Below are 54,407 nucleotides of genomic sequence, written 5' to 3'. Positions count from 1 at the left end.
GACCAGAAGCGGGAAAGTTCGCTCGCCTCGCGCCGGTCCTTGCGCAGAAGTTCGAGCGGGTCGGCAAGGTCTGCATAAAGCAGTCGATGATGACGGATCATCGCCTGCGCACCCGCATCCGCGGCAAGCACCGCGCCGGTCTCGCCCAGCATCCAGCCGTCTTCGACCGGCTCCTCGGATAGCCCGATCGCGCGCCCCGCCCGCAGCAGGGTCAAAGCCGCATCTTGCGACAGATCGAGCGCGCTTGCGACATCGCGCGCCGCCACCGGACCTTCGCCCAGAACCGCAAACAGGCCGCTTTCGACATAGGCGCGCAGGATCTGCGAATAGGTAAAGCCGGCGACAAGGTCGAACGCCTGGCCAGCCCGCGCCCGCGCGATCCGGCGCAGCAGTGGGAGGCGCGCACACCAGTGTTGAAACCGCGGATCGGCAAACACCGCATTGCGCTGCGCCACCCAGCGCACACGCCAGGACGCGCGCTTACTGTCCGGGACCGCCCGCGACCCGCTCTGCCGCGTCATATTACGATAAATTTACAGATCATATGTCCAAATGATTGGACAGATGCTAAAGCGGCGTCAATCATATTCGCCGCGCATCGCTTGTGCGGGGCGGATCGAGGGCGGTGAACAATTCCGCCAGGCACGGGGAGGCTCGGTGACGGGACATATCGTCGTGATCGGCGCAGGAATCGGCGGGCTCGCATGCGCCGCCCGCCTTGCCGCGCGCGGTTACGACGTCAGCGTCTTCGAGAAAGAGCCGCATGTCGGCGGCAAGGCCCGCCGCGTTTCCGTCGGCGAGTGCGAAGTCGACGGCGGACCCACCGTCTTCACTATGCGCGACGTCTTCGACGGGCTGTTTCGCGAATGCGGTGCCCGGCTCGAGGATTTCGTCCATCTCAGCCGCGCCGAAGTCCTCGCGCGCCACGCCTGGGACGATGGCGCGCGGCTCGATCTGTTCGCCGATCCGGTGCGCAGCGAGGAGGCGATCGCGGACTTCGCCGGCGCCGATGCGGCAGCGGGCTATCGCCGGTTCCGGGGCGACACCCGGCGGATCCACGATATTCTCGACAAGCCGATGATGCGCGGCGCCAACGTGTCGAGCCCACTGCCGCTGCTGTGGCGGATCGGCTGGTGGCGCCTCGGCGATTTCGCGGCGATGCGCCCGCACCAGTCCATGTGGTCGGCGCTCGGCGACTACTTCCCCGATCCGCGTCTTCGCCAATTGTTCGCGCGCTATTCGACCTATTGCGGCTCCTCGCCCTTCGAGGCGCCCGCCACCTTGATGCTGATCGCGCATGTCGAACAGGCGGGGGTGTGGCTGATCGATGGCGGCATCCACGCGCTCGCCGATGCGATGCGCCGATTGGGAGAGGCGCGCGGGGTGCGCTTTCATACCGGCACGCCGGTCGCCGAAGTGCTTGCCGAAAGCGGGCGCAGGGTCAGCGGCGTGCGGCTGGCCGACGGATCGCAGGTCGCCGCCGACGCCGTCATCTGCAATGCCGATCCGGGCGCGATTGCCGGCGGGCAACTGGGCGATGAGGTGGCCCGGTCGGTACGGCCGCTGCCGCCGGCCAAGCGCTCGCTGTCGGCGATGGTCTGGTATGCCCACGCGGCCACCGACGGGCCGCCGTTGTCGCATCACAACGTCTTCTTTTCCGCCGATTACGCCCGTGAATTCGAGGAAATTGCCGCCGGGCGCACCCCGTCCTCACCGTCGGTCTATATGTGCGCGCAGGACCGCCCGGCCCGGCTCAAGCCCGCTGCCGGCGAAACGACGCTGGTCGGCGAGCGTGAGCGCATCCAGATCATCGTCAACGCGCCTGCCGACGGCGACACCAACACCTATTCATCCGAGGAGAAAGAGCGATGTACGGCCCAGATGAAAGCGACGCTTCGCAGGTGCGGGCTCGAACTGGAAGCGGACGCCCCGCTCGAAGTGGCGAGCCCGGTGCATTGGGAACGCCTGTTTCCCGGCACGGGCGGCGCGCTTTATGGCAGGGCTTCGCACGGCTCGGCGGCCTCCTTCCTGAGGCAAGGGCCGCGCACGCGGATGGCGGGACTCTATTGCGCCGGCGGCGCGACGCACCCCTCGGCCGGGGTCCCGATGGCCGCCTTGTCCGGGCTGCTGGCCGCGAAGGTGCTGGACGCGGACCTTGCTTCGACCGCAAAATCGAACCGGGCGGCTATGCCTGGTGGTATGTCGATGCGATCAGCGCGGACGGGCGCCACGCCCTGACCATCATCGCCTTTCTGGGCAGCGTCTTCTCGCCCTATTACAAGGCCAGCGGACGCGGCGATCCGCTCGATCATTGCTCGCTTAACATCGCGCTTTACGGGCCGCAGCATCGCTGGGTCATGCACGAGCGGCCGCGCAGCTGCATCGCGCGCGAGGCGCACCACCTGGAAATCGGGGCGAGCGCGCTGCGCTGGGACGGCAATGTGCTCGAGATCGACATCGAGGAGCGCGACACGCGGCTGTTCAACCCGGTACACCGCCGGGTCGCGGGCAAGGTGAGGGTTCATCCCGAGGCGCTCAATGCGGCAAGTTTCGCGCTCGACCCGGCGCAGAACCATATCTGGCAATGCATGGCGCCGCGCGCGCGGGTCGAAGTCGAAATGCGCGAGCCGGGCCTCAGCTGGAGCGGCTCGGGGTATTTCGATCACAATCGCGGCCGCGAGCCGCTCGAAAGCGGGTTCGACACCTGGCACTGGTCGCGCGCGCATCTGAGCGACGGCGCGGTGGTCTGCTACGAAGGTGAACGCGCCGACGGCTCGGTCTTCGCGAGCGCCATCCGATTCGACCGGGACGCCGCACCGCAGGATATCGAGCTTCCCGCGATCGCCCCGCTGCCGCGCAGCAAATGGAGCGTGGCGCGTCGCACCCGCTCGCAGATCGGCGTCGCGCGGGTGCGCCGGACCTGGGAGGACACGCCGTTCTACGCCCGCAGCGAGCTCGCCACCAAGCTGCTGGGCGAAGAGGTCGCCGCAGTGCAGGAGAGCCTCGACATGCGCCGCTTTGCCAGCGGCGCGGTGCAATTCATGCTGCCGTTCAGGATGCCGCGGAAGGCGACATAGAACACCAACCGCTCGCCCTGAGCTTGTCGAAGGGCCGCCCTTCCTTTTGACCGGCAGTTAAGGTGAAGGACGATCCTTCGACAAGCTCAGGATGAGCGGGTTTCTTCGTTGTTCTTTGCCTCCGCCTCCGCCGCCTCGCGCGCTTCCCTGTCGGCGCGCATTTCGCGCACTTCGCGGCGCATCTTCGCCCATTGCCAGAACGCCACGCCGATGGCGATGCCGTAGAAGAACACAAGTTCGAGAATGCCGAACCACATCGCCTCCCTCCTAATCGGCCCCCGCAAGATGCGGCTCGAGAAAGCGGTGCACCAGCCTGGCGACTTGCTCCGGCGCTTCTTCGTGGGCGAGATGGCCGAGGCCCTCCAACACCTCCAGCTGCGAGCCTTTCAGCCAGCCATGCGCTTCGCGCGCCCAATCGAGCGGGATCGCTGCATCCTTGTCCGAATGGATCAGCAGCACTGGGCTCGCGACCTCGCTCATACGGGTGCGCAAGGTCGGTAAATCCCAATTCGCCATCATCGCCAGCGCGCCCTTCGTGTGTCGCGGATTGCGCAGCAACGCGGCATAACAGGCGAGCCCTTCGCGATCGATGCGCGAATGGGTGGCGCGATAGAGAAAGCGTTCGGTTTCGCCGCCGAACCCCGCTGCAGCTGAGAACAGCCGCGGCACGAGCGGGTTGACGAAAAGCACCTTGGCGACCGCAGGAAACAGTTGCGCGGCGAGGCCGGGGAAGGGGCGCAGCGCGGAATTGAGCCCGACGACCGGTCCGCGAAAGCCATGGTCGAGCGACAATTGCAGCGCGAGCGCGGCTCCGGCGGAATGGCCGATCATGGCGTCCGGGGCAAAGTCGCAAGTGTCGAGGAGGCGTGCGGTGGTAGCCGCCATGCGCACGAGCGAGGTGTTTTCGGGCGGATGGCCCCCGGTAAAGGCGTGGCGCGGCAGGTCGCAGGCGAGGATCTCGTATTGCTCGGCGAGCAGCGGAGCGAGGCCGCGCCAGCTGTGAACCGAGGCGCCGGTTCCGTGAAGCAGAAGCAGACGCGGGGCGCCCGGCTCGCCGAAGCGCTGGACATGCCAGCGCGCGCCGCCCGACGCGACGAATTCCGAAGCCTCGCGATGCGGCCACAATCGGCCTTCGCTATCCCAATCGAGAGCGGCGCTCATGCCGGCTGGCCCTGCGCGATCGCGGCGTGGAGCGCTCTCGCATCGCCGCGCGGCAAGGCGAGATAGCGGCCCTGCATGGCGTCTGCCAGCGCGCGTCCTTCGGCGCCGGGCCGGGCGGAGATATCGACCACCAGCGCGTCAAGTCCCTCGCGCGCGATCGCCTTGGCCCGCGCGTCCGCGTCCTCGCCCGCCTGCTTGCGGCCCGGCTCTCCGGCACCGTCCACATTGGCGCGCCCATCGGTCAACACGACGATCGCCGGGCTGCGACCACGCCCGCGGGCGGCGAGCGCCAGGTCGGTTGCCGCCGCGAGGCCGAGCGCCAGCGGCGTGCCCCCGCCGCCGGGCAGTTCGGCGAGCGCGCGCCGCGCCCGGGTGAGCGAGCGGGTCGGCGGCAGCAGCAATTCCGCATCCGTGCCGCGAAAGGCGATCAGTGCGACCTCGCTGCGGGTGACATAGGCTTGCGCCAGCATTAGCTCGACCGCACCCTTGGCCTCGGCCAGCCGGGCCGCCGCCGCCGATCCCGAGGCGTCGACCGCGAAGATGGTGAGCCGCGCCGCCTTTTCCTCGAAGCGGCGAATGCGCAAATCCTCTTTCCGCATCAGGATCGGTGCGTCGCCCGCGGCATTCTCCTCTCGCCTGCGCACCGCCTGCCACGGCACCGCGGCGCGCAAGGTGTCGATAAGCGCTAATCGCGCGCCGCCGCGCGGTATTCCCGGCCGTGCTCCCAGCGGCTTGCCGCGTAGGCCCGCCTTACGCTTCCGCCCTGTACCCGATGCGCCGCGCCTGGGCGCCCTGCCTTGCGCAAGCTCGGCGAGGAGGTCGGCGGGGATCGACGCAGCGGCGGCTTCGACCAGCATGTCATCCAGCTGCTCGGGCGTTGGCTTTTTGCTGTCCTCGGGCCCGTCGCTGTTGTCCGGCGGGGGAGGGGGCGGTTCCTGTTCCTCTTCAGGAGCAGGCTCGGATGGCGGCAATTGCGTCGCGCGCGGGGCGAGCACCAACCGCGCTGCCGCTTCGAGATCGGCTTTTGCGATGTCTGTGCGTCCATGCAGCGCTGCGTGACGTCGTGCCGCCTCGACGGCATGAAGGAGCGGGCGGACGGAATGCACGCCCAGCGCCGCAGCCGTCGCCGCGAGCGCGGCTAACTGATCGTCGGACAGGCGGCTGGGCTTCCCGCCCTTGCCCGGCGAAAGTGCCACATCTTTCCATCGGCGCGAATGGGTGAGGTCGCAATGAAAGGCGCAGCGCTCGGCCAGTGCGACGGGCGGTCCGTCGTCCAGCTCGATGCCGTCATCGAGCAGCACCAGCGCGACCCGTCTGTCGTCGAGCGCCTGCGCCAATCTTCCCGCAACCGCTTCGTCCATCCTCTCCGCCATGGGTACGATCAGCACACTGCCCGCCGCCTCCGCCAGCAGTCCAGCGGTTTCAACCGGCTTTCCTGCAGCAAGGCTTGCGGCAATGTCGATCCCGCCCAGCAGACGCTCGTCATCCACATGTCCGGGCAGTCGGCGGCAGGGCATTGCCTCCCCGATCGCCGCGACCTGCGCATCGCGCGCCGGACTCGCCCCACGCAGGATCATGCCGCCGAAAAGGAGCGGGGATTGGATGAAGAGCCGGGCGGCGAGCAGCGCGTCGTCGAGAGGATCGGCGGGCGGCTCGGCGCTCACCCGAACAGCTCTTCGATCGCGCGATTGATGCGCACCGTCGATCCCGTTTCGTCGAGCACGTCGCGGCGCAGCCTGTGCCTGAGCGCGCTGGGGGCGACCGCGATCATGTGCTCGCGCTTGACCGTGCGCGCGCCCTCCAAAGCCGCCAATGCGCGCGCGGCTCGCATCAGGGTGAGCTCGCCGCGCAGCCCGTCCGCGCCCACGACGAGGCATAGCTGCGCCGCATCTTTCAGTACGTCTTCGCTCGCCTCGAGCTTTTCCAAACGCTTGGCACCGCTAGCGATTTGCTTGAGGATTTTCGCGTCTTCCGGCGCCCATTTCTCGGCGAACTCTTCGGGGCTGCGCTCATTCTGGGCCACACGGCGCATGATTTCGACCCGTGTGTCCAGCTCGACCGGGGTGCGCACCTCTACCGACAGTCCGAAGCGGTCGAGCAGCTGCGGGCGCAACTCCCCCTCTTCGGGATTGCCGCTGCCGATCAGGACAAAGCGCGCCGGGTGCCGCACAGACAGGCCCTCACGCTCGACCACGTTCTCACCCGAGGCCGCTACGTCCAGCAGCAGGTCGACTAGGTGGTCTTCGAGGAGGTTGATCTCGTCGATATAGAGAAAGCCGCGATGCGCCTTGGCAAGGAGGCCCGGCTCAAATCCCTTCTCGCCCGATCGCAGTGCGCGTTCTAGGTCGAGTGACCCGATCACGCGGTCCTCGGTCGCGCCGAGCGGGAGGTCGACGAAGGGCACGGGGCGTTTTCGCAACGGCCCTCCGCCGCAGACGTCGGGATAGCGTTCCGCATCCTCCTTCGATCCGCCATAGGCGCAGTTCTGGTGAGCTGTGATCGGGGGGAGCAGGCCGGCCAGCGCGCGCGCGGCGGTGCTCTTTCCGGTGCCGCGATCGCCGAACACCATGACCCCGCCGATGGCGGGATCGACCGCCGCGATCAGCAGCGCCTGTTTCATCTCGTCCTGCGCGACGATGGCGGAAAAAGGGAACCGGGCCATGGGCGCCGCTTTTGAACGCTATCGCCCGGTTCGACAAGCGCGCGTCACGTCGCTGCCCCGGATTGTTCGAGCGAATTCATCGGCTACGCGTGCGGGTGAGCAGCAGCACCGGGATCAGCCCCGCCGCGAGCAGGATCAGCGCCGGGATCGAGGCCTCGGCCAGTCGTTCGTCGCTGGCGAGGCGATAGGTCCGAGTCGCCAGCGTTTCGAGGTTGAAGGGCCGCAGGATCAGCGTTGCGGGCAGTTCGCGCACGGTGTCGATGAAGACGAGGGCGGCGGCGGCGGCGAGGCTGGGCGACAGCAGAGGTGCGTAGATCCGCGCCAGCACGCGCGAGGGGCCGGCGCCCAGTGAACGCGCGGCCGCGGCCAGCGAGGGGGGGATTGCGCTGATCCCGCTGTCGACACTGTTATAGGCGACGGTCAGGAAGCGCACCGAGAGCGCGTAGACGAGGACGATGCTGGTGCCGGTGAGGACCAGTCCGCCGCCATAGCCGAACATGTCGCGAAGGCTCCGCGTGAGCGCTGCATCGACAGCGCCGAGCGGCGCCAGCAACCCGACCGCGAGCAAGGCGCCGGGCAGGGCATAGCCGAGCGTCGCTGTGCGAATGCCGGCGCGGGCGATCGCGCTGGTCGAGCGCGAGCGGACGAAAGCCAGAATTGTCGCCGCGATCAGGCTAACCAGCGCGGTTGCAAGACCCAGCCACAAGCTGCCGCGCGCATAGTCGCCGAGCGCACCGCTCGCCGCCACCGCTGCATCGCCGAACGCGAGCGTCGCAAGGTGCAGCGCCGGTATGCCGAAACCCAGCACCACCGGCAGCGCGCAGGCGAAACTCGCGCCGATCCGGCCCGCCGGCGAAAGAGTGATAAGTGGTTCTTGCGCGCGGCTGGCGTCCTTTGCCGTGGTTCGCCCGGTTCGCGTGCGCGCCTCGAGCCAGACCAGCGCGGCGACGAAGAGCAGCATGAAGGCGGCGAGCTTGAGCGCGGCCTGCTTGTCTCCCATCGCCAGCCAGCTGCGAAAGATGCCGGTCGAAAAGGTGGGAATTGCGAAATATTCCGCCACGCCGAAATCGGCGAGCACCTCCATCAGGACCAGAGCCAGCCCCCCGGCGATGGCGGGACGCGCGGCGGGAAGCGCGATGCGCCAGAAAGCCCGCGCGGGGCCAGCGCCAAGGCTGCGCGCGGCGCGAAATTGCGTTTGGCTCTGCGCGGCGAAACCGGCGCGCGCCAGGAGGTAGACGTAAGGGTAGAGCGCGATGCCTAGGACGAAGGCGCCGCCGCCCAGCGATCGGATCTGCGGGAAGTAATAATCCCCGGCGTCAAGCCCCATAGCCCCGCGCAGGCCGCTCTGCACCGGTCCTGCAAAATCTAGCAGATCGCCATAGACATAGGCGGAAATATAGGCCGGCACCGCAAGCGGCAGGACCAGCGCCCAGGCGAGCAAGCCTCGCCCAGGAAAGCGCGCGGCGCTCACCAGCCACGCGCAGCCCGTGCCGACGAGGCCGGCAATCGCGCCCGCCAGCAGCATCAGCAGCGCGGTGTTGACGATGTAGGTGCCAAGCACGGTGCGCGCGAGATGGGCGAGCGCGTCGAGACCCCCGGAAGGGGCGGAGACCAGGATCGCGAGGATCGGCAGCGCCGCGAGCAGCCCGAGTGCGAGCGCCGCGGCACTCCAGCCGTCGAATGCCGCGCCGTCCGCGGCGGTTAAGCGCGGTCTTGCCGGAAGCGCCAGCCTCTGCCTAAGGCGCATTACGAACATGCGCTGCGCTTTCCCGCGGCGCGCTGGAAGACCATTTGAGCCTCGAATTTCGCCATATCGCCCATTCGTATCGCGGCGCCGCCGGAGAGGTCGCGGCGCTCACCGACGTGTCCCTCGCCGCGGCGGGGGGTGAGATCACGTGCCTGCTTGGCGCGTCGGGCTCCGGCAAGTCAACCTTGCTCGGACTGGCCGCGGGCCTGCTCGAGGTGCAGCGCGGCGAAATCCTCGTCGGCGGGACGCCGCTCGCCGCGCCCGGCCATCATCCCCCGCCCGAGGCGCGTGGGATCGGGCTGGTGTTCCAGGACGGGGCGCTGTTCCCGCATATGACGATCGCGAAGAATGTCGCCTTCGGCCTGCCGCGCGCCGAGCGCGGGGCGGCGGAGGATTGGCTCGCGCGGGTCGGGCTCGCGGGGCTCGGCGGGCGTTATCCGCACGAGCTTTCGGGCGGGCAGCAGCAGCGCGCCGCGCTCGCCCGGGCGATGGCGCCGCGCCCGCGCGTGCTCTTGATGGACGAACCCTTCGCCAGCGTCGACATCGTGCTGCGCCGCAGCCTTCGCCGCGAATGCCGCCACCTGCTGCGCCGCGCGGGCACGACGGTGGTAATGGTGACGCACGATCCCGAAGAAGCGCTCGATCTGGGCGACAGAATTGCGGTGATGGAAGCTGGACGGATCGTGCAATTCGGTGCGCCGGGCGAGCTGCGCGAAACGCCGGTGAGCGCCGGGATCGGCGCGATGTTCGGCGGCGCGCAGGTGCTCCGCGCGCGGATTTCACATGGCGGGATCGAAACGGCGTTGGGCCGCTGGCCGGTGACGGCGATCGCAGGTAACATTCCCGAAACGGACGAGTTCGACTTGCTGATGCCGGCAGGGGCGCTGGACTGCGAGGAGGACGACGAGGGTTTCGAAGCGCTCGACGTGCAAGCGCTCGGTGGGCAGCCTGATGGCGGGGAAGGTCGCCGGGTGCTTTTGCAGGCACGCGCCGGGGACGGACCGATCGCCATCCACACCAATTCGCACGTCGAAGAGGGCAAGAGATATCGGGTCGTCCCGCGCCTGCACAGCTTGCGCGCCTTCGAACGTGGTTAGACGCTAGGTAGACCGCGCCGCCGCGCAATTAGCGCTTGCAATCGCCCTTCCACTATTGCAAATCATTTGCAAATAAGCTCGCCGAACAAGGACACCCCCGCCATGAAACGCCTTTTATGCGCCGCCGCCGCGCTGCTTTCGCTTGCCGCATGCGGGGAGGGCGAGACCGAGGCGGAGAGCGTGGCCGATGCGGGCGAGGTCAACATCTATTCCTCGCGCCATTACGACACCGACCTCGCGCTCTACGAGGACTTCACCAAACAGACCGGCATCGCGGTCAACCGGATCGAGGCCGATGCCGACGCGCTGATCGAGCGGGTGGTGAGCGAGGGCGAGTTTTCTCCGGCCGACCTGCTCGTGACGGTCGATGCGGGCCGGCTGTGGCGCGCCGAGGAGGCGGGGATCCTGTCGCCGGTCGAATCGCCCGTGCTCGAAGAGCGCCTGCCCGATTACCTGCGCCACCCGGACGGCCTGTGGTTCGGCCTCTCCACCCGCGCCCGCGTGATCATCTACGACAAGTCGCAAGGTGTACCGCAGGGCCTCGACACCTATGCCGACCTCGCCGACCCCGCCTGGCGCGGCGACATCTGCATTCGCTCCTCGTCCAACATCTACAATATCTCGCTGCTCTCAGCCATCATCGCCCATCGCGGTGAAGAGGCGGCGAAGGACTGGGCACGCGGCGTCGTCGGCAACTTCGCCCGCGATCCGCAGGGCAACGATACCTCCCAGATCGAAAGCGTCGCAGCGGGCGAATGCCGCATCGGCGTCGTCAATTCATACTACCTCGCGCGCTTTGCCGGCGGCGACGAGCAAGAGCGCGCGGTGTTCGACCGTCTGGGCGTCATCTTCCCCGATCAGGAGGGCACCGGCACCCACATCAATATCAGCGGCGCCGGCGTGCTAGCGAATGCACCCAACCGCGAAAACGCCATCCGTTTCCTCGAATATCTCACTTCGCAAAGCGCCCAGCGCTACTTCGCCGACGGCAACAACGAATATCCCGCCGTCGCCGGGCTGGAAGCCAATTCGGCGGTGGAGGAACTCGGCGAATTCACCCCCGACGAGCTTAATGCCGCCGAGATCGGCAGGAACCAGCGCCGCGCTGTGGAGTTCTTCGATGAGGCCGGCTGGAACTAACCCGCGCGCACGCCGGTTCCCGGCCGGGCAATTAAGCCGCGCTTTAAGCGAGCGACGCTAAACTAGCTTGATAGGCGCAGGGCAAGCGTCCATTTGGCGCCGCGACAGGGGCAGGACGCGCCCCTGCTTCGCGAAGAATTTGCAACGAGGCCGATTTCTTGACCGAGACGACGACCACGACCAACCCGATCCCCCCGCGCGAGGCTTTCCAGGAAAGCGGCGCCGCCACGGTCGAGACGATCACGCATGTCCATCAGTGGAACGACGATCTCTTCAGCCTCAAGATGACGCGCCCGGCGAGCTTCCGCTTCCGCTCGGGCGAATTCGTGATGATTGGCCTGCCAAAGGAAGACGGCAAGCCGCTGCTGCGCGCCTATTCGATGGCCTCGCCCGCTTATGCCGAGGAGCTCGAATTCCTCTCTATCATCGTCCAGGACGGCCCGCTCACCTCGCGCCTCCAGCACATCAAGAAAGGCGATCCGGTCTATCTCGGCAAGAAGCCGACCGGCACGCTCGTCACCGATGCGCTGCTGCCGGGCAAGCGGCTCTTCATGCTGTCGACCGGCACCGGCCTTGCACCTTTCATGAGCCTCGTGCGCGATTCGGAAGTTTACGACATGTACGAAGAAGTGATCGTCGTGCATTCGGTGCGCCGCGTCGCCGATCTCGCCTATCGCGAGCTGCTTGAAAGCAAGCTCGAAGGCGATCCGCTGCTCGAAGACGACCAACGCGAGCGCATGATCTACGTCCCGACCGTGACCCGCGAAAGCTTCCGCACGCAGGGCCGCATCCAGACCCTGATCGACGATGGCCGCCTGTTCGAGCAGTCCAAGGGACCGCAGCGTTTCGATCCGGAGAACGACCGCGTGATGCTGTGCGGCTCGATGGCGATGATCAAGGATCACGCCGCCGACTTAGAACAGCGCGGCTTCGAGGAAGGCGCGAACAACAAGCCCGGCCAGTTCGTAATCGAACGCGCATTTGTGGGGTAGCGGAAACACCGGTGTCGCGCCGTGCTTGACACGGGGTGTTCTGTTGCCTCGACCCGCTATCGTCACCCCGTGCTTGACACGGGGTTCGGCTACTTTTTCGGCGGGTCTGAAGCGAACCACGCTTCCCAAAGATCAGACCATTCAGAATTGTCCGCCTCGATCAGCTCGAACTTCCACTGACGCTTCCATTTCTTGACGAGCTTTTCGCGCGTAATAGCTCGCTCGATCTCTTCGTGGCGTTCGGCATAGACCAGCCGTATCTTGCCGAAGTCCTTTACGTGCTGTGATCCCGCGCCTTCGCGATGCTGATGGACCCGCGCCATCAGATCGGACGTGACGCCGACATACATCCCGCCGCGAAACCGGTTTGCCATGATGTAGACCCAGCCGCCCTTTGTCATCGGCACGAGAAGAAGAAAGCCAAGCCCCGTGTCAAGCACGGGGCGACGATTTTGAAGGCCGGTCCGAACCCCTCACGTCACCCCGTGCTTGACACGGGGTTAGGCTTCTGACCTCTAGCTCGCGCTTTACAAACGCGCGCAGGCGCTCTCCTATCCGCGCAAAGGAGAGAGACCCCATGACCACCCCTCTCGACTTCACGGGCAAATCCGTCCTCGTCATCGGCGGCTCGTCCGGGATCGGCAACGGCATCGCGCAAGGTTTCCGCGAGCACGGCGCCGATGTCACCGTCACCGGCACGCGGCCCGACGAGGGCGATTATCTCGAAGCCGAGGACAGCGATCTTCGCGGACTGAAATACGCTCAGCTGGACGTGACCGATCGCGCCGCGGCGGACGAGCTAGCTGGCGCGATGGAGGCGCTCGACGTGCTCGTGATGAGCCAGGGAACCGTCCGTTATGGTCGCGAAGAGTTTGCGCGCGAGGGGTGGGACGTGGTGATGGACGTGAACCTCAATTCGGTGATGGACTGCGCGCGCGCGTTTCACGATGGTCTGGCTCAACGCGACGGAGCGATGATCGTCGTCTCCTCGGTCGCGGCGTTCAAATCCGCGCTCGGCAACCCGGCCTATGCCGCCTCGAAAGCGGGCGCGGCGAGCCTCGTGAAATCGCTGGGCGAAGCCTGGGCAAGGGACGGCATCCGCGTAAACGGCATCGCGCCGGGGCTCGTCCCGACCAAGCTCACCACCGTCACCACGGAAAACCCCGAACGCCGCGAGGGCGCGCTGCGCTCAATCCCCCTGCGCCGCATGGGTACGCCCGAGGATATGGCGGGGGCTGCTCTGTTTCTTGCTTCGCCGCTGGCGAGCTATGTCACCGGGCAAACGCTGGTGGTTGATGGCGGACTGACGCTGTCGTAGCCACATATGTCATTGCGAGCCGCGAAGCGGCGCGGCAATCCCGAGCGTCGGCGCGCTAAGCTCTGGATTGCTTCGCTGCGCTCGCAATGACGACTGGAGGAGGGAGCAGACCTTTCCTACGCCGCATCCTTCATGCGACACGAAGTACATGAAACCGCGCTTGTCTCACCTGCTCCATCTTCCGGCCCATCGCCCGCAAGAAGCCCGAGTTTTCTTCCCCAGGACTGTGTTCCATGTGTTCCATCCTGTAGGACTTCGGGCGAACCCTGAAGGAGCAACGCCATGCAATTCACCCGACTAGGCACGTCCGGCCTCTCCGTCTCGCGCCTGTGCCTTGGCTGCATGACTTATGGCGACAAGTCGAAGGGCTGGCATGGCGACTGGCTGCTGGACGAGGAGGAGAGCCGCCCCTTCTTCCGGCAGGCGCTGGAGGTGGGCATCAACTTCTTCGACACCGCCAACGGCTATGCCGGCGGAAGCTCGGAGGAGATCACCGGCAAGCTGCTTCGCGAGATGGCGCACCGCGACGAGATCGTGGTCGCGACCAAGGCCTTCATCCCGTGGCGCAACGCGCCCAACACCGGCGGGCTCTCGCGCAAGAGCCTGATGCAGGCGGTGGACGACAGCCTTGCACGGCTGGGCATGGACTATGTCGACCTGTTCCAGATCCACCGCTGGGACGAGGATACCCCGATCGAGGAGACGATGGAGGCGCTCCACGACATCGTGAAGGCGGGCAAGGCGCGCTATATCGGCGCCTCCTCCATGTACGCCTGGCAGTTCGCGAAGGCGCAGGAGACGGCGCGTAGTCAAGGGTGGACGCCGTTCATATCGATGCAGAACCAGCTCAACCTGCTCTACCGCGAGGAGGAGCGCGAGATGCTGCCGCTGTGCGAGGACGAGGGTGTGGGCGTCATCCCGTGGAGCCCGCTGGCACGCGGGCGGCTGGCGCGGCCGCGGGGGGAGGAGACGGTGCGCAGCCAGACCGACGGGGTGGGCAAGTCGCTCTACAAGGACGACGACGAAGCCGACGCGGCGATCGTGGATGCGCTCGCCGATCTCGCCAAGGCGCGCGGGGAGGAGATGGCAAGCCTCGCGCTCGCCTGGCACTTCACCAAACCGAGCGTCGCGGCGCCGATCATCGGGGCGAGCAAGCCGCATCACATCAACGCGGCGGTGGCTGCGCTCGACATTGAGCTGTCCGAGGACGAGGTCGCGACGCTCGAAGCGCCCTACCGCCCCAAGGCACCGACGGGATTGGGCATGCCGCTCCCGGCGATGGATCAGGTCTCGGTCAGGGAATGAACCGCGCTCAGAACTCCGTGGAGAGACCCAGCGCGAAGGTCGTGCCGACCTCGAACGTGTTGATCTCGACGCGGTTGATCTCGTTCTCCTGGAACTCGAAATTGTCGCGGCCGAAGATGTTGCGCACCTCGAAGCTCAATTCGATCGGGCGCCCGAACGTGTTGAGCTCGGAGCGCGCGACGAAATCGACGGTGAGACCCGGATCCTCGACAACGTCGGGAAAGTTGCCGCCGCGCAGCGTCACCCGCTCGCTCGCATAATTGAGGAGCACGGTGAACTGCTGGATCTTCTCGGTGTCCTCGATGCCGACCGATAGGTTGGCGATGTGATCGGACTGTCCGACCAGCGGCGCGCCATCGTCGAAGAGGTTGAAGGCGCTTTGCTGCGGGCTTCCGGGAACCGCGGCGATGTCGCCCTCCGCGACCGAGATTTCGGACTGGGTGTAGGTGTAGTTGGCGATGAAAAGGAGCTGCTTGGTCTCGAAGAAACTACCGCCGAAGTCGTAAAGGTCGAAGCCGTAGACGAGGTCGATCTCCGCGCCGTACAGCTCGGCCGAAGGAGCGTTGGCGAAACTGGTGAGGAGTTGTCCCGAAGCGTTGATCAGGAAGTTCTCGATTGGGTTGTCGATCTCCTTGTAGAAACCGGCGATGCTTATCCGGTCGGGTCCGCCGAAATAGTACTCGCCGCGCGCTTCGACGTTGATGAGCTCGCTGTCCTGAAGGAACGGGTTGCCACGGAAACGGCGGTTGCTCTCGGGATCGAAATAGGTCTGCTCGACCAGTTCGCGGAATTGCGGCCGGGCGATGGTCTGCGAAGCGGCGAGACGCAGCTGCAGCGCATCGCTCGCTTCCCAGGTGATCGTGCCCGAGGGGAGGAAATAGTCGTTCTGGATGTTCGTCGAATTGAGAATGAAGCCGGGCGCAACGCCGATCGTCGGGTCGGGGATCGCGAGTTGGGTCGCGTCTTCGTAGCGCAGCCCTGCCTCGATCGTCAGCGTGTCGATCGGCAGCCAGCGCACGAGGCCGTAGGCGCCATGGATTTCCAGCGCGGCATCGACCACGGGGATGGGCGCAGCTTCGGTCAGCGTGACGTTGAAGCCGGCGAGCGTCGCCCCGTTGATGATGTCGCCCGGACGCCGCAGGCCGAGAGCCTGGATCGCCTGCCCATCCAAGGCCGGATCGGTCAGCGGGTCTTCGGAGATGAATGGCCGGAACTCGCGGCTCAAGGAGCGGCGATCGGTGTCGGAATAGGCGTAGCCCACCGTCGCTGAAAGTGCGTCGGTGACCTCGTAGGAGAGGTCGATCCCGCCGAACCACAGCTCTTCCTGCAGATCGTCGAAGGAAACGGTGGAGATCCCCGCATCCGAGGTCTGGTCGAAATAGGCGACGAAGTTCTCGCCGATCGTGCCGGCGGCGGGGATGTTGGTCCGGGTGTAGCTGAAGGTGGTGTTGAACGGCGCCTCGCGATCAGTTCGCGCATAGCCGCCGCGCAGGTCGAGATCGAAGCGGTCGAAATCGAGTTCCGCGACGACCTGCGAATCGATCAGCTGCCGCTCGAACCATGCGGTCTGCTGGTTGATGAAATCGAAGCCGGTCAGCCCGGGGAAGATATCGAAGCCTTCCTCGAGCCGCGCGGTCTTGAGTGTGTCGCGGATATACAGATTGGTCCAGCGCACGGTGTGCGGACCGAAATCGAGACCGAAGCTGAGAAGACCGTTCACCAGGACGTTCTGGTCAGTGATGAAGGTTTCCTGCTGCTGGTTGATCTGCGAGAGATCGAGGCTGCCGCGCTGAGTCAGAACCTGCCGGTTACGCCATCCATTGGTGATCCCGGCGGTCGCGATGATGCCGAGGAAGGTGTCGTCGCCGACATCCAAGGACAGGCCGCCGGTCAGCGAACCGGAGAAATTGACCGGCAGATCGTCGTTGCGCTGAAGCGTGACGAGATTGGTCGGGAAGAGTTGGCCGGCGATCGCTTCCTGCAGGGCAGGGTCGGCGTTGCTCGCGCGCAGCCCGCTGTCGAACAGGGTCTGAAGGTTCGAGGGCACGTCGCGGTTGCCGTTGTCGAACCCGAACGTGTCCCATTCGCTGCCGAAATAGGTGAGGCCGTTCTCGAACGTCGTTTCGGTGTCGCCGCTGGCCCCGACCGAAACCCGCAGGAAATCCTCTACCGGCACGGCCTTGGTCGTGAGGTTGATGACGCCGCCACCGAATTCGCCGGGGAAGTTGGCGGAATAGGTCTTCTGGACAAGCGAGGAGGCGATGACGCTGGTAGGGAAAATGTCGAGCGGAACGACGCGGCTCAGTGGCTCGGGGCTGGGCAGCGGCAGGCCGTTCAGAAGTGCCAGGGAATAGCGATCGCCGAGGCCTCGCACGAAGACGCGTCCGTCACCGACAAGCGAAAGGCCGGTAACGCGGCCCAGCGCTCCGGCAATGTCGCCCTCGCCGGTTCGCGCGATGTCGGCTTCGGACAGGACGCTCAGCACCTGCGCGGAAGCGCGCTGCGGATCGCGGTTGCGCCGCCCGGTGACGATGATGTTCCCGCCGGGAATGGAAACTTCGGGAGCTTCCTGCGCATCTTCCGATGCGACCTCGGTCTCCTGCGGATCGCCGGCCGTGTCATCGGCGTCCGTTTCCTGCGCGCGCAAGGCGGCGGGGAAGGTGAGCGACGTGGTGAGAAGCAGCAGCCCTGCCAGGCGCGTGCCGATCGACATAATGCGAGACCCCCTCATGATGCGGTCTGATCGTGATATCGGGGCCGCCCATGCGTGCCCGCTATAAGCGTAGAGGGCGCTGCGGAACCTTGTCCCGCAGCGCCCCTAAATGTGCCTGCTCAGGTCGGGAGCGAGGTGCAGCTGCCATTGGCGCTGCCGAAGTCGATGATCGACGAATTGCAGGTCCAGTCCCCGAAATCGTCCGCCAGATCGTCCGCGACCGCTCCGATGAAGCCGGTGTCGGTGAAGAAGCTCGACCGTGCGGTCAGATCGGCACCGTCGAAGGCCTCTACCGCGTCCTCGTTCGCGCCGCTGACGAAGGTGTCGGTCAGCGAGAGCGTGAAATCGAGGTCGCTGTTGTCGTCGAACAGATCGAACAGAGCCGCGTCGGTCGCATCGTCGTTGGCCGAGCCGCGCACCGGGCGCGCCGCGTCGCAATCGCCAACGATCGAGTTGAGCCCGATGATCGCAGCCTGGGTTTCGCTCTCGTCGATGCGGAAGCACAGACCCCCGCCGGCATCGTCGGCATCGAGGATACCGTTCGTCAGACCGAGCGCCGCCCCGCCGCGGGCGCGGATGATCTGCGAGGAGGCCGCCGAACGCTGCACGAAGGTGAAGTTGTTTACCTGAAGCACGGTCTGCGGCTGCGCATTGACCGGGGTCGGCTGCTCGCCGCCCGGCGAATCGAGTTCGATCAGGCTATCGCCGGTATTGGTGCGCTGCACGATGATCACGTTCTGAAGATCGACCCGCGCGCCCGAATCTACGTCCAGCGAATCGTCCGAGGCGCCGACGATAGCGAGATTGCTCGCATCGAAGGTGCCGCCGAAGAATTCGAGGCCATCGTCCGAGCTGTTGAACGAGAAGACGTTGCTGATCGTAGTGCCCGAGCCGACGCCGCCGGTGGTCAGCGATTGCAGCTCGTTCGCCTGCTGCAGTTCGAAACCGGAGAAGCGGATCTGGTTGAAGGTAAAGGAGCCCGAACTGTCGCTATCATCCGCGCCGCCGAAGGGGGTCGCGGTTACGGTGCCCTCAAGCTGCTGTTCGCATTGGTCGTTAGCGGTGAAGTTGCCGGGCGTCGTGTTGAAGACGAGGTCCTGGCAGTCGGCCACCCGTGCGCGGCCCAGAAGGACGACGCCGCCCCATTGCGCATCGCTCGAATCGGTGGCGAGGCCCAGCACGTTGTCGCGGCTGGTCCAGATGATCGGATTGTCCTCGGTGCCGTCGGCGGCGATTTCGTTGCCGCGATTGACGACGAAGAAGCTTTCGGCCTGCGCGAACAGGATGACGCCGGGTTCGATCGTCAAGGTAACGTCGGTGCCGGTGCTGTCGAAGCCCTGGTCGGTGCCGACATTCACGCGGCCCGCAATCTGGTAGAGAAGCCCGTCGATCTGCGGGAGCCTGTCATCGGCGGTAAAAGTGCCCGGCAGCTGACATACGCGATAGGTGCCGGTCGGACCGGTGATGGTGCCCGAATCGGTGAGGCCTGCGGCCGTCGCGATGGTGGGGCAGCCCGCCGCCGGGGTAACTCCGGTGCCGCCTGTAGGCGTTGGCGTCGGGGTTGGCGCGGGTGTCGGCGCGGGGTTGTTGATGATGATGTCGCCCGAAGTACCGGGCGAGACAATTTCATCGGCTCCACAAGCCGCAAGCGCGGTGCTGCTGACGCCGAGGACGAGAATGCGATGGATGGTGTTCACGAGCTTGCGGTCCCCTCAAAACCTGAGAATCGAAATGTGCGTGAATGGCCACGCGAGGGCCGCGCTAGGGGCGCGATATGACACTATTTTGGCGGACGTGCGGTTTGTGCGACACATCTGTCATGCGACGGTTTTATGACATGGTCCGGGGAAAAAAGTTTCAGGACTGTCATAAATTTGCAATCTTAGATGCGGGGCAACCATCTGGAATAGGTGGATAAATCCGCATATTCGGTCAGAAATATGACAATGTTTCAATAATATTGCATTTTTAAGAAAGTTGGCGCAGGATGCTCCTCGTAATTTGAAGGAGGTCGTATCCCATGACAAAATCGAACCTGTTCTCGCCCCGCCTCGCCCTCGCCGCCGCCTGCGCGCTGGGCATTGGCGTTCCTGCCGCTGCGCAGAGCGATATCGAAGAGGGCGCAAAGGCGGATCGCGCATTGGCCGCGCAGCCGCTCGCTGCGGGCGATGCCGATGATGCAATCACCATGCTCAAGGCGGCGCTGCGCAGCAATCCGGACGATCCGGCACTGCTGATCAATCTCGGCATTGCTCAGGCGCAGAGTGGCGATCTGGCAAGTGCGCGCCGGCATTTCCGCGCCGCGATGGCGACCCGCGACATCATGCAGCTCGAGACCGCCGATGGTCGCACGATCAGTTCGCGCAAGCTCGCGCGCAATGCGCTTGCCATGCTCGAACGCGGCGAATTCGGCGTCGAGGCGCAGCCAGGACAGCTGACGCTGCGCGACTGACCGTTGCGATAAGACTAGTCCTTATGTGGATACGAGAGGGGTGTGGGTCCGACAGGGGCCTGCGCCCCTTCGCCTGTCCGGCTTAATACCCCCGGCCAACCCGGCTGCGCCGTCGTCGCGGCCCAGCATAACGCCTGTGCGTGACACCGGACTGTCACCTTCGTGTCATTTAGGATAGACAAGGGGTTGGACAGGAGGGCCGGAAATGATTCTCGCGCGGGCGAGCCTGTATTGTCTTGTCGCATCCCTGGCCTTGTTTGGCGCGGATGCGAAAGCCGACGTCTTGGAACTGAACGCCGATGGCGCGCGCTGGGTGGCGGGCGGTCCGGCACTGTCCGCACTTGCCGTCGATATCTTCGAGGCCGGTGAGGGTGTTGTGGTGCCCGACGCGATTGTGGCCGACACCGCCGCGCATGCGGCAGGCATTCCCACGCAATACGCCGGCAAAATCGCCGAACTCGCACAACGCTTCGATCTGAGCCCGGCTTTGCTCGAAGCGGTGGTTTGGCAGGAAAGCCGCTGGCGCGCCAATGCGGTCAGTCACGCGGGCGCGCGCGGACTTGCCCAGCTGATGCCCGGGACAGCGCGCGATCTTGGCGTCGATCCCGACGATCCGATGCAAAATCTCGAGGGCGGGGCGCGCTACCTACGCGAACAGCTCGACCGATTCGAAGGCGACCTCGAAAAGGCGCTGGCGGCTTACAATGCGGGGCCGGGCCGCGTCATCCGCGCCGGCGGCGTTCCGAACATTCTCGAAACGAAGACCTATGTCGCAGCGATCATGGGTCGCCTCTCCGATCATTCGCGCCCCGTGCCGAGATAGGCTTCAGGCGCGGGCCAGCTTCCGGCGGATAGGACGCCGACGAAGCGCGCTCCCGGATAAGAAATGGAATTACATTTAATGCCGCTTCAGACTTACGTGACCAGACTCGTAGCCGCTTTTACCGTACTGGCGACGCCCGTCGCCGCGGCGGCCCAGAGTGCGGGTCAGCCAGCTTCGCAAGGGTCCGACCCGGTGACTGCCGCGCTTTTGTGGATGCAGTCGATCCTGCTCGGCCCGATCGCCACCGCGCTCGCCGTGATGGCGGTGGCGGGCGTCGGCTTCATGATGCTGACAGGGCGGATGAACTGGCGTTACGGCGCGACGGTCATCATTGGCGTCTTCATCATCTTCGGCGCGCCGCGCCTTGTCGCGACAATCGGCGGCGGGGTAGCGTAGGCCAGGGCCATGACCAATCTCATCCGCCATCCTGTGCACCGTACGTTGACTCGCCCGCAGATGTTCATGGGCGTGACGATGAATTTCTTCATCATCAACATGATGGTCTCGACCATCGCTTTCCTCATCCTGTCGGACTGGATGGCGAGCACCTGGGCGATCCTCGCTTTTCTGTTGGTGCCCATCGCGACGCATCTGGTCGGCTATTTCGCATCTCTGCGCGAGCCGCGCATCTTCGATTTGTGGATCACGAAAGTGTCCAAATGCCCGCGGATCCCGAATTTTCGGCGCTGGGGCTGCAATTCTTATACCCCCTAGCAACACATTGGGGGACGGCCTTTTAAGGAGGGCCAGACATGGTGAAATGGATCGGACCCGCCGCATGGAGCGCCAAGGAAGCGCGCGTCGGCGATCGCCTGCCCTATGAGCGGCTGATCGACGAAAGCACCGTGCTCTTGCGCGACGGCTCGGTCATGAGCGCGATCCAGGTGCCGGGCCTCCTGTTCGAGACCGAGGCGACCGACGCGCTGAACGCCCATGCGGCGACGCGCGAAGTGGTGCTTCGCTCGACCCTCGACGCGCGCTTCGTGCTGTATCATCACGTAATCCGCCGCCGGGTCGAAGTCGAGCTCGACGCCGAGTTTCCCGATCCGCTCTCGCGGCACATCGATGCGCGCTGGAAGGAGCGGCTGGCAGGCGGTTCGCTGTTCATTAATGACCAGTTCGTCACCCTCATCCGTCGCCCCGCGCGCGGCAAGACGGGATTGCCCGAGCGGGTCAATCGGTTCTGGTCGCGCAAGGGGCAAGAAGAGCCCGAGGCCGATCCCAAGGACATCCGAAGCTTGCGCGCCGCGATCACGGGGCTGGTCGCCTCGCTCTCGGTTTATGGCGCGAGCGTGCTGGCGGATTACGCAGTGCCCGGCGGCGGCACCAATTCGGAAATGCTGGAATTGCTCTCGGCGCTGTACAACGGCGAGATGCGCCCCGTGCGCCGGCCTGCGCCCGAGACCGATATCGGCCACATGTTGCCTTATCGCCGTGCCAGTTTCGGGCTCGACGCGATGGAATTGCGCGGCAGCGGCGCGCCCGAATTCGCCGCGATGCTGGGGTTGAAGGACTATCCCGAAGCGACCTCGCCCGGCCTCATCGACCCGCTGCTTCGCCTGCCCTTCGAAATGGTGGTCACCGAAAGCTACGCGCCGAGCGAGCGCACCACCGCCAAGGAACGGATCGATCTCGCGCTGCGCCGCTCGCGCTCGGTCGACGAAGAGGCGGCCGCTGAGCGCGCCGACATGATGGCGGCGCGCGATGCCCTGGGCAATGGCGGCGTCGGCTTCGGCGATCATCATCTGACCGTGCTGGTGCGCGAGCGGACGCTCGACCGGCTCGACGATGCCACCGCCGCTGCGGCCGCCGCGCTTGCGGATACGGGTGCGATCGCGGTGCGCGAGGACACCAATCTCGAACCCTCCTTCTGGGCGCAGTTCCCCGGCAACGAGGAATATGTCGTGCGCCGCGCGCTCATCTCCTCGGCCAATATGGCGAGCTTCGGCAGCTTCCACGGCTTTGCGCTGGGACAGGCGAGCGGCAATCACTGGGGCGAGGCGGTAACGCTGCTCGAGACGACCAGCGCGACCCCGTTCTTCTTCAATTTCCATCACGGCGATCTCGGCAATTTCTCGGTCATCGGTCCAAGCGGATCGGGCAAGACCGTGGTGATGAACTTTCTTGCGGCGCAGGCGCAGAAATTCAGCCCGCGCACGATCCTGTTCGACAAGGATCGCGGCGCGGAGCTGTTCATTCGCGGGATCGGCGGGCGCTATGATCGGATCGATCCGGGCCGCCCGACCGGCTTCAACCCGCTGGCGCTCCCGGACACCCCCGCCAACCGCGCATTCCTGCGCGAATGGCTGGGCGTGCTGCTCAAGGCCGAGGGGCCGGAGGAACAGGCGATCATCAGCGGCGCGGTCGATGCGACCTATGCCAATGATGCAGGTTTGAGACGGCTTCGGCATTTCAAGGAATTGCTCGCCGGCGCCCGCCGTCCGGAACCGGGCGATCTCGCCGACCGGCTCGGCGCCTGGATCGGATCGCCTGGCGGAGACGGCGGCGAACACGCCTGGCTGTTCGACAACGAGCACGATCGGCTGGACCTCGGCTCGCGCGTGCTCGGCTTCGACATGACGCAGCTGCTCGAAAATCCGCGCTTGCGCACCCCGACCATGATGTATCTTTTCCACCGGATCGACGAGCGGCTCGACGGCGAGCCGACCATGATCCTGATCGACGAGGGCTGGAAGGCGCTCGACGACGAGGTCTTCGCCGCGCGCATCCGCGACTGGCTCAAGACCCTGCGCAAACGCAACGCGCTTGTCGGCTTCGCAACGCAGAGCGCGCGCGATGCGCTCGAAAGCCGGATCTCAACGGCGCTGGTCGAACAGACCGCGACGATGATCTTCATGCCCAACAGCCGCGCACGGCCCGAGGATTATTGCGAAGGCTTCGGCCTTACCGAACACGAATTCGCGCTCATCCGAACGCTGCCCGCGCACAGCCGATGTTTCCTCGTGCGCCAGCCCGATGCGAGTGTGGTCGTCCGGCTCGACCTTTCCGGCGCACCCGAAGTCCTCACCGTGCTATCGGGTCGCGAGGCGGCGGTGCGCCGGCTCGATCTGCTGCGCGAAGCGGTCGGCGATGAACCCGCCGCATGGTATCCTGCGCTGACCGGCACCGCCTGGCCCGATGGCGGCGGCGAAGTCGACCAGGACGGACTTCCGATCTGGCAGGCCGCCGAATGACCACGAGTTGCGATCTTGCCGCACAGGACATGGGCACCGGCGTCGCCGCGGCGCTGACCGCGGTCGACTGCATCGCCAGCGAAGTCAGCGAACAGGCTTTCGAACGCCTTTTCGGCACCGACGGGCAGCTGGGAACGGTGCTCACCATCCTGCTGACGCTCTATGTCGCGTTTTTCGGGATCAGCCTGATGCTGGGCCGGTCTAACCTGTCGGTGCGCACGATGATCCCGCGCATGATGACGATCGGCCTCGTGCTCACCTTCGTCACCAGTTTCGTTGCCTATCAAAGCTTCTTCTACAATATCTTCGTGCTCGGCCCCGACTGGATCAGCGGGCTGCTGACGACCAATGACGGCTCGGCCACCGCGACCTTCGCGATCAAGCTCGACATCGTCTTTCTCGCCGTACAGCAAGCGAGCGGGGACGCGGAAAACATCTCCCTGTTCTCGCCCGAAGGGATGATGTGGGCCGGCGCAATGCTGCTCTTGCTCGGCACTGTCGGGCTGCTGGTGACGGCGCGTATCGGGCTCGCGCTACTGCTCGCACTGGGGCCGATCTTCGTCGTGCTGGCGCTGTTCAACGGGACGCGCGGGCTGTTCGCGGGATGGCTCAAAGGATTGGTCATGCTTGCGATCGCGCCCATCTTCGCGGTGGTCGGCGGGTCGATCATGCTGGAGATGGCCGTGCCGATCCTTGCCGCGCTGGTCGCGGTGCCGGGCGTGATCGATCAGCAGGCGGCGATGGCGTTCTTCGTCGTCGGCTTCGTTCACGTCCTCCTCATGCTGATGGTGCTCAAGGTCGCATCGAGCATGGTGGCCGGCTGGCAGGTCTTCGGCCTCGCTTCGCCCGAGCGTGGGGAGGCGGGCTCGGTCACTGATGGCAGCGACATGACGCGGACGCCTGCTGCGCCCGCACCCGCCACCGCCCCGGCCCGCGTGGCACAAATTGCCCCCGCAGCGCTCGCTTCGGATGCGCGCCGCCGGATCGACGTTGCCGTGCCCGTCGCCGCCGCGGCCAACGATACGGGCGGAGCCGCCGGCAGCACGCAGGTGCGCGAGACCAAGGTCTTCGCGACGTCCTCGGGTCAGGGTCAAAGCGCCCTGGCCAGCACCGCAGCCTCGCGCACGCGGGGCATCGGCAATCGTTTTCGGAGCAGCCCGGGTGGAGGGGCCGCTGTCAAATTGGAGAAACGGCCATGAAGCGCGCCGGTATCCTCGCATTCGTTCTCGCGTGCGGCTTCGCCGCGCACACCCCGGTTTCGGCACAGAACGAAGTCGTCCAGCCCGCCCCGACGGCGCCCGCCGATCCGCGGCTCGTTACGCAGGTGTTCGACGAAAACCGCGTCTACACGATCAACGGCAAGGTCAAGGTCCAGACCACGGTTAAGTTCGCGCCCGACGAGGCGATCCAGAACGTCGCGATCGGCGACAGCAATGCCTGGCAGGTTCAGCCCAACCAGGCGCAGACGCTGCTTTTCATCAAACCGCTCGAACCCGCCGCGCGAACCAACATGACCGTGGTGACGACCCGGCGAACCTATCTCTTCGATCTCGTTGCCTCTCCGCGCAATGCGCCGCTCTACGTCATGCAGTTCCGCTATCCCGAGCTCGAGAGAGCAGAGGCTGAGGCCGCGCTCGCCGCAGCCGAGGACGCGCGGCGCGAGGAAGCCAATGCGCTCGAACTGGCCGCAGCGCGCGATCCCTATGCCGTCGTCGATCCCGCGCGGTTGAACTTCGCTTGGGAGGCGCAGGGGACGCGCGAACTTCTGCCAGCGCGCGCCTATGACAATGGCACCGCCCTGTTCCTGGTTTGGCCGACAGGAACCGCCATCCCCGCCATCCTCGTCACCAACGAAGATGGCGAGGAGGGGCCCGTCAATTTTACCGTACGCGGCGACACCGTCGTGCTCGACAGCGTTCCGCCGCAGATCATTCTTCGCGCAGGCGGCGATGCGGCCTCGCTCACCAATACCGGCCCGGCCCCGGCCCCGGCGCAAAGCGCAAGGGCGCAAGGCGCCGACCCCCGCGGTTCTTAAAAAGGAAAGATAGAGCCATGCGTCTTGCCATGCGACTGCCGCCGAAGAAGGGCGGAGAGGATCTTGAAAAAACCGGCGACCCGCGCGAAGGCGAAAGTGCGGAGATCATCGATCTCGCGAGCCGCAACGGCTTTTCCGCCGTAGCCGAACGGCGCACCAAGACCGAGGGGCTGGGACTTGCGGCGGGCGTGGCCATCGTCGGCCTGTTGGGCGCGGTCACCTTCTGGGCGATGAACGCAGCCGAGCTGCCTCAGGAGGCGGGCGAGATGGCGGCAAATGTTCCGGCTCAACCCGCGACCGCGCCCGCCGCGACCCCTGCCGTAGAGCCCGCACCGATCAGCCCTGCGGTGGCTCTGCCCGATCCCGCCCCCGCGCCGGTCCTCGCCGCTCAGCCGAGTGCGGATCCAGGTCTTGCGGCCAATCCCTATGCCAGCCCCACAGTGGTGTTCGACGCGAGCCGCGCCGCCGTCCAGGCCGCGCGCGCAGCCGAAGCGGCACCCGGCGAGGCTGCGGCGGCGGGACGAGCGGCGGGTGAAGCCGGGGCAGGCGGCGCGGCGGCAGCCTTTGCGAGCCGTCTGGGCGGCGTCGGCGGCGCGCCCGCGCAGGCGCGCGCGATGACCAACCCGGCGACCACCGTCACCGAGGGGACCATGATCCCCGCCGTCCTCGAGACCGCGATCAACACCGACGTGCCCGGCTATGTCCGCGCGGTGGTGAGCCAGGATGTGCGCAGTTTCGACGGGTCCAAGATCCTCATCCCACGCTCGTCGCGCCTGATCGGCCAGTATCAGTCGGGCGTGCAGCAGGGACAGAAGCGCGCCTATGTCATCTGGACGCGGCTTATCCGGCCCGACGGCGCGTCGGTCAATATCGCTTCGCCGGCGGTCGCCTTCGACGGAACGACGGGGCTCGCGGGCGATGTCGACAACCATTTCTTCCGCCGTTTCGGCTCGGCCATGCTGCTTTCGGTGGTTGGCGGTCTCGGAGCGATTGCCAGCGGCGGTTCCGCAGTGGTGCTCGGCGGCGCAGGGCAGGGTGCGGCGTCGATCGCGGCGCAGCAGGATGGACAGATCAGTCCGACCATTCGCGTGCGTATGGGCGAACCGATCCGCGTATTCACCGCCCGCGATCTCGATTTCACCACGGTATCGTGAGCGGCGCGTCGACATGAGCGCGCAGATTCATCCGCTCGGTCACGGCACAGCGCATGCTGCAGCCGCTTCCACTGCCGCCGATACGGGCGAGAGCGAAGCGGCCCGCATACCGATCAGTGCCGAGCGCAGCGTCTATCTGGACGCCTATCTCGCGCCCTTCAAACGCTGGCTCGATCGCGACACGGTCACCGAAATCATGGTCAACCGTCCGGGCGAGGTCTGGGTCGAGGATGCGCGCGATCCCGGGATGAAGCGAATCGAGACCCCCGAAATCGACGACCGGCTGATACAGCGCCTTGCCGAACAGGTCGCGCGGGTCAGCCACCAGGGCATCAACCGCGAGCATCCGCTGCTCGGCGCGACTTTGCCGGCGGAAGGGAAGGAGGGCGGCGCGCGTATCCAGTTCTGTGGTCCGCCCGCCAGCCGTCGCCATTGGGTCATGGCGATCCGGCGGCACCGTCGGCTCGATCTGCCGCTCGATGCGTACGATACCGGCCCGCTCACCGGCGAACAGATCGTGTCCATGCCCGATCCCAATGCCGAGCCGATCGCCTATCTGCGAGCCGCGATCGGTCACCGGCGCACGATCCTCGTCTCGGGCGGGACCAGCACCGGCAAGACAACCTTTCTCAACGCGATGCTCAGCGAGATCCCGCAGGAAGAACGCGTGGTGCTGGTCGAAGACACCCCGGAACTCAAATTTCCGGGCGAGAATGCCGTCGGGCTCGTCGCGGTCAAGGGGGAGCTCGGCGAGGCCAAGGTCACGCCCAACGCGCTGCTCCAGGCTGCCCTGCGCCTGCGCCCCGATCGCATCGTGCTGGGCGAATTGCGCGGCGGGGAGAGCGTCTCCTTCCTGCGCGCAATCAATACCGGTCACCCGGGCAGTTTTTCGACCATTCACGCCAATTCGCTGCGCGGCGCGCTCGAGCAATTGTCGCTGATGGTGATGCAGACGGGCATCGGCCTCACCCGTCAGGACACGATCGAATATGCGGCGAGCGTCATCGACGTCTTCGTCCAACTGGGCCGCGATGCGAACGGAAAGCGCGGCATCACTGCTATCGCCGAAAGCGCATCGCTCCTCTGATACCAGCCGCGGTCTCGAGCCGAAGCAGCTGCCACAATCGTGTGACATTCACCCGAGCGTGATTTACATCCCATCGGGGCTATGGCCATGAGGTTTCACGAGAAAGATGAACACCGCCACCAGCATCGATCCCGCAAGTGCCGACGAGAAGCGCGGCGAACCCAATGTCTCGGCCGCGGCTCCGCCGTCGGTCCCCGCGGTTCCAGTCGCGCCTGAGAGCGAGGCCTATTTCAACCGCGAACTGTCCTGGCTGGCCTTCAACGAGAGAGTTCTTGCGGAGGCGTGCAACGAACAATATCCGCTGCTCGAGCGGCTGCGATTCCTCTCGATCTCCGGCAGCAATCTCGACGAATTCATGATGATCCGCGTGGCCGGCCTGGTCGGCCAGGCGCAACGGGGGATCGACAAGCCGGCGCTCGACGGACGAAGCCCGACGCAGCAGCTGACGGCAATCCGCGAGAAGCTTGCCCACTTGTCGGAGCGACAGCAGGGCATCTGGCGCGACTTGCGCCGCGCGCTTGCCCAAAGCGACATCCACATCGCCGACGAACAACGGGTGGAGCCGGCGGCGCATGACTGGCTCGAGGCATTCTTCCTTGAGGAGATCCTGCCGATCATCACGCCGCAGGCATTGGACCCGGCGCATCCTTTCCCCTTCGTCCACAACGAGGGCATGGGCCTGCTGTTCACGCTGACCCGCGACGCCGACAGCGAACAGATCGTCGAGATGATCCTGATCCCGACGGCCCTGCGGCGCTTCGTTCGCGTGCCGGGCGATATCGCGGGGGCCGGCGAGGCAGTCTATATCTCGATCGCGAGCCTCATTCAGCGTTATGCCAAGAAGCTCTTTCCCGGCTTCACGATTCAGGGCGATGGCCTGTTCCGCGTGCTGCGCGACAGCGATATCGAGATCGAGGAAGAGGCCGAAGATCTGGTGCGCACCTTCCGCAGCGCGATCCAGCGCCGCCGCCGCGGGCAGGTCATCCAGCTCGAGCTTGAGGAGGATTTCGATCCCAAGGCCGAGACCATCTTGCTCGAACAGCTTGGCGTCCACGAGGCGGCCGTCATTAAGACCGACGGCATGATCGGGATCGACGGACTGGCCGAGATCGTCGAAGAGGATCGCCCGGACCTTAAGTTCGACGCCTATTCCCCGCGCTATCCTGAACGTATCCGCGAACACGATGGCGATGCCTTTTCTGCGATCCGCGAGAAGGACATCGTCATTCACCACCCCTACGAAAGCTTCGAGGTGGTGGTCGACTTCATCCGGCAGGCGGCTGCCGACCCGGATGTGGTCGCGATCAAGCAGACGCTCTATCGCGCCGGTTCGCAATCCGCCGTCATCAATGCGCTGATCGAAGCGGCGGAGAACGGCAAGTCCGTCACCGCGGTGGTCGAATTGAAGGCCCGGTTCGACGAGGAACAGAACCTGAAATGGGCGACCAAACTCGAGCGTGCCGGCGTTCAGGTGATCTACGGTTTCAGCGACTGGAAGACCCACGCCAAGATCGCCCTCGTGGTGCGACGCGAGGATAGCGGCTTTCGCACTTACTGCCATTTCGGCACCGGGAATTACCACCCGGTCACCGCAAAGATCTACACCGATATCAGCTTCTTCACCGCCGATGCAAAGCTCGGACGCGACGCTGCCAAGATGATGAATTTCGTCACCGGCTACGTCGAACCGCACGAACTCGAACTGATCGCGATTGCGCCGCTTAATCTGCGCGAAGAAATCTATCGCCGGATCGACACCGAGATCGCGAATGCCGAAAAAGGCAAGCCCGCCGCGATCTGGATGAAGTGCAACCAAATCACCGACCAGGGCATGATCGACCGGCTCTATGCTGCGAGCGATGCCGGCGTACAGGTCGAACTCGTTGTGCGCGGCATTTGCTGTTTGCGTCCGGGAGTGCCCGGCATGTCGGAGAACATCAGGGTCAAGTCGATCATCGGACGGTTCCTCGAACACAGCCGGATATACGCCTTTGCCAATGGCCGCGCGATGCCGGGGCCGAGCGCGGCAATGTTCATCTCTTCGGCCGACTTGATGAGCCGCAATCTCGATCGCCGGGTCGAGAGTTTGATCCCGATCCGCAACCGCACGGTGCATGACCAGCTTTTGCAACAGGTCCTGCTCGCCAACATGCTTGACACCGAACAAAGCTGGTGGCTGCATCCCGACGGCAGCTATTCGCGCGTGCGGGCATCGGGCAAGAACGGGGTGAAGCCGTTCAACTGTCACCGCTATTTCATGACCAACCCATCCTTGTCCGGTCGTGGCGGGGCGCTCGAGGCGGGGGCGGTTCCCAAGCTGTCGCTACGTCGGGGCCGGGCGGGATGAGCCTTCGCCAGCGGCGCGAGGACCGCGCCGGAGCCTTTGCTGGCAATACGCCGCAACGCGCGATCATCGATATCGGCTCGAACACGGTACGCCTGGTCATTTATGGCGGGTCGCTGCGCGCGCCCATGGTGCTGCTGAACGAGAAAGTCACCGCCAAACTCGGTCGCGACATCGCCGAGAACGGGACGCTCGCTCCCGAAGCTATCGATCTTGCCTTGCGGGGGCTGAAGCGGTTCGCGTTGCTCCTCGCCGATCTCGGTATCGATGATGTCGAGACCGTCGCGACCGCGGCGGTGCGCGAGGCGAGCAATGGCAAGGAATTTCTGGAAGACTTGCGCGCCATAGGCTTCGACCCACGTATTTTGTCGGGCCCGCAAGAGGCGGGCCTCAGCGCGCGCGGTGTAGCCGGCGCTTTTCCGCGGGCGAGCGGGGTGGTGGCGGACCTTGGTGGCGGCAGCCTCGAACTCGTGCCGATCGACAATGGCGAGCCTGGCGAGGGCGTGTCGCTGCCGCTCGGCACCTTGCGGTTGCCCGCTTTTCGAGGCGAGGGGCGCGGCGAGATGCGCAAGACGCTGGAGAAGATACTCAAGAAAGGCGCAAAGCATATTAGGGCGGGGGAGACTCTTTACCTGGTCGGCGGGACGCTGCGCACGATGGCGGTCTATGCGATGCAAGAGCAGGGGCATCCGCTGTCCGATCCGCATGGCTTCGAACTTACCCCGTCCGAGGCGAAGAAAATGCTCGGCAAGGCGTTGGCGGGCGAGACGGTCGAGAGCCTCAAGGAACGCCCGCGCATTTCGGCCATGCGTGCGGACAAGCTGCCCGACGCCTCGGTTCTCGCCGAGGCAATGCTGAACCGTTTCGAGCCCAGCTCCCTCGTTTTCTCTTCTTGGGGCCTTCGCGAAGGGCTGCTGTTCGATGCGCTTGCCGCGCATGATCGCGCCCAGGACCCGCTGCTGGCGGGAATTTCGACCTTTGCGGCCCAGCGCGGTGCGCCGCCGACGCTGGCAACGCGGATTGCGGCGTGGACGGTCGATGCCGCGCCGGCACGCGGCTCGGGCAGCGAACGGCTGCGGCTGGCTGCAACCATGCTCGCGCTGGCCTCGATGCAGATCGAGCCCAATATCCGCCTTCCCCAAGCGATCGATTGGGCCATGCATAAGCGATGGATCGGGATCGACGCCGCCGAGCGCGCGATGCTCGCCGCCGCTATTGCGGCCAACGGCAATCAACTGGAACTGCCCGAGGAAATCGCTGCGCTCGCGGATGAAGAGGCGTTGGACGAGGCGGTGGCCTGGGGCCTGGCGACGCGGCTCGCACGCCGACTGGGCGCGCGCTCTCAGCGCTCGCTTCAGGAAAGCCGCCTTTTGTGCCGCAAGGGCGAGCTTGTCCTGCGCCTATCCCAAAGCCACGAGGCGCTTTTCGGTCTGCCGACCGAAAAGGACATCAAATTGCTCGCCGGCCAGCTTGGCCTCGACTGGTCGCTGGAAGTGGTCGACGCTCAAGCGCTCCGCGCCGACCTCGCGATGGAGAGCTAGCCCTCGTCAGACGCCCCCACGGTGTTCGCGGCTCGAGAAAGGGGAGAAATCGGTGTCGGTGTCATAAAGGTCGACACCCTCCGCCCGCTTCAGGCGGTCGACGACAAAATAGGTACCCGGCGTCAAGGCCGCCTCCCATACGACCTTTAGCAGCCAGTTGGTGACCATCACGGTGATAACCGCCTCGGTTGTCCATATCCCCAGGAACGCGACCGGATAGAAGATCAGGCTGTCGACCCCCTGTCCGACCACAGTCGAGCCGATCGTGCGCGTCCATAGCGCCTTGCCTTTAGTCCAGACCTTCATGCGCGCCATGACGTAGGAATTGACGAACTCACCCGCCCAGAACGCAACGATCGAGGCGACGACGATGCGCCAGGTGCTGCCGAACACGCTTTCATAAGTTTGCTGACAGATCGCGCCCGGCGGTCCTTCAGCATCGCCGCGCATGGTGAGCGGCCCCTCGGCATCGAAGCCGCTGGCAGCGCAGGACCAGCCCTCGAAAGCTGGCAGGGCGACGACCACGTAACTCATGAATGCGAGAAAGATCATCGCCGCAAAGCCGGTCCAGATCACCCTGCGTGCACGGGCGAAGCCGTAGATTTCGGTGAGAATGTCGCCGATGACGTAGCCGAGCGGGAAGAAGAGAGTGCCCGCGCCGTAGACGAAAACCCCATCCGGTGCCGGCCACCAGCCCTCGGGCCACCAAGCGACATCGACGAAGGTCAGCTTGGCCGCGCCGATGATGTTGGACAGCAGGAGGATGGCGACGAAGCTCGCCATGACGAAATCATAATAGCGAAACGAGACCGGCGCCTCGCTCGTCGCGCGGATCGGGCCGCCGGAGGGGGGGATCGAACTGTCTGTCATCGAAGCGGCGGCGTAGCGCATGTTTGAATGCCCGGCAAAGCGCGCTATGGGCCGTGCCCGGGCGCCCTTAGCTCAGCTGGATAGAGCACGGGACTTCTAATCCTGAGGTCGCAGGTTCGAATCCTGCAGGGCGCGCGTTTGTCTTTTCTGGTCTCTAATCCCTCAGGCATTCGGGTGGAGGGGTCGTTGCGGGCGGGCGCAGTGCTGGCGGTCAAGCGCCGCGGTGAGCGCTTTCCAGAAGTTCGCTGGTCACCGGATAGCCCGCATCTTTGAGGATGCGGAGAAGCGGTTTCTCACCGCTCGTGTCGATCTCTGGGACGATCGTTCGCACGGGAATAGCTTCCGCCTGAGCGCGCGCTTCGGCAAAATTGTCGAACAGGGCGATGCGCTCGAGGTTTCGGCGGGTGGGGAAGATCAGTTTGATCTCGCCGCGCTCCGCAGCCGCGAGCGCGTCCTTCGCGCTGGTCCAGAACAGGCGCGTATTTTCCGAATTGTCGGCCGAGACCTCGACGGCTCCCGTCCCCAGATCGGCGAGGTAGAAGCGGGTGTCGTAGACCCGCGGCAGGCGCTCGTTCTTCGGATACCAGCGCGCGAACGGCACGATCTGCGCAAGGTCGAGCCGCCAGTCGAACCGTTCCAGCACCGGGCCAAGCCTGTTGTCGCGTTCCAGCATGGCGCGTGCGGCGTCCGCTTTTTCGGCATCGATTTCGCCGGCAAGGCCGAGAGCAAGGCCCGTCTCCTCGAGCGTTTCGCGAATGGCGGCAATCTGATGCGCAGCCTCATCCGCGCTTATCGCACCATTGCTTTCGCGCGCTGCATCCTGTCCCAATTCGTAATCTTCGGGATCGACTCGCCCGCCGGGGAAGACCGCCATGCCGCCTGCAAAGGCCATCGTGCGCGAGCGGACCGTCATTAGCACCTGCGGCAACCCGCCCTCGGGGCAGTTGCGAAAGATGATGATGGTCGCAGCGGGAATGCCCTCGGGCGCAGGAGAATCGTCGGCCATGGGCAGAAGGTGTGCCGCCGCGAAGGACGATTGCCAAGGGGGACGCGCGCGCCCTGTCGGATATGCTTACAAGAGGGGGCTTGGTTAACCCGGCTTAACCATCGTCTCCCCGGCAAACGCGACATTATTTCAGTTTGGCACGAGGGATGCATAACGATTGACGAAGCAAGTGGTCTTCGACCCGAGGTGAGTTTCTCCTGGTCCTTGAACTCACCTCCCCAAACAAAAAGCCGCCTCGCATTTACCCGGTGCGAGGCGGCTTTCGTTTGTATGGTCTGCGATTTCCTTGGGGACGCTCTGTTCAGCTTTCGATCTTGGCGACTTGGTTCTCGTCCATCATCTGCTGCAATTCGCCCGCTTCGAACATCTCCATCATGATGTCGCTGCCGCCGACGAACTCGCCCTTCACGTAAAGCTGGGGGATGGTGGGCCAGTCGGAGAAGGACTTGATACCCTGGCGGATTTCCATGTCCTGAAGCACGTCGACGCTTTCATAGGCGACCCCGCAATGATCGAGGATCGCCACGGCGCGGCTCGAAAAGCCGCATTGCGGGAAAAGCGGAGTGCCCTTCATGAACAGAACGACGTCGTTCTCGCCGACGAGCGACTGGATGCGGGAATTGGTGTCAGCCATATCAAAAGCCCTTGATTGATGGCATCGGTCGCCGCGCGAACCGACAGGCAAAGCGATTGTCGAACAGTTACGTGGGGACCACGGTAGTGACTTGCAAGGCATGCAAATCCCCGCCCATCTTCTCGCCCAGCGCGGCGTAGACCAGCTTGTGCTGCTGGACCCGGCTCTTCCCGGCGAATTGCGGGGCGGTGACCGTCGCGGCCCAGTGATCGTCGTCCCCGGCAAGGTCGCGCAACTCGACCTTCGCGCCGGGCAGGGCGGCGAGGATTGCCGCCTCGATGTCTTCGCGCGCCATCGGCATTGCGGATCAGCTCTGGCTCATGAACTGGCGCTTGGCTTCAATCGCCTTTTCATCGAGCCTGGCGCGGATGTCGGCCTCGCTGACATCGGCATCCGCGGCGGTGAGATCGCCCAGCAGCTTGCGAATGACATCCTCGTCGCCCGCTTCTTCGAAATCGGCCTGTACCACCGCCTTCTTGTAGGCCTCGGTTTCCTCTTCGGTAAGACCCATGAGACCAGCGGCCCATTCGCCGAGCAGCCGATTGCGGCGTACCGCGATCTTGAAAGCGGTTTCCTCGTCCATGACGAATTTGGCTTCCTCGCCGCGCTGGCGATCCTTGAAATCGGTCATCGTGATCCCCTTTGGTAATGCCCTCTAGCGCATAGGGCGCCGCGGAGCGGGCGGCAATGGCGCAATCGCCAGCCCGCTCTCGCAACCTAGTCCATCGTGACGACAAGTTTACCGACGGCTTCGCGATTTTCCAGCTTGGCGATCGCCTCGCCCGCGCGTTCGAGCGGGAAGGTCTCGGAAACCAACGGGTCGATCTTTCCCGCCTGCATCAGGTCGAACAATTCCTCGACCTGCGCCCGGAACTTCTCCGGCTCGCGCGCGGTGAAGGCACCCCAAAACACGCCGCAGATGTCGCAGCTTTTGAGCAGGGTCAGGTTCAGCGGAATCTTGGCGATCCCGGCTGGGAAACCGACGACGAGGAAGCGTCCTTCCCAGGCGATCGAGCGCAGGGCCGGTTCGGAATATTGCCCGCCGACGATATCGTAGACGATATTCGCGCCCTCCGGGCCGGTCGCTTCCTTGAACTTGGCGGAAAGCGCCTTGGACGCGTCTTTGTCCATCTCCCCGCGCGGATAGATGACGACCTCGTCCGCTCCCGCCTTGCGCGCGACCTCGCCTTTGGCTTCGCTAGAGACGGCAGCGATGACCCGCGCGCCGAACGCCTTCGCAAGCTCGACCGCCGACAGCCCCACACCGCCCGCGGCACCGAGCACGAGGACGGTGTCACTCTCCTCGATATGGCCGCGATCCTTGAGGCCGTGAATGGTCGTGCCGTAAGTCATCAGCAGCGAGGCGGCCTTTTCGAACGGGACGCCGGCGGGCACCGGGAACATGCGGTCGGCCGGCACGATCGCCTTTTCGCGAAGACCTCCATTGCCGATACCCGCCATCACCCGGTCGCCGACCGAATAGCCCGAGACGCCTTCGCCGACCGCCTCGATCAAACCGGCGATCTCGCCGCCGGGAGAATAGGGCCGCTCGGGCTTGAACTGGTAGAGATCGCGGATCATCAGCGTGTCCGGATAATTGATCGCGCAAGCCTTCACATCGACCAGAACCTGACCCTTGCCGGGGGTGGGCACCTCGACCTCGTCGAGCTTCAACGTCTCGGGTCCGCCCTTCTCGTGGGTCTGGATCGCTTTCATGGGGTCTCTCCGTATTCTCGTGTTCCTGTGGCGAGCCAGCCTTGCGCCGTGGCGCGGCGGCTCTCGAAGCTGGCGATGGCGTCCCGACGCTCGAGGGTTAGCGCGATCTCGTCGAGACCGCCCATCAGGCAGGTCTTGCGAAACGGATCGATATCGAAGGCAAAGCGATCCTGAAAGGGTGTGGTGACCGTCTGGGTCTCGAGGTCGATATCGATCGCATGCCCCTCGCGCGCGACTTCCATCAGGCGGTCGATCGCCGTTTGGGGCAGGACGATCGGGAGGATACCGTTCTTGACCGCATTGCCGGAAAAAATGTCGGAAAAGCTCGGCGCGATCAGCGCGCGGATGCCAAGGTCGAGCATCGCCCAGGCGGCGTGTTCGCGGCTCGATCCGCAGCCGAAATTATCGCCGGCGAGCAGGATGGGCGCGCCCGCAAAGGCGGGGTCGTCGAACACATTGCCCGGCTGCGCGCGCACGCTTTCGAACGCGCCCTTGCCAAGCCCCTCGCGGGTTATCGTCTTAAGCCAGCGGGCGGGGATGATGATGTCGGTATCGACATTGCGCGCGCCATAGGGAATGGCGCGGCCCGTCACTTGCGAGATGGCTTCCATTGCGGCGCCGCACCTCAATCGGTTTCGGGCGGCTCGCCCGAGGGGATCGGGCCGGGCTGGGTCGGCGTGTTTTTCTGCTTGCGCTTGCCGGCATAGAGCAGGGCTGCGGCGATGGCGGCGGAACCGATCGCGCCCGCAGCGGCGATGGCGGCTTTGCTGGTATTGGTCATAGTTTACTCATGATCGGCTGTTGCATGCGAGACAAGAGACAATCGGCGCAAACCGGCTCACGATATAAACGCGTCCTCGCCGATCACGCCGCTGGATCGCAAATGTTCCGGCGGGCTGGTGCCGTCCCAGCCAGCACCGTCAATGTATTGCGCGCGCATACCGGCAAGCTCTTCGGGCGCAAACAGGCGCATATTGACGCCCATTCGATCGCGTCCGGAAGCGAGTGTCGCGGTCCAGTGCGTCGTTACTCCGCACCGTCCGCAGTAATGCAGTTCGACCGAAGGATTAGGAACATCCTCGCGCAGATAACACTGCGTCACTCCTGATATGTGTAGGGCGCCACGTGGAAAATAGGACCAAGCTGCGCCCGCTTTGCGGCACAGCGAGCAGTTGCAGAATGTCACCTCGTCGGGCCGGGAGGGCAGCGTGATCGTAACCCCGCCGCACAGGCAGGTTGCTTTCAACTTTCGAGGGTCCGGACGTCGGCGAGCTTTCCCGCGACTGCTGCTGCCGCGGCCATGGCGGGGGAGAGCAAATGAGTGCGCGCGCCCGGACCCTGGCGTCCGACGAAGTTGCGATTACTGGTCGAGGCGCAGCGCTCGCCTGCGGGCACCTTGTCGGGGTTCATGCCGAGGCAGGCCGAGCATCCCGGCTCGCGCCATTCGAAACCGGCGTCGATAAAGATGCGATCGAGCCCCTCCGCCTCCGCCTGTCGCTTGACCAGGCCCGAACCGGGCACGACGATCGCCCAGCGCACATTGTCCGCCTTGCGCCGCCCCTCGAGCACCGCGGCGGCGGCTCGCAAATCCTCGATCCGGCTGTTGGTGCAGCTGCCGATGAAGACGTTCTGGATTCCAATCTCGGTCATCGGCGTCCCGGCGGTGAGGCCCATATAATCGAGGCTCTTTTGCGCCGCACGCTGCTTGTCCTGCTCCGTGAAACTTTCGGGGGAGGGAACCGTGCCGGTAATCGGCACGACGTCTTCGGGACTGGTGCCCCAGGTGACAGTCGGGGCGACGTTGGTTGCATCCACCGTCACGCTGGTATCGAACACCGCGCCTTCGTCCGTCGCCAAACTGCGCCAATAGGCGAGGGCCTCGTCCCAGGCTGCCCCGCGCGGGGCCATCGGACGTCCTTTCAGATAGGCAAAAGTGGTCTCGTCCGGCGCGATCAGCCCGGCACGCGCGCCCGCCTCAATGCTCATATTGCAGACAGTCAGCCGCTCTTCGATGCTCATCGCCTCGAAGACGCGGCCGCGATATTCGATGACATGCCCGCTGCCTCCCGATGCGCCGATCTGGCCGATGATGTGAAGGATCAGGTCTTTCGCCGTGACGCCTTCGCCCAGCATACCTTCGACCCGAATTTCCATTGTCTTAGAGCGCTTGAGCAGCAGTGTTTGGGTCGCGAGCACATGCTCGACCTCGCTCGTTCCGATCCCGAAGGCCAGAGCGCCAAGCCCGCCGTGACAGGCCGTGTGCGAATCGCCGCAAACAATCGTGGCACCGGGGAGGGAAAAGCCCTGCTCCGGGCCGACCACATGGACGATCCCCTGTTCGGCCGCCAATGCATCGATATAGCGGATGCCGAAGGCTGGCGCGTTGCGCTCCAGCGCGGCGAGCTGCGCGGCGCTTTGCGGGTCGGCGATCGGCAGCCGCGCTCCGGCCGCGTCGCGACGCGCGGTGGTCGGCAGATTGTGGTCGGGGACGGCCAGCGTCAGTTCGGGGCGACGCACCGCGCGACCTGCGAGGCGCAGCGCCTCGAATGCCTGCGGGCTGGTAACTTCATGCACCAGATGCCGGTCGATATAGAGGATCGCGGTCCCGTCATCGCGGGTTTCGACGACGTGATCGTCCCAGATCTTTTCATACAATGTCCGCGGGCAGCTCGCCATCAAAGGTCCTTTTTTGGATGCCGGACCATCGGAGTAGCGGCGGCCCGGTCGCACTGACAAGGTATAGCGCAAGTTCGGTGCAGTTTGTCATGGAAAGGAAAGGTTTTTCCGTCTAACTGACATTCATGTCAGCAAGGCCCTTCACCCATCCGATCACCGTCGCGCCCGAAGATATCGACTTCATGGGGCACGTGAACAATGCGCGCTATCTCGGCTGGGTGCAGGATGCGGTGCTGGCGCATTGGAACAAGATCGCGCCGGCGGAAGACGTTGCGGCCAAGGCATGGGTCGCGCTCAAGCATGAGATCACCTATCGCAAGCCCGCCTTTCTCGACGACGATGTCATCGCGCAGACCGTGCTCGAGCGGTATTATGGCGCGCGCGCCTTCTATCGCACGGTGATCCGCCGGGGCGAGGACGTGCTTGCCGAAGTGCAGTCGAGCTGGTGTTGCATCGATGCCGAAACCCTGCGGCCGGCGCGCATCGGCGAACATCTGCGCGAATTCTTCTTTCCCGAACCTGATACCTGAAATCGCGGGTTCGGGGGGCGAACCTGCGCGATTGCGCCGGCCGCTCAACAGCTTATACGAAGCCAGGTGCTTTCCGCCTGCGTATCTCTCCCAGCATGAACGATGACGCCTCTCTCCTTCCGCCCCGTGCGGTCCAGAGCGCGATCGGCATTGTGCTTGCCCTTGCCATCGCCGGTAGTTGGCTGACGATCCACGCATTTGCGATGTTCGTCTTCGAGCTCAGCTGGGCAAATCTGCCGCTCGCGCTCGCAATGGCGGCGGTGCAGTGCTGGCTTTCGGTCGGGGTGTTCATCGTCTGCCATGATGCCATGCACGGGACCCTGACGCCCTCGGCAAAGCGGCTGAACGGCTGGATCGCGGCGCCGCTGCTGTTTCTCTATGCCGGCTTCCGCTGGCCCACCCTGCGCGACGCCCATCATACACATCACCGGATGGCGGGGCGGGCGGGCGATCCCGACTTCGATGAGACCAATCCGGGCAACTTCGCCAAATGGTATGCAACCTTCTTCAAGCGCTATTTCGGCTGGCAATCGCTCGTCTTCGTGCATGTCGTGGTCGGCATTTACTGGCTCCTCCTTGACATCCCGATGGTGCAGATCGTGCTCCTCTACGGCGCGCCGGCGCTACTTTCCTCGCTGCAGCTGTTCTATTTCGGCACCTATCGCCCGCATTGTCACCGCAAGGATGCGCCCTTTGCCGACGCCAACAATGCGCGCACGGACAATTTCCGCACGATCGCCAGCCTCGCCACCTGCTTTCATTTCGGCTATCATCTCGAGCATCATCGCCGGCCCGATGTGCCCTGGTGGGCGCTGCCCCGGGCGAAGCGGGCAGGTATTGGCGGTGTCACGCAAACCCGCGTGGATCAGGAGCAAGCGGGCATGGGCACATTTGAAGAGCCGATCGCATGAGCTGGATCGAGGCCATTGCCGTTACGATGGGCGCGCTCGTCTTCATGGAGTTCTTCGCCTGGTTCGCGCACAAATACATCATGCACGGGTTTGCATGGGGCTGGCACCGCGACCATCACGAGCCGCACGACAACACGCTGGAGAAGAACGACCTGTTCGCGGTCGTCTTCGGCACGGTCAACGCCGCCATGTATATTTTCGGCGCGCTCTACTGGGATGCGTTGTGGTGGGCGGCGCTGGGCATCAATCTCTACGGCGTTGTCTACGCAGTCGTGCATGATGGCATGGTTCACCAGCGTTTCGGCCGCTACGTGCCGAAGAACGCCTATGCCAAGCGACTGGTGCAAGCGCACCGGCTGCATCACGCGACGATCGGCAAAGAGGGCGGGGTCAGTTTCGGCTTCGTCCTTGCCCGCGATCCGGCGAAGCTCAAGACAGAGTTGAGGGAACAGGCGAAAACGGGCGTCGCGCGGGTACGTGACAGCGCCCGGGCCTAGGCTCGCCTGAGAACCTATTCCGGCCGCGTCGCGATCCAGCTTCCGACGAGTATCAGGACCGCGATCGAGATCCAGGCGTAGGGGAAGCCGAGCGTCACCCACGTAAAGCCCACCCCGGCCAGCAGCGAAAGCACCGACCAGACCTTCGCCTGTCGCGGTATCGCGCGCCGCTCCCGCCATTCGCGCACCTGCGGACCGAAAGTCGGATGCTCGAGAATGCGGCGCTCCCAGCCCGGGTTGCTGCGCGCGAAGCAATAGATCGCGACCAGCAGGAACGGCACGGTCGGGATCAAGGGCAGGGCCGCGCCGATAGCCGCCAAGGCGACGAACAACAGGCCGATCACGAGATAAATGCGGCGCATCGCGTCAGCGGTCCGCATCGGTTTCGCGCAGTGTCTTCGTCAGGACCGGGAGAACCCGTCCGGGGATCGAGCCCGACGCCTCTTCTCCCTGAAGCTCGAAGCCGAGGCGATAGAACGCGGCGGCGTCCGGATCCGCTGTAACGATCAGATGCGCAGTTCCGGCTGCGGTCGCCCTTGCATAAGCTCGCTTCAACAAGGCGCGACCTATCCCACTGCCGATCCGGTCCGGATCGACGAAGAGCTTTTCGATCTCCATCCCGCGCCCATCCGATCGCCATTGCGCAATACCTACGATCCTGCCGTCCTGCTCCGCGGCGATCACGGTACTCTGCACAAGATCGCGGCGTCGCAGGGTCAGTTCCGTCCGGCATGCTTCGATGAAGGTCGTGTCGTAGCCCCAATACGCCTTCGAGCGCAGGCACAGCGCGCTCGCATCGGCCAGTTCGTGCTCGCGAAGCGGCCGTAGCGTAAGGTCAGGCATCGGCCAGCCGCGCGGCATGCTCCTTTACCAGCGCGATCATGTTGGGGACGCCTTGCGTGCGGTTCGAGGAGAGCTGGTTCTTGAGATCGAAGGGTGCGAGCGCTTCCATCACGTCCATCTGCGCGACCTCGCGTGCCGGCCTGTCCTGGACCGCAGCTATCACCAGCGCGACTATACCTTTGGTGATTGCGGCGTTGCTGTCGGCGAGAAAGTGGAGGCGCGCCTCATCGCCGGCGCCAGCTTCGGTCGGATAGACCCAGACCGCCGCCGAGCATCCGCGAACCAGCGTCGCATCGGTCTTGAGCGCGTCGGGCATGGCGTCGAGTTCGCGGCCCAGTTCGATCAGCAACGCATAGCGTTCGTCGCCTTCGAGAAATTCATATTCTTCGAGAATGTCGGAGAGTTCGCGCATGGCGGTGCATCTAGGAATGGGCGGCCCGCAAAGGAAGGGGCGCGAAGACACGAGCGCGAGGGTTTAAAGTTCTACGCCCGCTGCGATGGCTTCGAGCTTCTTGATCCGCTCTTTCATATCGGCGAGTTCGATCCGCGCAGCGCCGGCCTGCGCGCCGCCCTCGATTTCGGCTCGGGCGGCCTTACGCGGCCCCCGATCGAGTTCCTGACGCTTGTATTCGAGCCAGTTCTGCCATCCGCGCAGCAATGCGAAGGCGACGACGCAGATCCCGACAAGGCACGCAGCGGTGATAACCAGCGTGGGTTCCATCATCATTTGCTTTGCTCCTTCTCACTTGATTGCGACGTCCCGCTTACCGATTGCGCGGCGACCGAGCCTTCCTCGGGCGCGCGCAGGGCTTCGATTTCCGCGGCGATCCGCGCACGCTCGCGTGCATCGGGGTTGTTGCCGTCGGTGGCGATGCGTTCGAGCACGTGCAGCCGATCGCGCAGCTGTTCGATCTCGCGGCGCGTGGCATCCGCCTCGTCATCACGTGGAGGCGCGAAGACCGGGTTGCCGTCCTCGTCGCGCGTGACCCCGAGATCGCGATCATTGCGGCGTGTCCAGATCTGGACGAAGGCCCAGATCGCCACGATGACGACAGCGGCGGTCCACAAACTCATCAGGCGTTCCCTTCGTCCTTGCGTTGCTCGAGCGTGCGCTCGCGCAGGCTTTCGATTTCGGAGCCCAGTGCGTAACCGCTGTCGGTCACGATCCGCTCGACATTGGCAAGGCGATCCTTGACCGAGCCCAGCTCGGCGCGAAGCTCGGCGTTCTCCTGGGTGAGGAGCGTCACTCGCTGTTTCGACTGGCTGTCCGAACTAGGGCGCAGCGACTGGCCCCACATGCCTTCGAGCGGATAGCCGTGCGAGATCTTGAGGCGGGTCGTGTGAATCCATCCCGCCACGCCGGCCGCCGCAACGGCCAGCCCGCCGCCGATGATCCAAGGCAGGTGCGGCGCCAAAGTGGCCGCGGCATCGATGCTCATCCGACATCCTCCTTCTTCGCAATATTGAGGGGCACGCCAGAACCGTCTTCCTCGGCGACGCGGCGCTCTTGCACGTCCTTCACATCGCGCAAGGCTTCGATCTGGGTGGCGACATCGTAGCCGCCATCGGTAACGATACGCTCGAGAACCTGGACGCGGCTTTCAAGCTGGGCGATCTGCGAGGAATATTGCGCGGCCTTTTCCGCGCTTTGCGACGCCGTTGCCTCGAGCCGCTTTTCCTCCATCTTGTTGCGCTGCTGCATCCACACAATGAGCACCACCATCAGGAACGGCGCGAGAGGTATCAGATAGGCCCAGTCCCACATGTCGTCTTTCTCCTGTGTTCTATTCCTGCCGGATCTTGAATTTCGCGCGTGGTGCGAAGGGTGGGGTCGGTCCGACGCATCTCTCGCCCGCTCCGGTTCAGCGCAGCTCCTCGATCTCGGCGGTCAGGCGCGGATTGTTGCTGACGTAATAGGTTTCTACGTCGGCGAGGCGGCGGTCGATGTCGCGGAAGCGGGCGCGGATTTCGCGGGCCGAGCGACTCGGGCTCTGGCGCACGCGCTGCCAATATTGCTGCTCCTGATTGTCGCGGTAGAGATGCGGCGGTTTCTTTTGCAGCAGGAAGCCAGCGACGAAATAGGCGAGCAGCGGCCAGCCGAAGGCGATGGTGAGCGCGACCGTGCCCAGGCGCAGCCAGAAGGCGTCGATCCCGGTGTAGTCGGCAATCCCGGAGCACACGCCCATGATCTTGGCATTGTGCTTGTCGCGGTAGAGCGAAGTGCGGGGGCTGTTCATGAATTGGCTCCTTTCTTTTCGGCGATCAGCTGTTCGAGTTCGCGCAGCTGCTGGTTGTCGCGTTCCTGGTCGGCCTGCAGGCGCTTCACCGGAGTGAAGGCGGGGTCGTCATTGGCAACCAGGCGTTCGACCGTATCCATGCGCTCGTCGAGGCGCTTGGCGAGATTGTAGAGTTCTTCAAGCAGAACCTCGTCGTCCGAGGTGATCGTCGCCGCGGTCTTCCACTTGGTGGTATAGTGAAGGATCAGCCACGGCAAGGCGATGAAGAGTACTCCGAGAATGACGATCAGATCTCCATCCATGATTTACTTCCCTTCTTCGGCGTCGTTGGGCTTGCCGAGCGCCTTTTTCATCTGAGCCAGCTCGTCGTCGATCGCATCGGCGCCTTCGAGCGCGGCGATCTCGTCCGACAGGGTCGGCTGGCCTTCATTGCCGATGGCGATCGCATCGGCGCGGCCTTCGGCATAATCGACCCGGCGTTCGAGCTGATCGAAGCGCGCCAATGCTTCGTCGGTCCGCTCGGTGCTCATCAGCGTGCGCAGCTTGACGCGGTTTTCCGCGCTTTCGAGGCGCGCGGCAATCGCGGTCTGGCGGCTGCGGGCTTCGCGCAGGCGATGCTGCAGCTTCTGAATGTCGTCCTCGTAAGCGCGCAGCGCGTCGTCGAGCACGGCGATCTCGGCGCGCAGCTGTTCGGACATGCCGCTCGCCTTCTTCTTCTCGACCAGCGCGGCGCGGGCCAGGTCTTCGCGGTCTTTCGACAGCGCAAGCTGTGCCTTCTCGCCCCAGTCCGCCTGCAGCCGGTCAAGCTTCACCACATGCCGGTGCATTTCTTTCTGATCGGCTATCGTGCGCGCGGCGCTCGCCCGAACTTCCACCAGCGTTTCCTCCATCTCGAGGATAATCATGCGGATCATTTTCGAAGGATCATCCGCTTTATCGAGCATATCGGTGAAATTTGCAGCGATGATGTCACGCGTGCGGCTGAAAATGCCCATGAAGGCTACTCCATCGAGAAACGGGTTGGTGCTGTTGGCGCGCGAGTCGTCCGCGCCCGCGCTGCGAGCGCGATCTTGCGTCGGGGTGGGGCTGCGGCGCAAGGCCTCGATTTCTGCATCGAGCCGCGAGTTGCGGCGAGCGGGCGAAGGGGCAGAAGCAGCCGGACGGGCCGAAGCGGCTTGCGATCCGTGCCCGGCTGGCGGGGACTGATCATCCGAGCGATCGCCGGCCGCGTCGGGCTTGTCGCCTTTCGCGCCGCGCTCCGGCCCTAGGGGAAATTCATCGTGGCTGCTCACAACTCGATCCTTCAGGCGATTTCGACCGTGGCGATCGCAACCGGAACCTGCGGCTGCGCCATTTGCGCATCGGCCGACACCAGGTTCATCTGAGTGGTCAGCGCAACCATGGCGGTCATCGCGGCGATGCTGGCGAGCGAAGCGTGGCCGAGCTTGGTGCGGAAGAAGTCGAAGCTGTACATGGGTTGGGTCTTTCCTTGATGCGTGTCTGCTAGTCTCGCCCCTCTTTTTGCATCTTGCGTGCCAAAACCGAAAAGCCAAGCAATTACAGATACCTATCAAGCAAACTCGTTACCGTACCTAGTGAGTCTTGCCAACTATTGGGAAATTTCACTATATCTTGGCCGAAAGGAGGGCTCTCGTGGAGCGGGAAAACCAGTTTATCGGCCAGTCCGGCGCTTTTCTCGACGCGGTCGAGCGGGCCAGTCGTGCCGCGCCGATGAGCCGCCCGGTCCTGGTCATCGGCGAGCGTGGGACCGGCAAGGAATTGATCGCCGAGCGGCTCCATCGCCTGTCGACCCGCTGGGACGAGCCACTGGTGACGATGAATTGCGCCGCGCTCCCCGAAACGCTGATCGAAGCCGAATTGTTCGGCCATGAGGCAGGAGCCTTCACCGGTGCTACCAAGGCGCGCGCGGGAAGGTTCGAGGAAGCCGACAAGGGCACTTTATTTCTCGACGAATTGGGCACTTTGTCGATGGCGGCGCAGGAACGCCTGCTGCGCGCAGTCGAATACGGCGAGGTCACACGGATCGGCGCCTCTCGCCCGGTGCGCGTCGATGTGCGGATCGTTGCGGCGACCAATGACGACCTGCCCGGACTTGCATCGAGCGGGGAGTTCCGTGCGGACCTGCTCGACCGGTTGAGCTTCGAGGTCATCACCCTGCCGCCGCTGCGCGTGCGCGAAGGCGATGTGGGAGTGTTGGCGGAGTATTTCGCGCGCCGCATGGCGGCCGAGCTCGACTGGATGGCGTGGCCCGGTTTCGCGCCGCATGTGACGCAGCAACTCGAGGAACATGACTGGCCCGGCAATGTGCGCGAGCTGCGCAACGTGGTCGAGCGCGCGATTTACCGCTGGGACAATCCCGAAGAGCCGGTCGCCCATGTCCAATTCGATCCCTTCGACAGTCCTTGGAAACCCGCGGCTCCGCCCCACCGCGCGACCTCTGCGGCCTCGCAGAACGCCGGGAACCCAGCGAGCGAGGCGTCAGCCCCCGCCAAAGCAAGTCCTGCCGATTTCGACGATATCGACGACCTGCGCGCGGCGGTCGACGGTCATGAGCGCGCGATAATCGAACATTGCCTGGGCAAGCATCGCTGGAACCAGCGCCAGACGGCCAAAGCCCTCGGCCTCAGCTACGATCAGCTGCGCCATTGCATCAAGAAGCACGGTTTGATGGAAGAGGCGGATTGACGCTAAGGGGGAGCGGAAAAAGGGTATGGGGAAATCGGTCGTCCCCTCTTGCCAAAGCATGTTGTCGCGCCTAACTGCACATCCATCCCGACATCGTCGAGACTTTTAAGGGGCTGGCGCCGCAAGGGGCCGGCGCCACACGGCTTGGCCAAATTGAAGGACTACTACGCCACCGAATGACCGATATCGCGCGCCTCACCGACCTGATCGAACCCGAAGCGCAAGCTCTGGGTTTCGAACTCGTGCGCGTGAAGATGATGCCATCGGAGGCTGGAGATGGCGGTCAGGCCTTGCAGATCATGGCGGAGAATCCGGCGACCGGGCAATTGGTGATCGAGCAATGCGCCGCGCTCTCGCGCCGGGTGTCCGATGCGATCGATGCGCGCGAAGAGGATGGCGAGGTGCTGGTCGAAGGTGCCTATCATCTCGAAGTGTCCTCGCCGGGCATCGACCGACCTCTTACCCGCGAAAAGGACTTCGCGAACTGGGCCGGCCATGAAGCGCGGATCGTGATGGCCAAGGGCTATGACGGTCAGCGCGTCTATAAAGGCGAGCTTGTCGGCATCGAAAATGGTATGGTGACCATCACCGATGCGAAAGCTGGCGAGTCTAGGCTCCCGCAGGAACAGATGCACAGCGCGAAGCTCGAGTTGACCGACAGGCTTATCGCCGCGACCCAACCCATCGACACGGCAGGTGTCGACGAAGTGCTAGAAGACACAGAAGAAAAGGCAGACGACTGATGGCCAGTGCCATTTCCGCCAACAAGGCAGAACTGCTCGCGATCGCGAATTCCGTCGCATCCGAGAAAATGATCGACAAGGGCATCGTCATCGAGGCGATGGAAGAGGCGATCCAGAAATCGGCTCGCAACCGCTACGGCGCGGAGAATGACATTCGCGCCAAGCTCGATCCGAACACCGGCGACCTGACGCTCTGGCGCGTGGTCGAAGTCGTCGAAGAGGTCGAGGACTATTTCAAGCAGGTCGATCTGAAACAGGCGCAGAAACTTCAGGATGGGGCGAGCGTCGGCGACTTCATCGTCGACCCGCTGCCTCCAGTCGATCTCGGACGTATCGATGCGCAATCGGCGAAGCAGGTGATCTTCCAGAAGGTCCGCGATGCCGAGCGTGAGCGTCAGTTCGAGGAGTTCAAGGATCGCGCGGGCGAAATCATTACCGGTGTGATCAAGTCGGTCGAGTTCGGTCACGTGATCGTCAATCTCGGCCGCGCCGAAGGCGTCATCCGCCGCGACCAGCAGATCCCGCGTGAAGCCGCCCGTGTGGGCGAGCGCGTCCGTGCGCTCATCACCAAGGTCGAGCGTAACAACCGCGGGCCGCAGATATTTCTGTCGCGCGCCGCGCCCGATTTCATGCGCAAGCTGTTCGCACAGGAAGTGCCCGAGATTTACGACGGTATCATCGAGATCAAGGCCGCCGCCCGCGATCCGGGTTCGCGCGCCAAGATCGGCGTTATCAGCCACGATTCCAGCATCGACCCGGTCGGAGCCTGCGTCGGCATGAAGGGGAGCCGCGTTCAAGCCGTCGTTCAGGAATTGCAGGGCGAGAAGATCGACATCATTCCCTGGTCCGAAGACACCGCGACCTTCGTCGTCAACGCGCTACAGCCGGCTACGGTCGCGCGCGTCGTGCTCGACGAAGAAGACGCGCGGATCGAAGTCGTCGTGCCCGACGATCAGCTCAGCCTCGCCATCGGCCGGCGCGGGCAGAACGTGCGGCTCGCGAGCCAGCTGACCGGGCATCAGATCGACATCATGACCGAGGAAGAGGCGTCCGAAAAGCGTTCGAAGGAATTTGCCGAGCGTTCCAAGATGTTCGAGGAAGAGCTCGACGTCGACGAGACGCTTTCGCAGCTGCTGGTCGCCGAAGGCTTCGCCGAACTCGAGGAGGTCGCCTATGTCGAGCTCGAGGAACTCGCCAGCATCGAAGGGTTCGACGAAGAACTCGCCGAAGAGCTTCAGAGCCGCGCAATCGAAGCGCTCGAGCGGCAGGAAGCCGCGCATCGCGAAACCCGGCGCGAATTGGGCGTCGAAGACGACCTCGCCGAAATTCCGCATCTCAACGAAGCCATGCTGGTGACGCTGGGCAAGGCGGGGATCAAGACGCTCGACGACCTCGCGGATCTCGCCACCGACGAGCTGATCGCGAAAAAGCGCGAAGCGCCCCGCCGGCGGCAGAATTCGCCCGACGGCCCGCCGATGCGCCGCGATCGTCCGATACGCGAGGCCGACAAGGGCGGCGTGCTCGGCGAATACGGTCTGTCCGAGGAGCAGGGCAACGAAATCATCATGGCCGCCCGTGCGCATTGGTTCGACGACGAGGAACCGGCGCCGCAGGCCACGGAGGCTCCCGCAGCGGAGCAGATACAGGAGGCCGCCGATGCGGACTCCACCCAATGAGCGCGTAAGTTCCGACATCGCCGACCTGCCCGCTCCCGGAGATGCTTTCGGGAGCGAGCGGCGCTGCGTGCTATCGGGCGAAAGCCGACCGCGCGGCGAGCTGATCCGGCTGGCATTGGCGCCCGATGGCGAAGTGCATCCCGATCCGCTGTCCAAGGCCCCGGGACGCGGCGCGTGGATCCGCCCGGACCGTGCCGCGCTCGAAGTCGCGATTGCCGATGGCAGCCTGCGACGGGCGCTGATGCGTGCCTTCAAGGGAGGTCCGGCCGATGCGCGGCTTTCCTACAGCGAGGATTTGCCACATCGAATCGAGGCGGCGCTGGCACGAACATTGCTCGATCGGCTGGGTCTTGAACTACGCGGGGGAAACATCGTGCTGGGATCGGCCAGGCTGGAAGAACATGCCCGCTCGGGCCGGATCGCGCTGCTGCTGCATGCAAGCGACAGCAGCGAAGATGGTCGCAAACGCCTGGATCAGGCATGGCGGGTCGGGCTGGACGAAGAGGGGTCGGGTCGGCGCGGCGATGTCTTGCCACTGGACCGCGAGGCGTTGTCTGTGGCATTGGGCCGCGAAAATGTCGTCCATCTTGGGGTTTCGGGCCGGCAGGGATCGCCAGGCGGCGCGCCGCACCGGGTCGGACGCGACGTCACCCGCCTTCGCGCGTTTAGCGACAGCGATCCGCCCGGCGAGCGGAGCTGAACAATACGACCGCGCGAGGCCGATAACGGGCAGCGCCGGGACGACGACGAGTTTCAAAGGAATAACCAGCCAGAATGAGCGACGAAGACAAAAAACCTGCACGCAAGCCACTGGGATTGAAGAGGGCGGTCGACGCCGGCGAGGTCAAGCAGACCTTCAGCCACGGCCGCACCAACAAGGTCGCAGTCGAGGTGAAGCGGCGCCGCAAGCTCGTTAAGCCGGGTGAAGCCCCCGCGCCCGAACCTGCGCCAGCACCCGCTCCGGCGCCTGCCCCGGCGCCCGCTCCCGCCGCCAAGAAACCGGCGGCCAAGCCCGCGCCTGCGCCCAAGGCCCCGGCCGGCGAGACCCCGCAGGAACGCGTCGCACGCCTGCAGCGCGAGGCCGAAGAAGAGCGCCTGAAGCTCGCCGAAGAAGCGCGCAAGCGCGACGACCAGCGCGCAAAGGACGTGGCCGAGGAAGAGAAGCGCCGCCAGGAAGAGAACAAGAAGGCCGAGGAAGAGGCCGAAACGCAGGCGCGAGAAGACGCCGAAGCCGAGCGCCGCACCGAGGCCGACGCGGCCAGTGCCGAAGCGCAAGCAGCCGACGCGACCACGGCCAAGCCGGCTGCGCCCGTGGGCCGCAAGTTCACGCCGGTCGCCCGGCCCGAGCCGAAGCGGCCAGAGAAGAAACCGCGCAAGAAGGATGACAAGCCCGCAGCGCCCAGTCCCAAGGATAAGCGCCGCGCAGGCAAGCTTACCGTCAACCGGGCGCTGAACGAGGACGAGGGCCGCCGTGCCCGCAGCCTCGCCGCGCTCAAGCGTGCGCGGGAGAAGGAGCGCCGCATGCAGGGCGGCGGCTCTTCCAAGCCGCGCGAGAAGCAGGTGCGCGACGTTGTCGTTCCCGAAGCCATCACCGTGGGCGAACTCGCCAAGCGGATGGGCGAGAAGGGCGCGGACCTCGTCAAGGAGCTGTTCAATCTCGACATGATGGTCACCGTCAACCAGACCATCGACCAGGACACTGCCGAGCTGCTCGTGGAACAATTCGGTCACAACATCCAGAAGGTCTCCGAGGCCGATGTCGACATTCAGGCCGAAGAGGATGTCGATCCCGAAGAGACGCTGAAAGAGCGTCCGCCGGTGGTCACGATCATGGGCCATGTCGATCACGGCAAGACCAGCCTGCTCGACGCGCTGCGCGGGACCGATGTGACCAAAGGCGAAGCCGGCGGCATCACCCAGCATATCGGCAGCTACCAGATCACGACGAAGGACAAGCAGACGATCACTTTCCTCGACACGCCCGGCCACGCCGCATTCAGCGAGATGCGCGCGCGCGGGGCGAACGTGACCGATATCGTGGTGCTGGTGGTCGCGGCCGACGATGGCATCATGCCGCAGACGATCGAGGCGATTAACCACACCAAGGCCGCCGGCGTCCCGATGATCGTTGCGATCAACAAGATGGACAAGCCCGAAGCGGATCCGGACAATGTGCGCAATCGCTTGCTCGAACACGAAGTGATCGTCGAAAAGCTTTCGGGCGACGTTCAGGACGTGGAAGTATCCGCAACGAAGAAAGCCGGTCTCGACGAGCTGCTCGAAAAGATCGCGCTTCAGGCCGAACTTCTCGAACTGAAGGCGCGGCCCGATCGCGACGCCGATGCGACCGTGATCGAAGCGCAGCTCGACAAGGGCCGTGGGCCGGTCGCGACCGTGCTGGTGACTCGAGGAACGCTCGAGCGCGGCGACACCTTCGTCGTCGGCACTCAAAGCGGCCGCGTGCGTGCGATCGTCAACGACCAGGGCAAGCAGATCAAGAAGGCCGGTCCTTCCATGCCGGTCGAGGTGCTTGGCCTCGGCGGCGTCCCGTCGGCGGGCGACCAGCTGACCGTCGTCGAGAACGAACAGCGTGCCCGCGAGGTCGCTCAGTATCGCCAGGAAAAGGCGACCGAAAAGCGCACCGCGCTCGCTCCGACCAGCTTCGATACCATGTTCAACAACCTCCAGTCGAACGTCATCGAATGGCCGGTGCTGGTGAAGGCCGATGTGCAAGGTTCGGTCGAAGCGATCGTCAACGCGCTGCACAATATCTCGACCGACGACATCAAGGCCCGCGTGCTCCACGCTGGCGTTGGCGCGATTACGGAGAGCGACGTGACGTTGGCTGCGGCTTCGAACGCGCCGATCATCGGGTTCAACGTGCGCCCCAATGCCAAGGCGCGCGAACTCGTCAAGCGCGATAACGTTCGCATGATGTATTACGACGTGATCTATCATCTGACCGAGGAAGTGGCCAAGGAGATGGCCGGCGAGCTTGGCCCCGAACGGGTCGAAACCGTTGTCGGCCGCGCCGAGGTCAAGGAAGTGTTCCGCTCGGGCAAGAAGGACAAGGCCGCCGGCCTGCTGGTTACCGAGGGCGTCATCCGCAAGGGTCTTCATGCACGCTTGACGCGCGACGACGTCATCGTTTCGGCCACCACCATCGCTTCGCTGAGGCGCTTCAAGGACGATGTCGACGAAGTGCGCTCGGGTCTCGAATGCGGCGTGGTGCTGGAGGATACGAACGACATCCAGCAGGGCGACAGCCTCGAAATCTTCGAGGTCGAGGAGCGCGAGCGCACGATCGAGGTGTCGTAGACAGGCCGATCGGCGCAGCGCAGGGCGTTCGGGAAGGGGGACAGCAATCGCAGTCCCCTGGTGCGGTGCTCAAGCCCATGCCTGAGGGGGAATGATGGACTGGACCGACGCGTTCTCGAACGACGATCATAGCTCTCCGCACACGTCGCTGCTCGCCTCGGAGTTCGTCGGCTTCGACGAGGCGAGCCAGACCGCGACTATGCGCTTTACGGTGAAGCCGGAAATGTGCACCTGGCGCGGGGGTGTGCAGGGCGGTCTGGTCGCGGGCTATCTGGACGATGTGATGGGCTATGCGCTGGTCGCCGCGACCGAGGGCGAACTCGCGCCGCTCAATCTCGACCTGTCAATGAGCCTCATCCGTCTGATCCCGGAAGGTGCCGTCGTGACGGGCAAGGGCCGGGTGGTAAAGGCGGGACGCCGGGTGGTGTTTCTCGAAGGCGAATTGCTGGCCGAAGACGGGACAATTTATGCCCGCGCGACGTCCACCGCGCTACCCACGCCGCGCCCTTCGCCGACGCAAACCGGCATGAGCCGGTAGCGAGCGCTTTCGGCGCGAAAATGTGACTTCGCGCCGTGGCCGCGCCAGCCAAAGGCTGTTAGCTCTCACAGCCGGACCGGAGCTTTGAACAGGAGACGAGCCGCATGGCCCGCCGCAGCGATTTTACCGCCGAACAGCATTCGGTCCGCGTCCTCAAAGTGGGCGAGCGCGTGCGCCATATCCTGTCCGAATTGCTGGCGCGTCAGGAGGTGCATGACGAGGTCGTCAGCGCCTCGAACATCGCGGTCACAGAGGTGCGCATGACGCCCGATCTTCGCAATGCGACAGCTTATGTGAAACCGCTGCTGTCCGGCGGACCGGAACTGCAGGATGAGGAGGTGGTGACTGCTCTGCGACATAATACCGCTTTCCTCCAGCGCGAAGTTGCCAAGCGGCTCGGGCTAAAATTCGCGCCGAAGCTCAAGTTTCGCACTGATGAGAGTTACGCCGAAGCCGATCGGATCGAGGCGTTGCTGCGCGATCCCAAAGTGGCGCGAGATCTGGACGAGGGCGGCGAAGCGGAAGAGGACGAAAAGCCGTCCTAGCGCGGGATCATGCGCGCGCTCAGCTTGATATCGACAGTGTTGCCGACGATCAGCTGATAGCTGTCCATCCCGTAATCGCGGCGGTCGATCTCCATCTCGCCGCTAAATCTGACGGGCCGGCCTGTGGAAGCCGAAGGATCGCTGGCGAAGTCCACTGCGAGCGTTTCGCTCCGCGTTACGCCGCGCGCCGTCAGTTCGCCGGTGACGGTTCCGGTGGTTGGGGAACTCATGCTGAGCGAACGTCCGACGAAACGGATCGAGGGATAGCGCTCGACCCAGAAGAATTTTTCGCCGCGCAAACGCTTCAATGTCGTCTCGTCGGGCGCTTCGATTGCGCGGGCATCGAAGGTCACGTCGATCCGGGCGCGTTCGGGGGCGCCTGGCACGATCGTCACGTCGCCTTCCATCCGGGGGAAACGCGCGGTCTTGCTGGCGAGGCCAAAGAAGGAAACCTTCGCGGTAACGTCGCTGGCGCCGGCATCGAGATTGTAGCCGATCGGCGCGCTCGAATTGGCCGAGATGTCGCTATGATGGAGCAGCGCGAGAAGCGCGATCAGCAATAGGTGCAGCGTGCGGTTTTGAAGGGCGGACATGTCAACCATACGCGCGGAAGCTGCGATCGGTTTCCACCGCGGTCCTATCCGCCGCCTGGCAACGCATAGCCGACTGGCGCATCCGGCCCGAGAGGAATGCCGAGATAGAACCACACAACGATCAGTATCGTGCCCGAGGCGAGCAGCCAGATCGAATAGGGGATCATCATCGCGGTCAGGCTGCCGAGACCGAAGCTCGGCTGCCAGCGCTGCGCGAATACCAGGATCAGCGGGAAATAGACCATCAGCGGGGTGATGATATTGGTAGCGCTGTCCCCGACGCGGTAGGCCGCGGTTGCGCCTTCGGGGCTGACGCCGAGCAGCATCAGCATCGGCACGAGGATCGGCGCCAGCAGGGCCCATTTCGCGCTGGCCGAGCCGACGAAGAGGTTGAGCAGGCCCGAAAACAGCACCATCAGCCCGATCACTAGCGGCAGCGGCAAGCCGGTCGCCTGAATGCCAGCGGCGCCGTGCACGGCGGAAATGAGGCCGAGATTGGACCAGCCGAACATCGCCACGAAATGCG

Annotated in this window: 60 protein-coding genes and 1 tRNA gene (2 of these 61 cut by a window edge); 29 read left to right on the top strand and 32 right to left on the bottom strand. The window is 64.7% G+C overall.

Going from position 1 to position 54,407, the window contains the following annotated elements; genetic code table 11:
* On the bottom strand, positions 1–521 hold the start of the coding sequence (locus tag V2I30_RS06890; RefSeq protein WP_330661368.1) for a methyltransferase. The gene continues 637 nt to the left of window position 1, outside the view; the window shows 521 of its 1,158 coding nt (coding positions 1–521); it begins with the start codon at positions 519–521; its stop codon lies beyond the left edge, outside the window.
* A gap of 136 nt (positions 522–657) precedes the next feature.
* Here V2I30_RS06890 and crtD point away from each other — a divergent pair, with 136 nt between their 5' ends.
* Together crtD and V2I30_RS06880 are read left to right on the top strand one after the other, a co-directional pair.
* Positions 658–2,238, top strand: a complete 1,581-nt coding sequence (gene crtD, locus V2I30_RS06885; RefSeq protein ID WP_330661367.1) for a 1-hydroxycarotenoid 3,4-desaturase CrtD — start codon at positions 658–660, stop codon at positions 2,236–2,238.
* Positions 2,172–3,077, top strand: coding sequence for a hydroxyneurosporene dehydrogenase (locus V2I30_RS06880; protein ID WP_330661392.1), 906 nt, complete (start codon positions 2,172–2,174; stop codon positions 3,075–3,077). The genes crtD and V2I30_RS06880 overlap by 67 nt, the downstream gene beginning before the upstream one ends.
* Positions 3,078–3,163: 86 nt before the next feature.
* Here V2I30_RS06880 and V2I30_RS06875 read toward each other — a convergent pair whose 3' ends face one another.
* The 5 genes from V2I30_RS06875 to V2I30_RS06855 form a co-directional block, all read right to left on the bottom strand.
* Positions 3,164–3,334: a hypothetical protein gene (locus V2I30_RS06875; RefSeq protein ID WP_330661366.1), complete on the bottom strand. Its 171-nt coding sequence runs from the start codon at positions 3,332–3,334 to the stop codon at positions 3,164–3,166.
* A gap of 10 nt (positions 3,335–3,344) precedes the next feature.
* Positions 3,345–4,238 (bottom strand): alpha/beta fold hydrolase BchO, encoded by an 894-nt coding sequence (bchO, locus tag V2I30_RS06870; protein WP_330661365.1) that lies wholly within the window; start codon positions 4,236–4,238, stop codon positions 3,345–3,347.
* A complete protein-coding gene (locus V2I30_RS06865) occupies positions 4,235–5,902 on the bottom strand; it encodes a magnesium chelatase subunit D (RefSeq protein WP_330661364.1) in 1,668 nt (555 codons plus the stop codon). Before V2I30_RS06865 ends, bchO begins: the two co-directional genes overlap by 4 nt.
* A complete protein-coding gene (locus V2I30_RS06860) occupies positions 5,899–6,900 on the bottom strand; it encodes an ATP-binding protein (RefSeq protein WP_330661363.1) in 1,002 nt (333 codons plus the stop codon). The genes V2I30_RS06865 and V2I30_RS06860 overlap by 4 nt, the downstream gene beginning before the upstream one ends.
* Before the next feature lie 76 nt (positions 6,901–6,976).
* Positions 6,977–8,656, bottom strand: coding sequence for an ABC transporter permease (locus V2I30_RS06855; RefSeq protein WP_330661362.1), 1,680 nt, complete (start codon positions 8,654–8,656; stop codon positions 6,977–6,979).
* Positions 8,657–8,691: 35 nt separating this feature from the next.
* Between V2I30_RS06855 and V2I30_RS06850 the strand changes: the two genes are divergently transcribed.
* The 3 genes from V2I30_RS06850 to V2I30_RS06840 all read left to right on the top strand — a co-directional run bounded on the left by V2I30_RS06850 (position 8,692) and on the right by V2I30_RS06840 (position 11,876).
* Positions 8,692–9,744, top strand: coding sequence for an ABC transporter ATP-binding protein (locus V2I30_RS06850; protein WP_330661361.1), 1,053 nt, complete (start codon positions 8,692–8,694; stop codon positions 9,742–9,744).
* Positions 9,745–9,846: 102 nt separating this feature from the next.
* Positions 9,847–10,884, top strand: a complete 1,038-nt coding sequence (locus tag V2I30_RS06845; RefSeq protein WP_330661360.1) for a Fe(3+) ABC transporter substrate-binding protein — start codon at positions 9,847–9,849, stop codon at positions 10,882–10,884.
* Positions 10,885–11,042: 158 nt separating this feature from the next.
* Positions 11,043–11,876 carry a ferredoxin--NADP reductase gene (locus V2I30_RS06840; RefSeq protein ID WP_442896910.1) on the top strand — a complete coding sequence of 278 codons (834 nt, stop codon included), beginning with the start codon at positions 11,043–11,045 and terminating at the stop codon, positions 11,874–11,876.
* Between the two features lie 89 nt (positions 11,877–11,965).
* Here the strand turns inward: V2I30_RS06840 and V2I30_RS06835 are convergent, their stop codons facing one another.
* Positions 11,966–12,277: a GIY-YIG nuclease family protein gene (locus V2I30_RS06835; RefSeq protein WP_330661390.1), complete on the bottom strand. Its 312-nt coding sequence runs from the start codon at positions 12,275–12,277 to the stop codon at positions 11,966–11,968.
* Between the two features lie 176 nt (positions 12,278–12,453).
* Here V2I30_RS06835 and V2I30_RS06830 point away from each other — a divergent pair, with 176 nt between their 5' ends.
* Entirely contained in the window at positions 12,454–13,194 is a 741-nt protein-coding gene (locus V2I30_RS06830) for an SDR family NAD(P)-dependent oxidoreductase (RefSeq protein ID WP_330661359.1), read from the top strand.
* A 282-nt stretch (positions 13,195–13,476) separates the two neighbouring features.
* Positions 13,477–14,499, top strand: a complete 1,023-nt coding sequence (locus tag V2I30_RS06825; RefSeq protein ID WP_330661358.1) for an aldo/keto reductase — start codon at positions 13,477–13,479, stop codon at positions 14,497–14,499.
* Between the two features lie 7 nt (positions 14,500–14,506).
* Here the strand turns inward: V2I30_RS06825 and V2I30_RS06820 are convergent, their stop codons facing one another.
* Together V2I30_RS06820 and V2I30_RS06815 are read right to left on the bottom strand one after the other, a co-directional pair.
* The gene (locus V2I30_RS06820; protein WP_330661357.1) at positions 14,507–17,212 is read right to left on the bottom strand and encodes a TonB-dependent receptor domain-containing protein; all 2,706 of its coding nucleotides are present in this window, start codon (positions 17,210–17,212) and stop codon (positions 14,507–14,509) included.
* Between the two features lie 119 nt (positions 17,213–17,331).
* On the bottom strand, positions 17,332–18,909 hold the full coding sequence (locus V2I30_RS06815) for a hypothetical protein (RefSeq protein WP_330661356.1): 1,578 nt from the start codon (positions 18,907–18,909) through the stop codon (positions 17,332–17,334).
* A gap of 323 nt (positions 18,910–19,232) precedes the next feature.
* Here V2I30_RS06815 and V2I30_RS06810 point away from each other — a divergent pair, with 323 nt between their 5' ends.
* From V2I30_RS06810 to V2I30_RS06760, 11 genes are all read left to right on the top strand, one after another.
* On the top strand, positions 19,233–19,664 hold the full coding sequence (locus V2I30_RS06810; protein WP_330661355.1) for a tetratricopeptide repeat protein: 432 nt from the start codon (positions 19,233–19,235) through the stop codon (positions 19,662–19,664).
* Positions 19,665–19,947: 283 nt separating this feature from the next.
* Complete coding sequence (locus V2I30_RS06805; protein ID WP_442896909.1) at positions 19,948–20,487, top strand: lytic transglycosylase domain-containing protein; 540 nt, start codon at positions 19,948–19,950, stop codon at positions 20,485–20,487.
* A gap of 78 nt (positions 20,488–20,565) precedes the next feature.
* A complete protein-coding gene (locus tag V2I30_RS06800; protein ID WP_442896908.1) occupies positions 20,566–20,883 on the top strand; it encodes a TrbC/VirB2 family protein in 318 nt (105 codons plus the stop codon).
* 9 nt (positions 20,884–20,892) lie between these two features.
* The gene (locus V2I30_RS06795) at positions 20,893–21,201 is read left to right on the top strand and encodes a type IV secretion system protein VirB3 (protein WP_330661349.1); all 309 of its coding nucleotides are present in this window, start codon (positions 20,893–20,895) and stop codon (positions 21,199–21,201) included.
* Between the two features lie 38 nt (positions 21,202–21,239).
* A complete protein-coding gene (locus tag V2I30_RS06790; protein WP_330661344.1) occupies positions 21,240–23,681 on the top strand; it encodes a VirB4 family type IV secretion/conjugal transfer ATPase in 2,442 nt (813 codons plus the stop codon).
* Complete coding sequence (locus V2I30_RS06785; RefSeq protein WP_330661342.1) at positions 23,678–24,880, top strand: type IV secretion system protein; 1,203 nt, start codon at positions 23,678–23,680, stop codon at positions 24,878–24,880. Before V2I30_RS06790 ends, V2I30_RS06785 begins: the two co-directional genes overlap by 4 nt.
* Complete coding sequence (locus V2I30_RS06780) at positions 24,877–25,716, top strand: TrbG/VirB9 family P-type conjugative transfer protein (RefSeq protein WP_330661340.1); 840 nt, start codon at positions 24,877–24,879, stop codon at positions 25,714–25,716. Before V2I30_RS06785 ends, V2I30_RS06780 begins: the two co-directional genes overlap by 4 nt.
* A gap of 17 nt (positions 25,717–25,733) precedes the next feature.
* Positions 25,734–26,870: a TrbI/VirB10 family protein gene (locus V2I30_RS06775; protein WP_330661338.1), complete on the top strand. Its 1,137-nt coding sequence runs from the start codon at positions 25,734–25,736 to the stop codon at positions 26,868–26,870.
* A 13-nt stretch (positions 26,871–26,883) separates the two neighbouring features.
* Positions 26,884–27,957 (top strand): P-type DNA transfer ATPase VirB11, encoded by a 1,074-nt coding sequence (virB11, locus tag V2I30_RS06770; RefSeq protein WP_330661336.1) that lies wholly within the window; start codon positions 26,884–26,886, stop codon positions 27,955–27,957.
* 106 nt (positions 27,958–28,063) lie between these two features.
* Positions 28,064–30,304, top strand: coding sequence for an RNA degradosome polyphosphate kinase (locus V2I30_RS06765; RefSeq protein WP_330661335.1), 2,241 nt, complete (start codon positions 28,064–28,066; stop codon positions 30,302–30,304).
* Positions 30,301–31,842: a Ppx/GppA family phosphatase gene (locus V2I30_RS06760; RefSeq protein ID WP_330661334.1), complete on the top strand. Its 1,542-nt coding sequence runs from the start codon at positions 30,301–30,303 to the stop codon at positions 31,840–31,842. The genes V2I30_RS06765 and V2I30_RS06760 overlap by 4 nt, the downstream gene beginning before the upstream one ends.
* 6 nt (positions 31,843–31,848) lie before the next feature.
* On the opposite strand, the gene V2I30_RS06755 is transcribed toward V2I30_RS06760, so the two are convergent.
* Positions 31,849–32,712 carry a queuosine precursor transporter gene (locus V2I30_RS06755; protein ID WP_330661333.1) on the bottom strand — a complete coding sequence of 288 codons (864 nt, stop codon included), beginning with the start codon at positions 32,710–32,712 and terminating at the stop codon, positions 31,849–31,851.
* Between the two features lie 61 nt (positions 32,713–32,773).
* On the opposite strand from V2I30_RS06755, the gene V2I30_RS06750 reads away from it, so the two are divergent.
* Positions 32,774–32,847: transfer RNA gene (locus V2I30_RS06750), tRNA-Arg, on the top strand.
* A 76-nt stretch (positions 32,848–32,923) separates the two neighbouring features.
* Here V2I30_RS06750 and V2I30_RS06745 read toward each other — a convergent pair.
* From V2I30_RS06745 to leuC, 9 genes are all read right to left on the bottom strand, one after another.
* On the bottom strand, positions 32,924–33,718 hold the full coding sequence (locus V2I30_RS06745) for an NUDIX hydrolase (protein WP_330661331.1): 795 nt from the start codon (positions 33,716–33,718) through the stop codon (positions 32,924–32,926).
* A 301-nt stretch (positions 33,719–34,019) separates the two neighbouring features.
* Positions 34,020–34,352, bottom strand: a complete 333-nt coding sequence (gene grxD, locus V2I30_RS06740; RefSeq protein WP_330661329.1) for a Grx4 family monothiol glutaredoxin — start codon at positions 34,350–34,352, stop codon at positions 34,020–34,022.
* Between the two features lie 67 nt (positions 34,353–34,419).
* On the bottom strand, positions 34,420–34,653 hold the full coding sequence (locus tag V2I30_RS06735; protein ID WP_330661328.1) for a BolA family transcriptional regulator: 234 nt from the start codon (positions 34,651–34,653) through the stop codon (positions 34,420–34,422).
* A gap of 6 nt (positions 34,654–34,659) precedes the next feature.
* The gene (locus V2I30_RS06730; RefSeq protein ID WP_330661326.1) at positions 34,660–34,983 is read right to left on the bottom strand and encodes a DUF1476 domain-containing protein; all 324 of its coding nucleotides are present in this window, start codon (positions 34,981–34,983) and stop codon (positions 34,660–34,662) included.
* A gap of 86 nt (positions 34,984–35,069) precedes the next feature.
* Positions 35,070–36,068, bottom strand: a complete 999-nt coding sequence (locus V2I30_RS06725; protein ID WP_330661324.1) for an NADPH:quinone oxidoreductase family protein — start codon at positions 36,066–36,068, stop codon at positions 35,070–35,072.
* Positions 36,065–36,679 carry a 3-isopropylmalate dehydratase small subunit gene (gene leuD / locus V2I30_RS06720; RefSeq protein WP_330661322.1) on the bottom strand — a complete coding sequence of 205 codons (615 nt, stop codon included), beginning with the start codon at positions 36,677–36,679 and terminating at the stop codon, positions 36,065–36,067. The genes V2I30_RS06725 and leuD overlap by 4 nt, the downstream gene beginning before the upstream one ends.
* A 14-nt stretch (positions 36,680–36,693) precedes the next feature.
* Positions 36,694–36,849 (bottom strand): isopropylmalate isomerase, encoded by a 156-nt coding sequence (locus V2I30_RS06715; protein WP_330661320.1) that lies wholly within the window; start codon positions 36,847–36,849, stop codon positions 36,694–36,696.
* Between the two features lie 57 nt (positions 36,850–36,906).
* Entirely contained in the window at positions 36,907–37,254 is a 348-nt protein-coding gene (locus V2I30_RS06710; protein ID WP_442896911.1) for an aldehyde-activating protein, read from the bottom strand.
* Between the two features lie 56 nt (positions 37,255–37,310).
* A complete protein-coding gene (gene leuC / locus V2I30_RS06705) occupies positions 37,311–38,744 on the bottom strand; it encodes a 3-isopropylmalate dehydratase large subunit (protein ID WP_330661318.1) in 1,434 nt (477 codons plus the stop codon).
* Between the two features lie 125 nt (positions 38,745–38,869).
* On the opposite strand from leuC, the gene V2I30_RS06700 reads away from it, so the two are divergent.
* From V2I30_RS06700 to V2I30_RS06690, 3 genes are all read left to right on the top strand, one after another.
* Complete coding sequence (locus V2I30_RS06700; protein WP_330661317.1) at positions 38,870–39,274, top strand: acyl-CoA thioesterase; 405 nt, start codon at positions 38,870–38,872, stop codon at positions 39,272–39,274.
* Positions 39,275–39,369: 95 nt separating this feature from the next.
* The gene (locus V2I30_RS06695) at positions 39,370–40,185 is read left to right on the top strand and encodes a fatty acid desaturase (protein WP_330661316.1); all 816 of its coding nucleotides are present in this window, start codon (positions 39,370–39,372) and stop codon (positions 40,183–40,185) included.
* Positions 40,182–40,682, top strand: coding sequence for a sterol desaturase family protein (locus tag V2I30_RS06690; protein ID WP_330661315.1), 501 nt, complete (start codon positions 40,182–40,184; stop codon positions 40,680–40,682). Before V2I30_RS06695 ends, V2I30_RS06690 begins: the two co-directional genes overlap by 4 nt.
* A 14-nt stretch (positions 40,683–40,696) precedes the next feature.
* On the opposite strand, the gene V2I30_RS06685 is transcribed toward V2I30_RS06690, so the two are convergent.
* From V2I30_RS06685 to V2I30_RS06635, 11 genes are all read right to left on the bottom strand, one after another.
* Entirely contained in the window at positions 40,697–41,062 is a 366-nt protein-coding gene (locus V2I30_RS06685) for a YbaN family protein (RefSeq protein ID WP_330661314.1), read from the bottom strand.
* On the bottom strand, positions 41,049–41,525 hold the full coding sequence (locus V2I30_RS06680) for a GNAT family N-acetyltransferase (RefSeq protein WP_330661312.1): 477 nt from the start codon (positions 41,523–41,525) through the stop codon (positions 41,049–41,051). The genes V2I30_RS06685 and V2I30_RS06680 overlap by 14 nt, the downstream gene beginning before the upstream one ends.
* Positions 41,518–41,937, bottom strand: a complete 420-nt coding sequence (locus tag V2I30_RS06675; RefSeq protein ID WP_330661311.1) for a SufE family protein — start codon at positions 41,935–41,937, stop codon at positions 41,518–41,520. Before V2I30_RS06675 ends, V2I30_RS06680 begins: the two co-directional genes overlap by 8 nt.
* 63 nt (positions 41,938–42,000) lie before the next feature.
* Positions 42,001–42,249, bottom strand: a complete 249-nt coding sequence (locus tag V2I30_RS06670; protein WP_330661389.1) for a hypothetical protein — start codon at positions 42,247–42,249, stop codon at positions 42,001–42,003.
* Positions 42,249–42,599, bottom strand: a complete 351-nt coding sequence (locus V2I30_RS06665; protein ID WP_330661310.1) for a hypothetical protein — start codon at positions 42,597–42,599, stop codon at positions 42,249–42,251. Before V2I30_RS06665 ends, V2I30_RS06670 begins: the two co-directional genes overlap by 1 nt.
* Complete coding sequence (locus V2I30_RS06660) at positions 42,599–42,964, bottom strand: hypothetical protein (protein ID WP_330661309.1); 366 nt, start codon at positions 42,962–42,964, stop codon at positions 42,599–42,601. The genes V2I30_RS06665 and V2I30_RS06660 overlap by 1 nt, the downstream gene beginning before the upstream one ends.
* Complete coding sequence (locus tag V2I30_RS06655) at positions 42,961–43,290, bottom strand: hypothetical protein (protein ID WP_330661308.1); 330 nt, start codon at positions 43,288–43,290, stop codon at positions 42,961–42,963. Before V2I30_RS06655 ends, V2I30_RS06660 begins: the two co-directional genes overlap by 4 nt.
* A gap of 97 nt (positions 43,291–43,387) precedes the next feature.
* Complete coding sequence (pspC, locus tag V2I30_RS06650) at positions 43,388–43,762, bottom strand: envelope stress response membrane protein PspC (protein ID WP_330661307.1); 375 nt, start codon at positions 43,760–43,762, stop codon at positions 43,388–43,390.
* Positions 43,759–44,064 carry an envelope stress response membrane protein PspB gene (gene pspB / locus V2I30_RS06645; protein WP_330661306.1) on the bottom strand — a complete coding sequence of 102 codons (306 nt, stop codon included), beginning with the start codon at positions 44,062–44,064 and terminating at the stop codon, positions 43,759–43,761. The genes pspC and pspB overlap by 4 nt, the downstream gene beginning before the upstream one ends.
* 3 nt (positions 44,065–44,067) lie before the next feature.
* Positions 44,068–44,868 carry a phage shock protein PspA gene (gene pspA, locus V2I30_RS06640; RefSeq protein ID WP_330661388.1) on the bottom strand — a complete coding sequence of 267 codons (801 nt, stop codon included), beginning with the start codon at positions 44,866–44,868 and terminating at the stop codon, positions 44,068–44,070.
* A gap of 197 nt (positions 44,869–45,065) precedes the next feature.
* On the bottom strand, positions 45,066–45,236 hold the full coding sequence (locus V2I30_RS06635) for a hypothetical protein (RefSeq protein WP_330661305.1): 171 nt from the start codon (positions 45,234–45,236) through the stop codon (positions 45,066–45,068).
* 179 nt (positions 45,237–45,415) lie between these two features.
* Between V2I30_RS06635 and pspF the strand changes: the two genes are divergently transcribed.
* The 7 genes from pspF (at position 45,416) to rbfA (ending at position 53,288) form a co-directional block, all read left to right on the top strand.
* Positions 45,416–46,468, top strand: a complete 1,053-nt coding sequence (pspF, locus tag V2I30_RS06630; protein WP_330661304.1) for a phage shock protein operon transcriptional activator — start codon at positions 45,416–45,418, stop codon at positions 46,466–46,468.
* Between the two features lie 176 nt (positions 46,469–46,644).
* The gene (gene rimP, locus V2I30_RS06625) at positions 46,645–47,211 is read left to right on the top strand and encodes a ribosome maturation protein RimP (RefSeq protein ID WP_330661303.1); all 567 of its coding nucleotides are present in this window, start codon (positions 46,645–46,647) and stop codon (positions 47,209–47,211) included.
* Positions 47,211–48,887, top strand: coding sequence for a transcription termination factor NusA (nusA, locus tag V2I30_RS06620; RefSeq protein ID WP_330661302.1), 1,677 nt, complete (start codon positions 47,211–47,213; stop codon positions 48,885–48,887). Before rimP ends, nusA begins: the two co-directional genes overlap by 1 nt.
* Positions 48,868–49,587 carry a DUF448 domain-containing protein gene (locus V2I30_RS06615; protein ID WP_330661301.1) on the top strand — a complete coding sequence of 240 codons (720 nt, stop codon included), beginning with the start codon at positions 48,868–48,870 and terminating at the stop codon, positions 49,585–49,587. Before nusA ends, V2I30_RS06615 begins: the two co-directional genes overlap by 20 nt.
* A gap of 74 nt (positions 49,588–49,661) precedes the next feature.
* A complete protein-coding gene (gene infB, locus V2I30_RS06610; RefSeq protein WP_330661300.1) occupies positions 49,662–52,205 on the top strand; it encodes a translation initiation factor IF-2 in 2,544 nt (847 codons plus the stop codon).
* 94 nt (positions 52,206–52,299) lie between these two features.
* Positions 52,300–52,743 carry a PaaI family thioesterase gene (locus V2I30_RS06605; protein ID WP_330661299.1) on the top strand — a complete coding sequence of 148 codons (444 nt, stop codon included), beginning with the start codon at positions 52,300–52,302 and terminating at the stop codon, positions 52,741–52,743.
* Positions 52,744–52,847: 104 nt separating this feature from the next.
* A complete protein-coding gene (gene rbfA / locus V2I30_RS06600) occupies positions 52,848–53,288 on the top strand; it encodes a 30S ribosome-binding factor RbfA (RefSeq protein WP_330661297.1) in 441 nt (146 codons plus the stop codon).
* Here rbfA and V2I30_RS06595 read toward each other — a convergent pair.
* Both V2I30_RS06595 and V2I30_RS06590 read right to left on the bottom strand, forming a co-directional pair.
* On the bottom strand, positions 53,285–53,881 hold the full coding sequence (locus tag V2I30_RS06595; protein WP_330661296.1) for a YceI family protein: 597 nt from the start codon (positions 53,879–53,881) through the stop codon (positions 53,285–53,287). The two genes, rbfA and V2I30_RS06595, sit on opposite strands and share 4 nt — an antisense overlap.
* A 44-nt stretch (positions 53,882–53,925) precedes the next feature.
* Positions 53,926–54,407, bottom strand: partial view of an AbgT family transporter gene (locus V2I30_RS06590; protein ID WP_330661295.1) — the end only. Its footprint extends 1,162 nt past the window's final position; 482 of the gene's 1,644 nt are visible here — the last part of the coding sequence; the start codon falls outside the window, past its right edge; its stop codon occupies positions 53,926–53,928.

Origin of the sequence: Erythrobacter sp. (genome assembly GCF_036351135.1) — a bacterium.
Taxonomy (GTDB): domain Bacteria; phylum Pseudomonadota; class Alphaproteobacteria; order Sphingomonadales; family Sphingomonadaceae; genus Erythrobacter.
Note: the sequence above shows the minus strand (reverse complement) of the source record. Positions and strands in the feature narration are given on the sequence as shown.

What these genes read in the sequence shown, in the direction of transcription:
- V2I30_RS06680 (WP_330661312.1), bottom strand. Translation starts at nt 41,525, where the DNA reads ATGCCTGACCTTACGCTACGGCCGCTTCGCGAGCACGAACTGGCCGAT.
- rbfA (WP_330661297.1), top strand. Translation starts at nt 52,848, where the DNA reads ATGGCCCGCCGCAGCGATTTTACCGCCGAACAGCATTCGGTCCGCGTC.
- V2I30_RS06800 (WP_442896908.1), top strand. Translation starts at nt 20,566, where the DNA reads ATGCCGCTTCAGACTTACGTGACCAGACTCGTAGCCGCTTTTACCGTA.
- nusA (WP_330661302.1), top strand. Translation starts at nt 47,211, where the DNA reads ATGGCCAGTGCCATTTCCGCCAACAAGGCAGAACTGCTCGCGATCGCG.
- V2I30_RS06860 (WP_330661363.1), bottom strand. Translation starts at nt 6,900, where the DNA reads ATGGCCCGGTTCCCTTTTTCCGCCATCGTCGCGCAGGACGAGATGAAA.
- V2I30_RS06655 (WP_330661308.1), bottom strand. Translation starts at nt 43,290, where the DNA reads ATGTGGGACTGGGCCTATCTGATACCTCTCGCGCCGTTCCTGATGGTG.
- V2I30_RS06745 (WP_330661331.1), bottom strand. Translation starts at nt 33,718, where the DNA reads ATGGCCGACGATTCTCCTGCGCCCGAGGGCATTCCCGCTGCGACCATC.
- V2I30_RS06835 (WP_330661390.1), bottom strand. Translation starts at nt 12,277, where the DNA reads ATGACAAAGGGCGGCTGGGTCTACATCATGGCAAACCGGTTTCGCGGC.
- leuD (WP_330661322.1), bottom strand. Translation starts at nt 36,679, where the DNA reads ATGGAAGCCATCTCGCAAGTGACGGGCCGCGCCATTCCCTATGGCGCG.
- V2I30_RS06825 (WP_330661358.1), top strand. Translation starts at nt 13,477, where the DNA reads ATGCAATTCACCCGACTAGGCACGTCCGGCCTCTCCGTCTCGCGCCTG.
- V2I30_RS06735 (WP_330661328.1), bottom strand. Translation starts at nt 34,653, where the DNA reads ATGCCGATGGCGCGCGAAGACATCGAGGCGGCAATCCTCGCCGCCCTG.
- V2I30_RS06670 (WP_330661389.1), bottom strand. Translation starts at nt 42,249, where the DNA reads ATGATGGAACCCACGCTGGTTATCACCGCTGCGTGCCTTGTCGGGATC.
- rimP (WP_330661303.1), top strand. Translation starts at nt 46,645, where the DNA reads ATGACCGATATCGCGCGCCTCACCGACCTGATCGAACCCGAAGCGCAA.
- virB11 (WP_330661336.1), top strand. Translation starts at nt 26,884, where the DNA reads ATGAGCGCGCAGATTCATCCGCTCGGTCACGGCACAGCGCATGCTGCA.
- pspB (WP_330661306.1), bottom strand. Translation starts at nt 44,064, where the DNA reads ATGGATGGAGATCTGATCGTCATTCTCGGAGTACTCTTCATCGCCTTG.
- bchO (WP_330661365.1), bottom strand. Translation starts at nt 4,238, where the DNA reads ATGAGCGCCGCTCTCGATTGGGATAGCGAAGGCCGATTGTGGCCGCAT.
- V2I30_RS06685 (WP_330661314.1), bottom strand. Translation starts at nt 41,062, where the DNA reads ATGCGGACCGCTGACGCGATGCGCCGCATTTATCTCGTGATCGGCCTG.
- V2I30_RS06830 (WP_330661359.1), top strand. Translation starts at nt 12,454, where the DNA reads ATGACCACCCCTCTCGACTTCACGGGCAAATCCGTCCTCGTCATCGGC.
- V2I30_RS06795 (WP_330661349.1), top strand. Translation starts at nt 20,893, where the DNA reads ATGACCAATCTCATCCGCCATCCTGTGCACCGTACGTTGACTCGCCCG.
- V2I30_RS06765 (WP_330661335.1), top strand. Translation starts at nt 28,064, where the DNA reads ATGAACACCGCCACCAGCATCGATCCCGCAAGTGCCGACGAGAAGCGC.
- V2I30_RS06810 (WP_330661355.1), top strand. Translation starts at nt 19,233, where the DNA reads ATGACAAAATCGAACCTGTTCTCGCCCCGCCTCGCCCTCGCCGCCGCC.
- V2I30_RS06820 (WP_330661357.1), bottom strand. Translation starts at nt 17,212, where the DNA reads ATGTCGATCGGCACGCGCCTGGCAGGGCTGCTGCTTCTCACCACGTCG.
- pspC (WP_330661307.1), bottom strand. Translation starts at nt 43,762, where the DNA reads ATGAACAGCCCCCGCACTTCGCTCTACCGCGACAAGCACAATGCCAAG.
- V2I30_RS06595 (WP_330661296.1), bottom strand. Translation starts at nt 53,881, where the DNA reads ATGTCCGCCCTTCAAAACCGCACGCTGCACCTATTGCTGATCGCGCTT.
- V2I30_RS06660 (WP_330661309.1), bottom strand. Translation starts at nt 42,964, where the DNA reads ATGAGCATCGATGCCGCGGCCACTTTGGCGCCGCACCTGCCTTGGATC.
- V2I30_RS06875 (WP_330661366.1), bottom strand. Translation starts at nt 3,334, where the DNA reads ATGTGGTTCGGCATTCTCGAACTTGTGTTCTTCTACGGCATCGCCATC.
- V2I30_RS06700 (WP_330661317.1), top strand. Translation starts at nt 38,870, where the DNA reads ATGTCAGCAAGGCCCTTCACCCATCCGATCACCGTCGCGCCCGAAGAT.
- V2I30_RS06755 (WP_330661333.1), bottom strand. Translation starts at nt 32,712, where the DNA reads ATGACAGACAGTTCGATCCCCCCCTCCGGCGGCCCGATCCGCGCGACG.
- V2I30_RS06775 (WP_330661338.1), top strand. Translation starts at nt 25,734, where the DNA reads ATGCGTCTTGCCATGCGACTGCCGCCGAAGAAGGGCGGAGAGGATCTT.
- V2I30_RS06785 (WP_330661342.1), top strand. Translation starts at nt 23,678, where the DNA reads ATGACCACGAGTTGCGATCTTGCCGCACAGGACATGGGCACCGGCGTC.
- V2I30_RS06695 (WP_330661316.1), top strand. Translation starts at nt 39,370, where the DNA reads ATGAACGATGACGCCTCTCTCCTTCCGCCCCGTGCGGTCCAGAGCGCG.
- V2I30_RS06690 (WP_330661315.1), top strand. Translation starts at nt 40,182, where the DNA reads ATGAGCTGGATCGAGGCCATTGCCGTTACGATGGGCGCGCTCGTCTTC.
- V2I30_RS06615 (WP_330661301.1), top strand. Translation starts at nt 48,868, where the DNA reads ATGCGGACTCCACCCAATGAGCGCGTAAGTTCCGACATCGCCGACCTG.
- V2I30_RS06665 (WP_330661310.1), bottom strand. Translation starts at nt 42,599, where the DNA reads ATGAGTTTGTGGACCGCCGCTGTCGTCATCGTGGCGATCTGGGCCTTC.
- infB (WP_330661300.1), top strand. Translation starts at nt 49,662, where the DNA reads ATGAGCGACGAAGACAAAAAACCTGCACGCAAGCCACTGGGATTGAAG.
- V2I30_RS06675 (WP_330661311.1), bottom strand. Translation starts at nt 41,937, where the DNA reads ATGCGCGAACTCTCCGACATTCTCGAAGAATATGAATTTCTCGAAGGC.
- V2I30_RS06605 (WP_330661299.1), top strand. Translation starts at nt 52,300, where the DNA reads ATGGACTGGACCGACGCGTTCTCGAACGACGATCATAGCTCTCCGCAC.
- V2I30_RS06845 (WP_330661360.1), top strand. Translation starts at nt 9,847, where the DNA reads ATGAAACGCCTTTTATGCGCCGCCGCCGCGCTGCTTTCGCTTGCCGCA.
- V2I30_RS06725 (WP_330661324.1), bottom strand. Translation starts at nt 36,068, where the DNA reads ATGAAAGCGATCCAGACCCACGAGAAGGGCGGACCCGAGACGTTGAAG.
- V2I30_RS06715 (WP_330661320.1), bottom strand. Translation starts at nt 36,849, where the DNA reads ATGACCAATACCAGCAAAGCCGCCATCGCCGCTGCGGGCGCGATCGGT.
- leuC (WP_330661318.1), bottom strand. Translation starts at nt 38,744, where the DNA reads ATGGCGAGCTGCCCGCGGACATTGTATGAAAAGATCTGGGACGATCAC.
- V2I30_RS06790 (WP_330661344.1), top strand. Translation starts at nt 21,240, where the DNA reads ATGGTGAAATGGATCGGACCCGCCGCATGGAGCGCCAAGGAAGCGCGC.
- V2I30_RS06855 (WP_330661362.1), bottom strand. Translation starts at nt 8,656, where the DNA reads ATGTTCGTAATGCGCCTTAGGCAGAGGCTGGCGCTTCCGGCAAGACCG.
- V2I30_RS06760 (WP_330661334.1), top strand. Translation starts at nt 30,301, where the DNA reads ATGAGCCTTCGCCAGCGGCGCGAGGACCGCGCCGGAGCCTTTGCTGGC.
- V2I30_RS06780 (WP_330661340.1), top strand. Translation starts at nt 24,877, where the DNA reads ATGAAGCGCGCCGGTATCCTCGCATTCGTTCTCGCGTGCGGCTTCGCC.
- V2I30_RS06635 (WP_330661305.1), bottom strand. Translation starts at nt 45,236, where the DNA reads ATGTACAGCTTCGACTTCTTCCGCACCAAGCTCGGCCACGCTTCGCTC.
- V2I30_RS06730 (WP_330661326.1), bottom strand. Translation starts at nt 34,983, where the DNA reads ATGACCGATTTCAAGGATCGCCAGCGCGGCGAGGAAGCCAAATTCGTC.
- grxD (WP_330661329.1), bottom strand. Translation starts at nt 34,352, where the DNA reads ATGGCTGACACCAATTCCCGCATCCAGTCGCTCGTCGGCGAGAACGAC.